Origin of the sequence: Pseudomonas sp. G(2018) (genome assembly GCF_005502415.1) — a bacterium.
In the GTDB taxonomy this organism is placed as follows: Bacteria; Pseudomonadota; Gammaproteobacteria; order Pseudomonadales; family Pseudomonadaceae; genus Aquipseudomonas.
Window position 1 is genome coordinate 57,672 of record NZ_SCOO01000019.1, and the last position, 53,153, is coordinate 110,824.

The window sequence follows — 53,153 nt, forward strand, 5'->3', positions numbered from 1 at the left end:
TCAGCTCGATGCGCCGTTCCCAGGTCGGGTCGACGATACTCAGTTTTGCCGGAGGATCGAGGTAGATGCGGTCGGTTTCGCCGGTAAAGTGCAGATCACCGGTCTGTGTGACGGTTTTCCAGTTGTCCAGCGTCTCGATGTAGTTCAAGCCGTCCACACCTTCGACATGCACGTTGCGCACATCGCTGACGGCGAAATAGCTGTGCAGTGCCTGGCTGATGGTCACTGTTTCAGCGCCTTGGTTGTGGCTGGTCAGGCTGATGTGCAGTTGTTCGTCCAGGCGAATGCTCAGCTTCAAGTCCACCTGATGCGGCCAGCCTGGCAAGCCTCCTTCAGGGTAGGGCAGGAGGAATTCGACCTTCAGGCTTTCGCCCTCGACTTCGATACCTCCCAGTTCCCAGTCCATCGCCCGCACCAAGCCATGAGCGCTTGGCGGCTCGTTACCGACGCGCATCGCCTGCACACTCTGCGGATTGCGCGAGAAGTTGCCGAACCACGGCCAGCACACCGGCACACCGGCGCGGATGCTTTTGCCGGCCTTGAACACGGCCTCGTCATTGAGCCAGATCACTGGCGGTTCACCAGCCAATTGATAACTGAGGATGTGCGCGCCTTGCTGGGCCACCAGTAATTCGGCCTGACCGTGGCGGATGCGCCAGCAGTTCAGTTCATCCAGTTTCACGGCTTCAACGTTGGGCGTGCTCATGGGACAGCTCTCGATCAGTAACAGGACTGCAATGGACCGTAAAACGGTCGCCGGGTTTAACGAGGCTCTTTAACGGGCGCGAGGCGGAACCGAGCGAGTGCGGCCGCTGCCATCGATGGCGACGAATACGAACACCGCTTCGGTGACTTTGCGCCATTCGCTGGACAGCGGATCGTCGCTCCAGACCTCGACCATCATCTGGATCGAGCTGCGGCCGATTTCCAGTGCCTGTGTATAGAAGGAGAGCTGGGCGCCCACCGCCACCGGTACCAGAAACGCCATGCGGTCGATCGCCACCGTGGCCACGCGACCGCCGGCTACCTTGCTGGCCATCGCGGTACCCGCCAAATCCATCTGCGCCACCAGCCAGCCGCCGAAAATATCGCCAAAGCCGTTGGTTTCGCGGGGAAGCGCGGTGATTTGCAGGGCCAGGTCGCCTTGCGGGATCGGATCTTCTTGTTCGAGCTCTATCATGCCGGGGGTGCCTCTGACCCGTGACTCTTCATTGGTAATGCCTGGTGGTAGCCGTCTTCAGGAAAAACGATTCAGCACCGAACATACTACGTTCGTCACGTTTTCCATAAGGCGCCTAAAGGGAAACTCTGCGAAATCGCCTATGAACCTGACAGGCGTTTTCGCACAGCAACCCTTGCAAGCCATTGCACAGTTACGAGTATATCGGTCGGTAGACTCCGATACGACCGTCCGGTTCTCATTTTGACCGTCAAATACGCGCCTCTATGTGCTTTTTCGAACAATTTGCTATCGTGCCGGACCTGCCCAAGCCCTTGCCAGCGTTGTTGGGGCGGCAGACCTGACTATAAGAGAAGCCCTTGCCATGACCACAGCGCCCTCGAGTATCGCGCAGCCTTCACAACCAGCACGTCCATTGACCCGTAGCGACTACAAGACACTTTCGCTGTCGGCCCTGGGTGGCGCGCTGGAGTTTTACGACTTCATCATCTTCGTGTTCTTCGCCACGGTGGTGGGCAAGCTGTTCTTCCCGGCGGACATGCCCGAGTGGCTGCGCCTGATGCAGACCTTCGGCATCTTCGCCGCCGGTTACCTGGCGCGGCCGCTGGGGGGCATCGTGATGGCGCACTTCGGCGACCTGCTGGGGCGCAAGAAGATGTTCACCCTGAGCATTTTCATGATGGCGGTGCCGACCCTGATCATGGGGCTGCTGCCGACCTATGCGCAGATCGGCATGTGGGCGCCGATCCTGTTGCTGCTGATGCGGGTGATCCAGGGCGCTGCGATCGGCGGTGAAGTGCCCGGCGCCTGGGTCTTCGTTTCCGAACACGTGCCGCAACGCCATATCGGTTATGCCTGCGGCACCCTGACCAGCGGCCTGACGGCGGGTATCTTGCTGGGTTCACTGGTGGCCACGGCGATCAACAGCGTTTATACCCCGGCGGAAGTCTCGGATTACGCCTGGCGGATCCCGTTCCTGCTGGGCGGTGTGTTCGGCCTGTTCTCGGTGTACCTGCGCCGCTGGCTGCACGAAACCCCAGTGTTCGCCGAACTGCAACTGCGCAAGGCCCTGGCCGAAGAAGTGCCGCTGCGTGCGGTGCTGCGTGACCATCGTGGTGCTATCGCCATTTCCATGCTGCTGACCTGGCTGCTGTCCGCTGCCATTGTGGTACTGATCCTGATGACCCCGACCGTGTTGCAGACGGTCTACCATTTCTCGCCAACCACGGCCCTGCAATCCAACAGCGTGGCGATTGTGCTACTGAGCTTTGGCTGCATCATTTCCGGTGCCCTGGCGGATCGCTTTGGTGCGGGGCGAGTCTTCGTGATCGGTTGTACCGCGTTGCTGGCCAGCTCCTGGACCTTCTATCACAACCTGGCTGACCACCCGGACTGGCTGTTCCCGATGTACGCCGTGACCGGCCTGCTGGTGGGCACCATCGGTGCGGTGCCGTATGTGATGGTCAAGGCCTTCCCGCCGGTGGTGCGCTTCAGCGGCCTGTCGTTTTCCTACAACGTTGCCTACGCGATTTTCGGTGGCCTGACGCCGATGATCGTCAGCCTGCTGCTCAAGGAAAGCCCGATGGGGCCGGCGTATTACGTGGCGGTGCTGTGTGGGGTGGGGATTCTGGTGGGTGCGTATCTCTGGAAGAAAGGGCGCTAATCCGACCCTTTACATTAACTGCACTGTCGCCTTCGCGAGCCTGCTCGCGAAGAACGATAACGCGGTATCCCGTCAAAACATCAAATACTGGCCTTTCATCCAATTGTCATATTTCAGCCATAGAGTGTTCACACGGCCTGCTGATACTTGGCCCCGACTTAACACACCCTATCTGCTAGGAGTAAGGCATGAAACTGAAGCGTTTGATGGCGGCAATGACTTTTGTCGCTGCTGGCGTTGCGACTGCCAACGCGGTTGCCGCTGTTGACCCTGCTATCCCGAGCTACACCAAGATCACTGGTGTGTCGGGCAACCTGTCCAGCGTCGGCTCCGATACCCTGGCCAACCTTATGACCCTGTGGGCTGAGAACTACAAAAAAGAATACCCGAACGTCAACATCCAGATTCAGGCTGCCGGTTCGTCTACCGCGCCACCCGCGCTGACTGAGGGCACCGCTAACCTGGGCCCGATGAGCCGCAAGATGAAGGACACTGAGCTGCAAGCCTTCGAAACCAAATACGGCTACAAGCCAACCGCTATCCCGGTTGCAGTGGACGCCCTAGCTGTATTCGTACACAAAGACAACCCGATCCAGCACCTGACCATGGAACAAGTCGACGCGATCTTCTCGTCCACTCGTCTGTGCGGCGCTAAAACCGACGTGAAAACCTGGGGCGACCTGGGTGTGACCGGTGACCTGGCCAACAAGCCGGTGCAACTGTTCGGTCGTAACTCGGTATCCGGCACCTACGGCTACTTCAAGGAAGAAGCCCTGTGCAAAGGCGACTACAAGCCAAACGTCAACGAACAACCAGGTTCGGCTTCGGTCGTGCAGTCGATCAGCTCCTCGTTGAACGGCGTCGGTTACTCGGGCATCGGCTACAAGACCGCTAGCGTGAAGACCTTGGCCTTGGCCAAGAAAGGCGGCACTGACTTCATCGAAGACACCGAAGAAAACGCCCTGAACGGCAAGTACCCGCTGTCGCGCTTCCTGTACGTTTACGTCAACAAGGCCCCGAACAAGCCTCTGGCCCCGCTGGAAGCCGAGTTCGTGAAACTGATTCTGTCCAAACAGGGTCAGGAAGTTGTAGTGAAAGACGGCTACATCCCACTGCCAGCCAAGGTTGCTGCAAAAGCACTGGCTGACCTGGGTCTGCAAGAAGGTAACAACGTCGCAAAAAAGTAAAACCCTAGGTCCGGGGTTCACCCCGGACCTGTAGGAGCGAAGCTTGCTCGCGAAAGCGGTGGTTCAGTCACCATTGATGTTGAATGTACTGACGCCTTCGCGAGCAAGCTTCGCTCCTACAAATGCCGGTGCGCCGGCCCCCAAATTCTCTGTCCGCTGCCAGTACCCGCTGGCGGCGGATTTGTTGCGTCACTGCACTGTCATCTTTCTGTCATACAGGATCGCTAGGGTGTGCGAATGAATGATCTGGCCAATTCCACAATGACTACAAATCCCCCCAAGCGAATTGATTTCAATACGCCTGAGCTACAACGCAAGCGCCGCATTCGCGCGCTCAAGGATCGCCTGACTCGCTGGTACGTCCTCGTGGGCGGTCTCGCCGTTCTGGCGGCGATCACGCTGATTTTCTTCTTCCTTGCCTACGTGGTCATGCCCCTGTTCCAGGGTGCCAGCCTGACGGCCAAGGACGCCATCACGCCTGCCTGGATGCAAGATGCCGGCAAGCCGTTGATGTTTTCCCTTGAAGAGCAGAACCAGGTCGCCATGCGGGTTTCCGACAAGGGCCAGGCACTGTTCTTCGATATCGACAGTGGCGCTGAACTCAAGCGCGTCGATCTGCCGGTTCCTGCGGGCGCCAGCGTAACGTCCATTGGTGAAGATCAACCCGGTCACCCGCTGGTCGCCGTGGGCTTTTCCAACGGTCAGGCCCTGGTGTTCCGTCACACGTATAAAGTCAGCTATCCGGACGGCAAGAAAACCATCTCGCCGGCCATCGAATACCCTTACGGCGAAACCCCGATCGCGCTGAACGAAGCCGGCGGTGCGCTGGAACATGTCAGCCTTAATGCCAACGATTCGACCCTGATGCTGGTCGGTTCCACCGGTTCGCAACTCAATGTTCTGTCGCTGACCAGCGAAGAAAACATGATGACCGGCGAAATCACCAACGAGCAGAAGCGCATTGACCTGCCGCAGATGAACGAGCCGGTGAAGAACATCTTCGTCGACCCGCGTCAGCAGTGGCTGTACGTGATCAATGGTCGTGCCCAGGCCGATGTGTTCAGCCTGCGCGACAAGAGCCTCAACGGTCGCTACAAACTGCTGGAAAACGGTGACGCTGAAATTACCGCCAGTACCCAGCTGGTAGGTGGTATCTCACTGATCCTCGGTGATTCCAAAGGTGGCCTGGCCCAGTGGTTCATGGCTCGCGATCAGGATGGCGAGCAGCGCCTGAAGCAAATCCGTACCTTCCAGATGGGCACCACGCCGATCGTGGAGATCACTGCCGAAGAGCGTCGCAAGGGCTTCGTTGCGCTGGATGCATCCGGCAAGCTTGGCGTGTTCCACAGTACCGCGCACCGCACCTTGCTGGTGGATCAGGTGGTCGAAGGCCAGGGCCTGTTCGGCCTGTCGCCTCGAGCCAACCGTGTGATCGTGGAAGCCGGCGGCAAACTACAGCCGTTGCTGCTGGACAACCCGCACCCGGAAGTGTCGTGGAGCGCGTTGTGGGGCAAGGTCTGGTACGAGAACTACGACGAGCCTAAATACGTCTGGCAATCGACCGCTGCCAACTCCGACTTCGAACCGAAACTGAGCCTGTCGCCGCTGACCTTCGGCACCCTGAAAGCTGCGTTCTATGCCATGTTGCTGGCCGCGCCCCTGGCTGTCGCCGCTGCGATCTACACAGCGTACTTCATGGCCCCTGGCATGCGCCGCAAGGTAAAGCCGGTGATCGAGTTGATGGAAGCGATGCCGACGGTGATCCTCGGTTTCTTCGCCGGTCTGTTCCTCGCGCCTTATGTGGAAGGGCATCTGCCGGGCATCTTCAGCCTGCTGATGTTGTTGCCGATCGGCATTCTGGTCGCCGGTTTCACCTTCAGCCGCCTGCCTGAATCGATCCGCCTGAAAGTCCCTGACGGCTGGGAAAGTGCCCTGCTGATTCCGGTGATCATGTTCGTCGGCTGGCTCTCGCTGTACATGAGCCCGTACATGGAGAACTGGTTCTTCGGCGGCGACATGCGTATGTGGATCTCCCACGACCTGGGCATCACCTACGACCAGCGCAACGCACTGGTGGTCGGCCTGGCCATGGGCTTTGCGGTGATCCCGAACATCTACTCCATTGCCGAAGACGCCGTGTTCAGTGTGCCGCGTGGCCTGACCCTCGGCTCCCTGGCGTTGGGTGCCACACCGTGGCAGACCATGACCCGCGTGGTGATTCTCACCGCCAGCCCGGGCATCTTCTCGGCGCTGATGATCGGCATGGGCCGTGCGGTGGGTGAAACCATGATCGTGCTGATGGCCACCGGCAACACCCCGGTCATGGAAATGAACCTGTTCGAAGGCCTGCGCACCCTGGCCGCCAACGTCGCGGTGGAAATGCCGGAGTCGGAAGTCGGCGGCAGCCACTACCGGGTGCTGTTCCTCTCGGCGCTGGTGCTGCTGTTGTTCACCTTCATCATGAACACCCTCGCGGAACTGATTCGTCAGCGTCTGCGCAAGAAATATTCGTCGCTTTAAGAAAGGTAGAAGTCTGTGAAACAGAACTCCCTGAAAGGATGGTTCAAGAGCGGCGCCCCAGGCGTCTGGATCAGCGGTGGCGCGGTGTCCATCGCGGTCATCATGACCATTGGCCTGCTGGCGGTGATTGCCGTACGCGGCCTGGGTCACTTCTGGCCGGCGGACCTGATCCACGCCAGCTACAACGTGCCGGGACAGAGCCAGCACCTGGTCGTTGGCGAAGTGGTGCAGAAAGAAGAAGTGCCCCGTGCGCGTCTGAAGAGCGCAGGCTTGCCGGTGCCGGATGAAGGCCCGGAATTCATGACTCGTGAGCTGATCAAGGTCGGCAACCGTGACCTGAACGGCACCGACTTTACCTGGATCGTTGGCGAGTGGCTGACCAACCAGAAAACCCCGGTCGAATTGATGGCGCTGGAGCGTCGCGAGTGGGGCAACTTCTACGGTTACCTGGTCAACGTCAAACAGGACGGCAAGGTGATTGCCGAAGGCGAAGCTGCTTGGCCCGAGCTGCAAGCGCGGATCAACCGCGTGAATCAGCTGGCGGCGCAACTCAAGACCCTGGAAAAGGTCGACATCGGCGCGATCAACGCCGGTCTCGAGCGCATCCGCCTGCACAGCCGCAAACTGGAACTGGAAGGCAAGCTTGATCCAGCCGCGCAAGCGGACATGGAATCCGAGCGTGCCGAACTCAATGCTCGTTACCAGGACATCGAGGCCCGTCTGGGCGATCTGCACGCGCAGTTCAACCGCGACAGCCTGACCGCCCGTGATGCCAACGGCAAAGAAATCGAAATCAGCCTCGGTAAAGTGGTTCACGCCTATCAGCCTAACGCCATGGGCACCTTCACCAAGATTGGTTTCTACTTCAGCAAGGTCTGGGAATTCCTCAGCGATGACCCGCGTGAAGCGAACACCGAAGGCGGGATTTTCCCGGCGATCTTCGGCACCGTGATGATGACCCTGATCATGGCGATGATCGTGACCCCGTTCGGCGTGCTGGCGGCGGTGTACCTGCGTGAATACGCCAAGCAGAACACCCTGACCCGGGTTATCCGCATCGCGGTGAACAATCTGGCGGGCGTTCCGGCTATCGTTTATGGCGTGTTCGGTCTGGGCTTCTTCGTCTATGTGCTGGGTGGCTCGCTCGACCGTCTGTTCTTCCCTGAAGCCTTGCCGGCGCCGACCTTCGGTACGCCAGGGCTGCTGTGGGCTTCGTTGACCCTTGCGCTGCTGGCGGTGCCGGTGGTGATCGTGGCCACCGAAGAAGGCCTGGCGCGGATTCCTCGCACCGTGCGTGAGGGTTCGTTGGCCCTCGGCGCGACCAAGGCCGAAACCTTGTGGAAGATCGTGCTGCCTATGGCCAGCCCGGCGATGATGACCGGCATGATCCTCGCCGTGGCCCGCGCCGCGGGTGAAGTGGCGCCGCTGATGCTGGTGGGTGTGGTGAAACTGGCGCCGTCGCTGCCGGTGGATGGTAACTACCCGTACTTGCACCTGGACCAGAAGATCATGCACCTGGGCTTCCATATTTATGACGTCGGCTTCCAGAGCCCGAACGTCGAAGCCGCGCGGCCGCTGGTGTACGCCACGGCGCTGCTGCTGGTGCTGGTGATTGCGACACTGAACCTGTCGGCCGTTTATATCCGTAACCACCTGCGCGAGAAGTACAAGGCGCTGGATAGCTGATTGATAAGCCACAAGCGGCAAGCTACAAGCGGCAAGTAAATGCTGCATGCCGCTTTTGCTCAAAAACTTGCAGCTTGCAGCTAGAAGCTTGCAGCTACGAACGGAGTGAGACCCCATGCAGCACGAAGCACATACCCACGGCATCAACATGTCGGCCCTGGGTCGCGACAAACAGAGCCTGAGCCTCGAGCAGGAAACCGTGGCTATCGAAGTGCCGGGCCTGAGCCTGTACTACGGCGATAAACAAGCGCTGTACGACGTCAGCATGAACATCCCGAAACAGCGCGTGACCGCCTTCATCGGTCCGTCCGGCTGCGGCAAGTCCACGCTGCTGCGTACCTTCAACCGTATGAACGACCTGGTCGATGGCTGCCGCGTCGAAGGCGCAATCAACCTGTACGGCAACAACATCTACCGCAAGGGTGAAGACGTAGCCGAACTGCGTCGTCGTGTCGGCATGGTGTTCCAGAAGCCGAACCCGTTCCCGAAAACCATCTACGAAAACGTGGTCTACGGCCTGCGCATTCAGGGCATCAACAAGAAGCGCGTACTTGACGAAGCGGTTGAGTGGGCGTTGAAAGGCGCGGCGCTGTGGGACGAAGTCAAAGACCGTCTGCACGAGTCGGCACTGGGCCTGTCCGGTGGTCAGCAGCAACGTCTGGTGATTGCCCGCACCATCGCCGTGGAGCCGGAAGTGCTGTTGCTCGACGAACCTTGCTCGGCACTCGACCCGATCTCGACGCTGAAAGTCGAAGAGCTGATCTACGAACTGAAATCCAAGTTCACCATTGTTATCGTGACCCACAACATGCAGCAGGCCGCGCGGGTTTCGGACTACACGGCGTTCATGTACATGGGCAAGCTGGTTGAATTCGGCGACACCGACACCCTGTTCACCAATCCGGCGAAGAAGCAGACCGAAGACTACATCACAGGACGGTACGGCTAGCCGTACAGCCGCAAGCGTCAAGCTGCAAGCGGCAAGCGGCAAGAGAGAAACGGTGCGATTTCAGGACTTGTACATAACTGCTTGAAGCTTGCAGCTTGAAGCTTGCAACTTTCGCGGAGCGAAATAGATGATTAGCAAAGAAGGCCTTACCCATCACATCTCCCAGCAGTTCAACGCTGAGCTTGAGGAAGTGCGCAGCCACCTCCTGGCCATGGGCGGGCTGGTCGAGAAGCAGGTCAACGACGCGGTGACCGCACTGATCGAGGCCGACTCCGGCCTGGCCCAGCAGGTGCGCGAGATCGACGACCAGATCAACCAGATGGAACGCAACATCGACGAAGAATGCCTGCGTATTCTGGCCCGTCGCCAGCCGGCGGCATCCGACTTGCGCCTGATCATCAGCATCTCCAAATCGGTGATCGACCTGGAGCGCATCGGTGATGAAGCGACCAAGATCGCCCGTCGTGCCATTCAGCTGTGCGAAGAAGGCGAAGCGCCACGCGGTTACGTCGAGGTGCGCCACATTGGCGACCAGGTCCGCAACATGGTGCGCGATGCCCTGGACGCCTTTGCCCGTTTCGACGCCGACCTGGCGTTGTCGGTGGCGCAGTACGATAAGATCATCGACCGCGAATACAAGACTGCCCTGCGTGAGCTGGCGACCTACATGATGGAAGACCCACGCTCTATCTCGCGGGTCTTGAGCATCATCTGGGTGCTGCGTTCGCTGGAGCGCATCGGTGACCATGCGCGCAATATCTCGGAGCTGGTGATTTACCTGGTGCGCGGCACTGACGTGCGCCACCTGGGCCTTAAGCGCATGAAGGAAGAAGTTGAGGGAACAAGTGGTGAAACCGCTAATGTTCCGGGCAAAGCTGACGATAAGTAAGGTTGCCCCAGGACGCGCCCGGCCCTTTGGCCGGGCGTTTTTGTTTGTGGCTTACGAATTCGAAAAGCAGCACCCGCGAACGAAAAGTGCCGGCGTGACTGAAGGTTTTTGGCAAAGTGCCATCAGCAAAGCGGTATGCTTGCCGGGATTTTTTAAAGGGGTTATGGATGAGTAAGGTCAGTGTATTGGTCGTGGACGATGCCTCGTTCATTCGTGACCTGGTAAAAAAATGCCTGCGTAACTATTTCCCGGGCATGCGGATCGAAGACGCCGTCAACGGCAGGAAGGCTCAGGCCCTGCTAGCTCGGGAAGCGTTCGACCTGGTTCTGTGCGACTGGGAAATGCCGGAAATGTCCGGCCTGGAACTGCTGACCTGGTGCCGTGAGCAGGACAATCTCAAAGGCATGCCGTTCGTCATGGTGACCAGCCGTGGCGACAAAGAGAACGTCGTCCAGGCGATCCAGGCCGGGGTATCCGGTTATGTCAGCAAGCCATTCACCAACGAGCAACTGATTACCAAGGTCAAGCAGGCGCTGCACAAGGTCGGCAAGCTCGACTCCTTGATGAACACCGCCAATACCAAAACCAGCTCGGCATTCGGCAATGACTCGCTGAGTGCATTGACCGGTGGCAAGGCCGCCGTGGTGGTGCCCACTGCACCTGCACCCGCGCCTGCTGCGGCAGCCGCCCCAGCCCGTGGTTTGCTCAACAGCCCACCGGTCAAGGCACCGGTAGCCGCTGCGGCAGCCGTGGGAGGGCGTGGCCAGGGTCAACTGCGCTTGCCGAACGGCATTCAGCAATGCGTGATCAAGGCCCTGAGCCTCAAGGAAGCGCTGCTGGTGGTCAAACGTGCCGACACCCTGCCGCAAGTACTCGACAGCGCCGTACTCGACCTGGAGCAGGGCGACAACGCCGAAACGGCGCGCCTGAACGGCTACCTGCACGCCATCGTCGCCCACGAGCAGAAACCTGACAGCGAATGGTTGCAACTGACCTTCCGCTTCGTCGATCAGGATGCGCAGAAGCTTGATTACATCTCCCGATTGATTGCCCGGGGCACGGCGCAGAAGCACTTCATTCCGGGCGCGTAATCTTCGTCGCCTGGCTGTCCGTCTTCGCGAGCAAGCCCGCTCCCACTTTGGAATGCATTTCAACTGTGGGAGCGGGCTTGCTCGCGAAGGGGCCATCACCTGCACCACACATCACCCTGATCCACCCATCTTGAAACATCTGCCGACTACCCGGGTCCATTGCAGCTGCTAGGCTCCTTCCCAGGCCTTACTCGACAGAACCCTGCCCATGTACGCGCGCCTGCTGTATTTCTGTGGTCTTTTCATGGCCTCCACCTCGGCTGTGGCCATGACTATCTACACGTCCACCGACGCCAATGGCGTGGTCTCCTACAGTGATCGCCCCATCAAGGGCGCCAAGGTGTTCGTCTTTCGCGATCGCATGGACGAGCACCTGGAGCGTCAGGTGTACCTCGATATCAAGAAGCTCAAAGGCATGGACAGTGTGTTTGTGCGCAATGACCTGTATGCGCCGGTAGAGATCGAATTGAGTTTCGCCGGCCTGAACAACGTCAGCGGCGCGCCGAGTCGGCCGATCCGTCGGGTGATGCCTGCACGCAGCAGCATTCGTCTGGCGCTGCTCAAGGCCAGCCGCCCCGGAAAGCCGCTGGTCTATACCCCGAGGTTCGAATACTCCCTGGGCGACCCGTCAGGGGCCGCCATGGTCTATCGCTATCCGCTGCCTTGGCGAGGTGGGCCGTTTCGCCTGAGCCAGGGTGCCAATGGCCAGTACAGCCACTATGGGCCGAAGAACCGTTACGCCATGGACATCGCCATGCCCGTGGGCACGCCGATCGTCGCCGCCCGTGGCGGAGTCGTGGTGAAAACCGAAAACCGCCAGACTGGGCGCGGCACCGACCCGTCGGGCAATTTCGTACGGGTGCTGCACGATGACGGCACCATGGGCGTGTATCTGCACCTGAAAAAAGGCTCGGTCAGTGTTCGCGAGGGGCAGCGGGTGGCAGTGGGCAGTGCGCTGGCACTGTCAGGCAATACCGGCAACAGCAGCGGACCGCATCTGCACTTTGCGGTGCAGCGCAATACCGGGATGGGGCTGGTGTCGATACCGTTCCGGTTCAATCAGCCGGTGGGGGCGTTGCCTAACTTTGCGTTGGGCAAACAATGAGGTGTTGTTTGAGCTGACGCCTTCGCGAGCAAGTCGAATCGTCGCACCGCCGCTCCCACATTGGAATGCATTCCAATGTGGGAGCGGGCTTGCTCGCGAAGGGAGCGACACCGATTCAGATCAGTCGATCAATCGAGCATCAACACCTTGGCCAGGACAATCTTCGGCCCTTTCATCTTCTTGATGATGATCCGCAGGCCTTCGACTTCCAGTACTTCTTCCTCTTCCGGCACCCGCTTGAGGCTGTCGTAGACCAGTCCAGCGAGTGTTTCGGCTTCGACGTGGTCCAGATCGATGCCCAGCAGCCGTTCGACCTTGAACAGCGGCGTATCACCGCGCACCAGCAGTTTGCCCGGCTGGTACGCGAGGATCCCGCGCTCAGCCTTGCGATGTTCGTCCTGGATGTCGCCCACCAGCACTTCCAGCACGTCTTCCATGGTCAGGTAGCCGATGATATTGCCGTCGGCCTCTTCAACCACGGCGAAGTGCGAGCCGCCCTTGCGGAACTGCTCCAGCAACTGCGACAGCGGCATGTGCCGGGATACACGCTCCAGCGGGCGGGTCAGTTCGGCCAGGTTGAACGACTCGGGAATGTGGTCCAGGGCTGCCAGCTCCAGCAGCAGGTCCTTGATGTGCAGCAGGCCGACGAACTCCTGGCGCTCGCTGTCGTACACCGGATAGCGGCTGAACTTGTGGCGACGGAACATCGCCAGGATTTCCTTGAGCGGTGCGTTGAACTCCAGGGTCACCAGGTCTTCACGGGAGTTGGCCCAATCGACCACTTCCAGCTCGCCCATTTCCACCGCCGAGGCCAGTACGCGCATGCCTTGGTCGCTTGGGTCCTGGCCACGGCTAGAGTGCAGGATCAGTTTCAGTTCTTCGCGGCTGTAATGGTGTTCGTGGTGCGGGCCGGGTTCACCTTGCCCTGCGATGCGCAGGATCTGGTTGGCGCTAGCGTTGAGCAGGTAGATGGCCGGGTACATGGCCCAGTAGAACAGGTACAGCGGCACCGCTGTCCACAGCGACAGCAATTCGGGTTTGCGGATCGCCCAGGATTTCGGCGCCAGTTCGCCGACCACGATGTGCAGGTACGAAATGATGAAGAACGCGGTGAAGAACGACACCGCCTTGACCACTTCGGGGGAGTCCACGCCAGCAGCACTCAGTACAGGTGCCAAAAGGTGCGCGAACGCCGGCTCACCGACCCAGCCCAGGCCCAGAGAGGCGAGGGTGATACCCAATTGGCACGCCGACAGGTAAGCATCGAGCTGACTGTGCACCGTACGCAGGATGTGCCCGCGCCAGCCGTGCTGCTCAGCGATGGCTTCGACCCGGGTCGAGCGCAATTTGACCATGGCAAATTCGGCCGCAACGAAAAAGCCGTTGAGCAAAACCAGGATCAGAGCAAAAAGAATCATGCCGAAGTCGGCGAATATTGTTGCGAGGGACAAGCCAGGGGAAGGGTCCATGATGGAGTTTTGCGGGTTCCGTGTATTCGAATGGAAAGAAAAAAGTGCGCCTGAAAAGCAGGCGCAAGTCAGCCAATGTAGCGGCTGACCGTGCGATTGCCTAGTGGCACGTGCTGGCCGGTATCAGTCCGCGGTACTGATGACCCGGGATTTGCTGACCTGGGCAGGGGCGAAATGGCAGGTAAAGGTGCTGCCGTGGCCCGGTACGCTGCTGATCTCCATGCGCGCGCGATGGCGCAACAGCACGTGTTTGACGATGGCCAGGCCCAGCCCGGTGCCGCCGGTGTTGGAGTTGCGGCTGGAGTCGACGCGGTAGAAGCGTTCAGTCAGGCGCGGCAGGTGTTTGCTGTCGATGCCGATGCCGGAGTCCTGCACGCTTAGGTGCGCGCCTTGCTCATCGCCCCACCAGCGAATACGAATGTTGCCTTCGGCCTGGGTGTATTTCACTGCGTTGAACACCAGATTGGAAAACGCGCTGCGCAATTCCGTTTCGCTGCCCTTGAGCAGGATCGTCGGGTCGGCTTCCAGGGAAATTTTCTGGTTTTTCTGGCCCGACAGCTGTTGCGCATCACTTTTGATCGATTGCAGCAAACCGTCGATGGCCACCGGTTGGTTGTCCGACGGGTAATCGGTGGCCTCCAGTTTCGCCAGCAGCAGCAAGTCGTTGAGCAAGGTCTGCATGCGCCCGCCCTGTTGCTGCATTTGCTGCAGGGCGCGGGTCCAGCGCGGGTTCACTTCCTCGACGTTGTCGAGCAGGGTTTCCAGATAGCCGCAAATGACTGTCAGCGGCGTGCGCAGCTCATGGGATACGTTGGCGATGAAGTCTTTGCGCATCTGTTCCAGCTGATGGATGCGCGTCACGTCGCGCACCAGCATCAAATGCTCATTGTTGCCGTAGCGGGTGATGTACAACTGAATGCGCATCCGGTCGTTGGTCGGCGAGGGGATTTCCAACGGCTCGGCGTAGCTGTCCTGCTCGAAGTACTCCTTGAAGCGCGGATGGCGCACCAGGTTGGTCACCGGCTGGCCGCTGTCCTGCGGGGTCTTGAGGCCCAGCAGGGTCTCGGCGGCGCGGTTCCACCATTCCAGGTTGCCGTCGCTGTCGAGCATGACCACCGCGTCCTTCAAGGCCGCCGTGGACTCCTGAACCCGGTCGATCACCGCTTGCAGGCGTCCGCGCACCCGTTGGTCACGACGTTGCAAGTGGTAGATGCTGTCGAACACCTCACCCCACAGACCATAGCCATCGGGCGGTGCTTCATCGGGTTTGTGCAGGCGCAGCCATTCGTGCAAACGCAGCAATTGCTTGAGCGTCCAGGCCAGGTAAAGGCCCAGTCCCGCAGCGAGGCTCCAGCCGTAGTAGCCGGTAATCAGGCCGATCACCAGGCAGGCGGTGACCAGTAGCAGCATGTGGCGAATCAGGGTGCCATGCCAGTTTTGGTTCACTTGAACGCGCGTCCTTGTCTACTTCTTAAAGCGGGAAAAGTCCGGGTCAGGCTTTCGTTGAAAAGCGGTAGCCGGTGCCGCGCACGGTTTGTACCAGGTTTTCATAGGCATCGCCGAGGGCTTTGCGCAGGCGACGGATGTGCACGTCGACGGTGCGCTCCTCGACGTACACGTTGCCGCCCCAGACCTGATCCAGCAACTGGCCACGGGTATAGGCGCGTTCCTGGTGGGTCATGAAAAACTGCAGTAGACGGTATTCGGTCGGTCCCATTTCCGCGGGTTTGCCATCGATGGTCACGCGGTGGCCGATCGGGTCCAACAACAGGCCACCGACTTCAATCGGCGCCTCGCCATCGCTCGGGCCGGCACGGCGCAGTACAGCTTTGAGGCGCGCAACCAGCTCGCGGGGGGAAAAGGGTTTGGTGATGTAATCGTCGGCGCCGACTTCCAGGCCCTGGATCTTGTTGTCCTCTTCGCCCTTGGCCGTGAGCATAATGATCGGGATATCCCCGGTCAGCTCATCGCGCTTGAGGCGGCGGGCCAGCTCGATGCCGGACGTGCCGGGCAGCATCCAGTCGAGCAGGATCAGGTCCGGTTTGCGGTCGACGATAATGGCGTGGGCCTGCTGGGAGTTTTCAGCCTCCAGGCAGTCATAGCCGGCCATTTCCAACGCAACGGCGATCATTTCGCGAATGGGCGCTTCGTCGTCGACGATCAGAATGCTCCTGCCAACCATGCCTTAATCCTCTTGTCATTTAACTGTCTTGCGCCGCATTAGATAACGGAATTATTGCAGTCGTGTGACAGTATTTTAGTCGCCTGCGGTTGTCACGAACCTGGACTAAGCTCTAACTCCGAATCCTGACAACCACAAAAGGAAGGTTTCCATGAAGCTATGCTCGCAATCCTTCAAAGGCCTGCTGTTGGCGGCTGCCCTCGCATTACCAACAATGGCCTTCGCTGCCGAGCCGGCGATGATGAAAGGCGGCGTGATGACCGACCACAAAGGCATGACGTTGTACACCTTCGACAAGGACACCGGCGGCAAGTCTGCCTGTACCGGCCAGTGCGCGGAAAATTGGCCGCCACTGATGGCGGAGGCGGGTGCCAAGGCAGAGGGTAAATGGAGCGTTATCAAACGTGATGACGGCAGCATGCAATGGGCCTACGACGGCAAGCCGTTGTACTACTTCGTCAAGGACAAGGCCCCGGGAGACATGATGGGCGACAAGATGAAGGACGTTTGGCACGTTGTGCGCGAGTCGCAGAAGTAACCAAATCCGCCGTTTGTAGGAGCGAGCGGGCGGCGATCCTACAAACGGCGGATAGAAGCTGTGTCTCAGCGCAACCCGTAATCCAGCACAATCCCGACAAAAATCGCCAAGCCGGCCCAATGGTTGTGCAAAAACGCCTTGAAGCAGCGCATGCGGTCCTTGCTGCGGGTGTACCAGAATTCCCAAACAAAACAGCCCGCAGCCACAGCCAAGCCGAGGTGGAACCAGCCGCCAAGCTCGAACTTCGAACCGGCCAGCAACAGGCAACCCAGCGCCAACCCTTGCAGGGTCAGGATGATCACCCGGTCCGCCTCGCCAAACAGAATCGCCGTGGATTTCACGCCGATCTTCAAGTCGTCGTCACGGTCAGTCATCGCGTAATAAGTGTCGTAGCCCACCGTCCACATCAGGTTGGCGATCCACAACAACCAGGCTGCTGCCGGCAACTCGCCGGTTTCGGCGGTAAACGCCATCGGCATCCCCCAGGAAAACGCCGCGCCCAGCACCACTTGCGGGTAATAGGTGTAACGCTTCATGAACGGATAAGTGCAGGCCAGGGCCAAGCCGCCGAACGATAGCCAGATCGTTGCCGCATTGGTGCACAGCACCAGCAGGAAACTCACGCCCATCAGCAAGGCGAAGAACACCAGCGCTTCTTTGGAGCTGATCTTGCCGCTCGGCAGCGGGCGCTGTTCGGTGCGCTTCACATGGCCGTCGACCTTGCGGTCCGCCCAATCGTTGATCACGCAGCCGCCCGCGCGGGTCAGCACCACGCCAAGCACGAAAATCACGATATTGGCCAGTGACGGCGAGCCCTTGCCGGCAATCCACAGCGCCCACAACGTAGGCCACAGCAGCAGATAGATGCCGATCGGCTTGTCCATGCGTGTCAGCTGAATGAAATCCCAGGCCCGTGGGTTCAAGCGATTCAGGGACTTGAGCAGGCTCTGGTACATCAGTAGTTCTCCGGGTGGGCGCGGGCGGCGCTCCACAGGGTCGGCAGGAAGATTTCAGCCACCAGCACGCTCAACGTGCCGCGGTCGAAGCGCGAGCGGCGACCCCACAGCTCAGGCGCCTGCACCTCGGTCGGCAGCCACGCTTGAGGATAGTGACAAACCTCGATGGCGCGGCGCTGGAAGGCGTGGTCGCAAAACAATAGTTCGCCCAGGGAGCGGCTGCCCAGTTCGTCCATGTGCAGGCCGTCACCCTGCAACGCGCTGCGCGCCGCGACGCTGCGGGCAAATACCCACGCCTGGCCATGCCCGCGCAAGTACACCTCGCGCACCCAGCCTTCGCTGCCTTCGGCCAGGTCCAGCGCGGCGCATTCATCGGCGCGCAGGGTTTGCCAGCCTTCGAACAGCGGCGTGACGCTGAAACCGTCATTCGACAAGCGGGTCAGGCGTCGGGTCAGCGATCCTTCGTCAAACAGCCAGTCGAGGGTAAACGGGTCGGGGAGGGGCGTCAGCAGGCTTTGAGGGAGCCAGAGCGGGGCCGAACGGGTGGATTTTGTGTGTTGCACAATGAGTCATTATTGGCAGCAAAGGAGGCGGCGAGCTTAACATGTCAGCTCATGAAATTGAGTGATCCGCCCGCCCGTTGCACCGAACGGGCTTGCATCTGCGTGACCCCATCAGTACAAAACGCGCTGAGCCGAACGGCAGCGCTGCAATCATCGACCGTTCGCGCCGGCAAAAGCCTGAACCCTGAGGAAGTACCTGAATGAAAAAGTGGCAATGTGTGGTCTGCGGCCTGATCTACAACGAAGCCGAAGGCTGGCCGGATGACGGCATTGCGCCGGGCACCCTGTGGCAAGACGTGCCGGAAGACTGGCTGTGCCCGGACTGCGGTGTGGGCAAGATGGATTTTGAAATGATCGAAATCACCGCTTGAAAACTGAGGAGTAAGGAATGAACGCACCTGTCGTGATCGTCGGCACCGGCCTGGCTGGCTACAACCTGGCCCGGGAGTTTCGCAAACTCGATGGCGAAACCCCGCTGCTGCTGATTACCGCCGATGACGGGCGCTCCTACTCCAAGCCGATGCTCTCCACCGGTTTCGGCAAAAACAAAGACGCCGACGGCCTGAGCATGGCCGAACCGGGCGCGATGGCCGAACAGTTGAAGGCCGAAGTACGCACCCACACCCGCATCAGCGGCATTGACCCGGGCCACAAACGCCTGTGGATCGGTGAAGAAGCGGTGTACTACCGCGACCTGATCCTGGCCTGGGGTGCCGAAACCGTGCGCGTGCCCATCGAAGGCGACGCGGCGGACTGCGTGTTCCCCATCAACGACCTGGAAGACTACGCACGCTTTCGCGCGGCAGCGGCTGGCAAGCGTCGGGTGTTGTTGCTCGGCGCCGGCCTGATTGGCTGCGAGTTCGCCAACGACCTGAGCCTGGGCGGCTATGAGGTGCAACTGGTTGCACCGTGCGAACAGGTCATGCCGACCCTGCTGCACCCGGCCGCCGCCGCTGCGGTACAGGCCGGGCTGGAAAGCCTCGGTGCACGCTTCCACTTGGGGCCGGTACTCACTCGCCTGCAGAAGGTCGTCGAGGGCCTGGAAGCGCACCTGTCCGACGGTCAGGTCATCCCCTGCGACGTCGTGGTCTCGGCCGTTGGCCTGCGCCCGCGCATCGACCTGGCCGCCGCTGCCGGTTTGCAGGTCAACCGTGGCGTCGTCGTCGACCGTCACCTGCAAACCTCCCACGCCAACATCTACGCCCTGGGCGACTGCGCCGAGGTCGATGGGCTGAATTTGCTGTACGTGATGCCCCTGATGAGCTGCGCGCGAGCGCTGGCCCAGACCCTCGCAGGCAACCTGATGACGGTCAACTATGGCCCGATGCCCATCACCGTCAAAACCCCGGTATGCCCCTTGGTGGTGTCCCCGCCGCCACGGGGTTCGGAAGGTGTCTGGACGGTCGAAGGGCAGGGCGCCGACATCAAGGTGTTATGCCGCGATGCCAGCGGAAAACTGCTCGGTTATGCCCTTACAGGCACCGCCGTGATGGAAAAACTGGCCCTGAACAAAGAGCTTCCGGCACTGCTGGCGTAAATACCGGTCGTTCTGTCGGAATCACCCCCAAAATGCCCTGAGAATGGCCACTAGGATACTGGCGCAGCTCTTCCGTGCGTGCCATCCTCACTCCCGTCTGCCGCAGAGTAGAGCATCTGCGGCGCTTTGGGCGCTGCTCCATAGAGAGCAGCACGGACATAACAACAAAAAACCGTCAAAGGGGCTTCACTAACATGCGTAAACCAGAACTCGCCGCAGCAATTGCTGAAAAAGCAGACCTCACCAAAGAGCAGGCCAACCGCGTCCTGAACGCCGTTCTCGAAGAAATCACCGGCGCCCTGCACCGCAAAGACAGCGTCACGCTGGTAGGCTTCGGCACCTTCCTGCAACGCCACCGCGGCGCCCGCACCGGCAAAAACCCGCAAACCGGTGAGCCAGTAAAGATCAAGGCCAGCAACACCGTTGCGTTCAAGCCAGGCAAATCCTTGAAAGACAGCGTCAATCCGTAAGCCGTTTCCCTGACCCGCGTAGCGGGAGAGTGGAATAAAGAATGGGCACGCCAACCGAGGTTGGGTGCCCATTTTTTGTGGGGTTAGCTGATCCGGATTCATTATTTGGCGATGATCGCTGTTATTTCCGGCTCATCCACAAGCGCTGCAAAAAAGTAATGTTCTTAAATCCATGTAATTACTTCCTTACCAGCTTCCATAGGGAATGCCGAATTTGTCTATGTACGCTTTGGGTTCTTCTGAAGGCGGTCGAAGTTTTCCGTTGGAGGTGCCCCCGTAGGGGCCTATTGGACTGATCGTGCCTTGTACGCGGGTGACTTCGGTCGACAGTAAGCATTGGCCGCCTAGCCATACCTTGGCGATTCCTCCAAGCGCCAAACCAACTTCTGAGAAAACGAAACTTGAGACACTTTTCCTGTCGGGATCGAACCTGTGGTTAAGTTCCGAAATGCCCTAGCAAGGCGTTGGCTGTACTTATGTAGGAAAACTCTCTTAACTTCGCCAGATAGCTCCTCTATTTCATAATATTGCATAGAGGAAGTCCCGGTATGATCTAAGCATAGTGCTTTAATTTTAGCTCGCGTTGTTGCACTAATTGATAATGTGTCGCGAGGCGCCCTTGGAAATACATGGAGGAAAAATTCCTACATTAAAAAGTCATTAATACGACGGCAGTTTAACTGATCGCGTTCGTCTTCGTGCATTTTCAGAAGCGTCCTACATTTTTCCTTTTTTATTTTTGCCATGCTTTGTGTCGGCTTCGACTACAGGGGCTGGCGTCGTTGAAGCTCATGTTGCCAATGACCATAACTTTTAAAAAAGGCCATGGATGTCTTACTCAAGCAAACTTTTCGCTCATTATCTTGAACTCGCCAAAGTCTCTGTTTCCAATGAGAGTTTTGCGGGTGAGGATGTTCGCTTTTCGAATGAATATGAAGCACTGGAATGCGAGCTGGGTAAAGCCCAATCCATACACGAATGCAGTCAGATCGACTGGCCTAAAGTTCGCGAGAACTGCGATTACTTGCTGCGGACCCAGTCCAAGGATTTACGGGTTGGCGTCTGGCTGACATGGGCCTTGTACCAGTGTGAGTCCTTCCTGGGACTGTTGGCCGGTCTCGGGTTGTTGCGTCACCTGTGTGAAAGTCACTGGACCGAGGTTTACCCGAAAAAATCCCGTACCCGTGCTGCCGCGATCAATTGGTTGGTGCCGCGTCTTGAAAAGGTACTCACTGAAAACGTCGCGATTAAAGAGCAACTGCCATTGTTCCATTGTCTTGTGGAGCATCTGGAAGGGCTTGATGCCATTTGCACCAAACGCCTAGGCGACGACGCGCCTTTGTTGCTACCAATTTCCCGGCGCCTGAAAAAACTGGTGCAACGCACAACCGAGCATCAATCGGCCCCCAGCGTCGTTGATTCCGCGGTGGCTCAGGTCAAACAGGTTGCCACGCAGCTATTCAACCCCTGCACACCCATTGATAACGAAAAAGATGCCCATAAAGCCTTGCGTGCCCAACAGGACAGTGCGCGACCGCTGTGTGCCTGGTGGCTCAAGCAAAAGGCTACCGATCTGCGCGCATTACGCCTCAACCGTACGCTGCTCTGGCTACCTGTCGACACATTGCCCGAGCGCAATGCCGAGCAGATCACAGCACTGCGCGGTTTACCCGTCGACAGGCTCCAACTCTTACAAGAGCACTACGATCAAGCCCGATACGCTGATTTGTTGGTGGAGCTGGAGTCCAGTCTGTCCAAGGCGCCGTTCTGGTTTGACGGCCAGCGAATGGTTTGGGAATGCCTTCAGGGATTGAACGCAGAGATGGCCATGCGTGAAGTGGAAATCCACTTTGCATTATTGATTCAGCGTCTGCCCGGCATCCTCGAGTTGCGCTTTCATGACGGCGCTCCATTCGCCGATCCCGCCACCCGTGCATGGGTCAATGCCCAAGTCATGCCGCATCTGCAAAACCCCCGTACACCGCGTCCCGCAGAAGCCCTGGAAACACTACCGGACTGGGAGCAGGCCCTGGAGGACGTCCAGCCCATCCTGCGTAAGGACGGCCTCAAGGCCGCCGTGCAGATTCTCAAGCGGGGCCTGCTGAGTGCTCACGGCGGACGGGCGCAGTTTTTCTGGCAGTTCGCACTCGCACGCCTGTGCTTCATGGCCAGAAAATTTGAATTGGCCAAGACCCAACTTGAAACCCTTGACCAGACATTAAGGGGCGCAGGCCTGCACGCCTGGGAGCCGGATCTTGCGTTGCAAGTGCTGCAGTTGCTGCATAGCTGCTGCGAGTCGTTGCCGCAAAACCACGCGGTGCGCGAATGCAAGGAAGAGATTTATCGCAGGCTGTGCCACCTCGATCTCGAAGTGGCACTCGACTAGGCCCCAGGGCCAAAACCGCAAGGAGAATCGCCATGGCCAAAGAAGGCTCGGTAGCCCCCAAGGAACGCATCAACGTCACTTTCAAGCCCGCCACCGGTGGCGTTCAGGAAGAGATCGAACTTCCACTGAAACTGTTGGCGATCGGTGACTACACCCAACGCAAGGATGACCGGAAAGTTGAAGATCGCAAGCCGATCAATATCGACAAGATGACCTTTGACGAAGTACTCGCCAAGCAGGAGCTGCAAGTGACCTTGAGTGTGCCAAATCGACTTCAGGATGACAGCGGTTCTGAAGAATTGGTCGTGGATCTGCGCGTCGACTCGATGAAGGATTTCAATCCGGCCAGTCTGGTCGAGCAGGTGCCTGAACTGAAAAAACTGATGGAGCTGCGTAATGCGTTGGTGGCGCTCAAGGGGCCGCTTGGTAACGCACCTGCGTTCCGCAAAGCCATTGAAGGGGTTTTGGCAGATGACGAATCCCGCAGTCGCGTACTGGGTGAGCTAGGGCTCAACACCGAAGCTCAACCCGCCTGAATCTGCCACCAGTCAAGGAAGCCAATACCGTGAATACAAATGCAGCGCAGCAGCATGGCAACGAGAGTGAATACAGCATTCTCGACAGCATCATTGCCGAAACCCGCCTGAGCCCTGACGACGAAGCCTACGACATCGCCAAACGTGGTGTATCGGCGTTTATTGAAGAACTACTCAAGCCCCAGAACAATGGTGAGCCGGTCAAGAAAGCCATGGTCGATCGGATGATCTCCGAGATCGACAGCAAGCTCAGCCGCCAAATGGATGAAATCCTCCACCATCCTGAATTTCAGTCGTTGGAGTCCTCGTGGCGAGGCCTGCAGTTGTTGGTTGATCGCACCAACTTTCGCGAGAACATCAAGATCGAAATCCTTAGCGTTTCCAAAGAAGACCTGCTGGATGACTTCGAAGATTCGCCAGAGGTGATGCAGTCTGGTTTGTATAAGCACATTTACACCGCTGAGTACGGTCAGTTCGGTGGGCAGCCGGTTGGAGCGATCATCGCTAATTATTTCCTGTCGCCGAGTTCGCCCGATGTGAAGCTGATGCAATACGTGTCCAGTGTCGCTTGTATGTCCCATGCGCCATTCATCGCAGCGGCCGGGCCAAGATTTTTCGGCCTGGAGAGCTTTACCGGCCTGCCTGACCTGAAAGACCTGAAAGATCACTTCGACGGTCCGCAATTCGCCAAATGGCAGAGTTTCCGTCAGTCGGAAGATGCGCGTTACATGGGGCTGACCGTACCGCGTTTCCTGTTGCGCAATCCGTATGATCCGCAAGAAAACCCAGTGAAATCGTTCGTCTATAAAGAAATCGTGGCCAACGACCACGAGCACTATCTGTGGGGCAACACGGCTTACGCGTTCGGCACGCGACTGACCGACAGCTTCGCCAAGTTCCGCTGGTGCCCAAATATCATCGGCCCGCAAAGTGGTGGTGCGGTTGAAGATCTGCCGTTGCACCACTTCGAAAGCATGGGTGAAATCGAAACCAAAATACCGACCGAAGTACTGGTGTCCGATCGCCGTGAATACGAGCTGTCGGAGGAGGGGTTTATCGCCCTGACGATGCGCAAAGGTAGTGACAACGCAGCTTTCTTTTCTGCCAGTTCCGTGCAGCAGCCAAAACAATTTGGCATCAGCCCCGAAGGCAAGGTTGCAGAGCTGAACTACAAGCTTGGCACTCAATTGCCATACATGATGATCGTCAATCGTCTGGCCCACTATTTGAAGGTACTGCAGCGCGAACAACTGGGTTCGTGGAAGGAACGTACTGACCTCGAGCAAGAGCTCAACAAATGGATACGCCAGTACGTAGCCGATCAGGAAAATCCGAGTGCCGAAGTCCGTGGGCGTCGACCATTGCGTTCGGCGCAAATCATTGTCAGCGATGTCGACGGTGAACCAGGCTGGTATCGCGTCAGCCTCAATGTGCGCCCGCATTTCAAGTACATGGGTGCCGATTTCACCCTGTCTCTGGTTGGCAAGCTGGATAAAGAATAAGAGAAGCTGACTCATGACTGGATATGGCAGCCTCTTTGAACGCCTGGGCGGCGATGTGGAAGAACGTGTTGGCTGGAGCCGCGAAAACTCTGCCATGACGTCTGTGGCTGCCCATCTTGCCAAGATGCTAAGTACCCGTGTGGGCAGCGTGCAGACATTGCCCGACTACGGATTACCCGATCTCAATGACATGCGGCTGAGTCTGCACGACTCCCTGAGCCAGGCGCGTGTGGCCATAGAGCGCTTCATTGAGGCCTACGAACCTCGTCTGAGCAAAGTTCAGGTCTCTCCTGGGGTGCGTGATGACGATCGGCTTCGCATGTCCTTCGCCATTGAAGGTCTGTTGGAAATTGACGGCTTCAAGCGGCAGGTCAGCTTTACCGCATGCCTGGATGGCAGCGGACAGGTCAAGGTCAGCCAATGAAAGACGGAGTTTTCCATGTCCTTTAACCACTACTACCAAAGCGAACTGACCGCACTGCGCCAGTTGGGCCGTCGTTTCGCCGAGCGTAGTCCGGCATTGGCACCTTTCCTGGGCCAGCCCGGACGTGATCCGGATGTGGAGCGATTGCTTGAAGGCTTCGCGTTCTTGACCGGGCGTCTGCGGCAGAAGCTTGACGACGAATTGCCGGAGCTGAGCCAATCGTTGATGCGGTTGCTGTGGCCCAACTATATGCGACCGCTGCCGGCGTTCAGTATTTTGCAGTTCGCAGCATTAACGCGTTCGGAACCGGCATTTGTGGTTGAACGCGACACACCGGTGGAGAGTGTACCGATCGACGGTGTGCGTTGCCGTTTTCGCACGTGCTACTCGACCGAAGTCTCAGCGCTGAATCTTATCGGGCTGAATTATTCGGCCAAAGGCGATGGATCGCTTTTGAGCTTGCGACTGGAGATGAGTACTGACGGCCATTTTGGTGAGCTGGCGTTGAATCGTTTGCGCCTGCACTTCACAGGCGAACGCTATATCAGCCAGATGCTTTACCTGAGCCTGTTGCGCCATCTGCATGGCATCGAGTTAGTCCCGTTGGATGGCGTCGGCAAGCCAATCGCTGGGGTGAAAGACATGCCGATGGCACTCCGGTTACCTGGTAATCACGTGCAACCGGTAGGTTTTGCCGAAGAAGACGCATTGGTGCCTTACCCGTTGAATACCTTCCGTGGTTATCGCTACCTGCAGGAATATTTCGCTTTCCAGGACAAGTTCCTGTTCGTCGATATCAACGGACTCGACCTGCTCAAGACTTTATCCGAAGACATCATGAAACAGGTGCGAGGTTTGGAGTTGCGCTTTGATATTCGCAAGAGCGCATTGCAGCAACTGTGTCCGACCCTGGACAACATAAAGCTCCACTGCACACCGATCGTAAATCTGTTCACACACGATGCGCTGCCAGTGCGTCTCGACGGCAAACAAGATGAGTACTTGCTCCTGCCAGCCGAGTACGACCCGCAACACTGCGGGGTGTTTTCGGTTGAAAGCGTCACCGGATGGAGAACTGGGGGGCTGGGTAATCGGGAGTATGTGCCGTTCGAATCCTTCGAGCACGATCCAAGTTTCGATGTGCCGGTCAGCCGCCCGCATTACAGCGTTCGCCAGCGTTCATCCTTGCTTCACGACGGTCTTGATACCTATCTGAGCTTCGGCATTCAACATTGCGAAGTACAGGAAACGCTCTCGGTCGAGCTGATGTGCACCAACCAAAACCTGCCACGCAAGTTAAAGCCCGGTGACATCAACCAGCCTTGCAGGCAGACGCCGGAGTTCCTGCGTTTTCGCAACATCACTTCGGTCACATCATGTTTTGCGCCGCCGCTCAATCAGGACTTCCTCTGGAAGCTGATAAGCAATATGTCGCTCAACTATCTGTCCCTGGCCGACGTCAATGCTTTGAAGCTGATTCTCGAAACCTACGACCTGCCACGCTACTACGACCAGCAGGCTGAGAAAGTCAGCAAGAGGCTGCTCGGCGGGCTGAAGTCGATCAAGCATCAACACGTCGACAGATTGCACCGTGGATTACCGGTACGAGGCTTGCGCACGGAACTGGTCATCGACCCACAGGGGTATATCGGTGAGGGCGATCTGTTCGTGTTCGCTTCGGTACTCAACGAGTTTTTCGCACTTTACGCCAGCCTCAATTCGTATCACGAGCTGCGGGTAATCAGCACACAAGGAGAGGTCTATCAATGGACACCGCGCATGGGGCTTCAGCCCTTGCTTTAAGCGGGCTGAGCCGGGCAATTAGAGAATATTCACTGTTTCAGGCTGTGCGGCTGGTGATTAATCGGCTGCGCGAGATGTATCCGCATCTGAGCGAAGACCAACTGTACGACCAGTTGGAATTCCAGGCTAATCCGAGCCTTGGTTTTCCCGGTAGCGACGTGGACCGTGTGGAGTTCTTTGAAGAGCACGGGCAGATGCGCGCGCGGTTGCGATTCAACCTGATAAGCCTGGTGGGTTCCGGTTCACCGCTGCCTGCGTTTTATGCCGAGCAGGCCTTGAAAGACGGCGAAGAGGGTAACCCGACGCGCAATTTCCTCGATCTGTTCCATCACCGATTGCAGCGGCTTATTTGGCCGATCTGGCGCAAGTACCGATATCACGCGGGCTTCCAGAGTGGTGCCCTCGATTCGTTTTCTTCGCAACTGTTTGCCCTGATAGGTCTTGGTGGCGAAGAGATCCGCAAGGCCCGGGAGTTGAATTGGAAGCGCTTGCTGCCATACCTCGGTCTGCTCAGTCTGCGAGCGCACTCGGCAGCCTTGATCGAGGCAGTACTACGTTACTACTTCAAGCACGCCGAGCTGACCATCGAGCAATGCATCGAGCGTCGCGTCGCGATACTCGACGAGCAACGCAATGGCCTCGGGCGTAGCAACAGCAAACTCGGTGAAGACCTGGTATTGGGCGAGTACGTTCGTGATCGAGGCGGAAAATTCCGGATTCATATTCGCAAACTCGACTGGCAACGCTTTCATGAATTCCTGCCAGTCGGTTTCGGCTATCAACCGTTATGTGCGCTGGTGCGATTCACCCTGCGTGATCCGCTCGACTACGACATCCGTCTGGCCCTGCGTCAGGAAGAAATTCGCGAGCTGCGCATCGGTGAACTGAATGTCTGTCATCTGGGTTGGACCAGTTGGCTGGGCCGCGAACGTGCCGACGGCGTGGTGACACTGAGCAGTAAAAATTCATTGAGGGTGTGAGCAATGATCAACGTGGACCTGCAACAGCTTATCCAGGCGCTTGACGCCGAAAGCCGTCATGACCTGGAAAGCTCTGCCGAGCGCTGCATCGCCCGTGGTGGCAGCAAAGTTCTCGTCGAGGATTTTCTGCTGGCGTTATTGGAGCGCCCACAAGGTTTGCTAGGTCGTGCCCTGCAAGACGCTGAAATAGATGCCGGTGAGTTGGCGGCTGCGTTGCAATTGGGAGTCGAGAACACCGCCTCGCAGAGCCCTGTGTTTGCACTGGAATTGGTCCAATGGCTGCAGGATGCCTTACTACTGGCAACACTCGAGTTGGGTGAGAGCGTGATTGGGCAGGCCGCACTGATCCTCTCGTTGTTGTGCAATCCGTTGCGCTACGCCGGTAGTCGTTACCAGTTGGTCCTCGCGAGGCTGAACATTGAGCGAATCAAAGAATTCGCGCTTTCCCGGGTTGAGCCACCAGCCACCGGCAACCCGGTTCGATCCGCTGAATCCCTGCTGGGACGCTTCACTCACAATCTGACTCAACAAGCCCGTGACGGCAAATTGGACCCGGTGTTGTGCCGCGATATTGCGATCTGTCAGATGGTCGATATTCTCGCCCGTCGTCGCAAGAACAATCCGATCGTGGTCGGCGAAGCGGGCGTGGGGAAAACGGCCATAGTCGAAGGCCTGGCATTGCGCATCGCTGCCGGTGAAGTACCGCCAGTGTTGAAAGGTGTTGAGTTGTTGTCCCTGGATATGGGGCTATTACAGGCCGGCGCCAGCATCAAAGGTGAGTTCGAGCGGCGCCTCAAGGGTGTAATTGATGAAGTCAAGGACAGGCCAAAGCCGGTGATCCTGTTCGTTGACGAAGCTCATGCGCTGATCGGCGCGGGAAGCAATGCTGGCGGTTCCGACGCGGCCAATCTGCTCAAGCCGGCGTTGGCTCGTGGCGAGTTGCGAACTATCGCCGCCACGACTTGGACGGAGTACAAGAAATACTTCGAAAAAGACCCGGCCCTGGCCCGACGTTTTCAACCCGTGCAATTGCATGAGCCAACTATCAGCGAAGCCGTGACAATCCTTCGCGGGCTGGCTCCGGTGTATGAGAAGAGCCACGGCATTTACCTTCGCGATGACGCTGTGGTGGCAGCGGCTGAATTGTCTGCTCGCTACCTGACCGGTCGTCAACTCCCGGATAAAGCCGTTGATGTTCTCGACACTGCATGTGCCCGCGTGCGTATCAGCCTGGCTGCTGCTCCACAAAGTCTGGAGCGTTTGCGTGGCGAACTGGCTGAAGGTGTCCGCCAGTGTCAAGCCTTGTGTCGGGATGCTGAAGCAGGATTGCTGATTGATCGCGAAGCGCTGACCACGTTGCAAGAGCGTCTCGTTCTGGTTGAGCACGAAAGGGCTGAACTGGAATCCCTGTGGACCGAGCAAAAGGAACTGGCCGAACGTCTGCTGGATCTGCGTCAGCAACTGGCAAAGGCCCGGGAAGAAGCTGTCACTAGAACAGCTTCACCTGAGGAACAGGCACCAGACATCGAAGTTCTGGGAATTGCGCTAAACGAAGTCCATCGCAACTTGACTGATGCGCAAGTCAGACAACGCCTGGTGAGCTTTGAAGTGTGCCCGCGTCTGGTGGCCGAAGTCATTAGTGCCTGGACGGGAGTGCCGTTGGCTCAACTGACCCTTGAGTACAACGCCAGGATCGCCAGCTTTGCTACTGATCTGCGCAATCGTATTCGTGGTCAGGAACAAGCCATCGAGATACTGGATCGCTCGATGCGCGCGACAGCCACCGGCCTGAACAATCCTGAAGCGCCAGTGGGCGTATTTCTGCTGGTCGGCCCGAGTGGCGTCGGCAAGACCGAAACCGCGCTGGCGCTAGCGGATTTGTTGTATGGCGGTGATCGTTTTATTACCACCATCAACATGTCGGAGTTCCAGGAAAAGCACACCGTCTCTCGCTTGATCGGAGCGCCACCCGGTTATGTCGGTTACGGGGAGGGCGGCATGCTTACCGAAGCCGTGCGTCAGAAGCCGTACTCCGTTGTATTGCTTGATGAGGTCGAAAAGGCTGACCCGGACGTACTTAACCTGTTCTACCAAATCTTTGACAAAGGCTTGGCCAACGATGGGGAAGGGCGCCAGATCGACTTTCGAAATACTCTCATTCTGATGACCTCCAATCTGGGTAGCGAGCGGATCAGCGAACTGTGCGAAAACGTTGCACGGCCACCTGTGCAGGAGCTCGAAGCCTCCATTCGCCCGATTCTCATCCAACACTTCAAGCCGGCGCTGCTGGCACGCATGCGCATAGTGCCGTATTACCCGGTCAGTGGGCCGGTACTCTGTGAACTGATCGAGGTCAAGCTTGGCCGCTTGAGAGAGCGCCTGCATCGTCGTCAGCTGGATTTCGGCTATTGCCAGAACCTTGTCGATCACTTGGCCGGGCTTTGCACGCAAAGCGACAGTGGTGCCCGTCTGATTGACCAGTTGCTGGACCGGCATGTGCTGCCCCAAGTGGCTGACCGCTTGCTTGATGCAATGGCAACCGGTGATCACTTCACACGTGTTCATGCGACTCTGAATGTTGATGCCGGCATCATCTGCGAGTTCGCTTGAGATGGGGGTGATGCTCGCTCAAACGCCTCAACCGCTGGCGTATGCCGAAGCCTTGCTGGATCAATTCGCCAGTTTGTCACAGGCGGCGGACAGCGCTGTATTGCTGGGTGACTTCCTTCGCGCAGTGACACAACTGACTGATTGTGAGCTGGCGCAATTATATTTGCTTGACGCAAACCACGGCTGTCTAGAACTGAACTCCGAACACCTGAACGGCATTTTGCAGCCTCGGGATAGGGCGGACTTCCCGGTGGATTTCAACGATGCGCAACTGCTGCAATACGCCCTGCGCCAGAACCGCGTGGTGTGCCTCGACTCCTTGAGTGACAGCTTGTACGAAACCAGTTTTTTGCCGCTCCAGAGCAAACCATGGAAATCGTTGTTGTGTGTGCCTCTGCTAAATCGGCAAAAGGTCGTTGAGGGTTTAGTACTCTGTGCCAGCCGCCGACACTTTGATCTGCAAGGGCTCGCCGAGTCACTGGGTCAATTGGGCTCGTTTGTGCTTAGTCAGCTGCAACTGCTTCAACGGCTGCGTCGGCCGTCTGGCAATACACGATCTGCATCAGACAGCATCCCGAATGCTAGCGGATATGGACTGATAGGCAATAGTCCAGCCATGCGCCGAACCTATTTGCTGATCAGTAAGGTCATGCATAGTCCTTACACCGTTTTGTTGCGCGGCGAGACGGGTACTGGCAAGGAAGTGGTTGCGCGGGCGATTCACGATGGTGGCCCTCGGCAATCTCGACCACTTATCGTGCAGAACTGCGCGGCATTCGCCGAAAACCTCCTGGAAAGTGAACTGTTCGGCTACCGAAAAGGTGCCTTCACCGGTGCCGACCGCGATCGCGCCGGGCTGTTCGATGCGGCTAACGGCGGCACCCTGTTCCTGGATGAAATCGGCGATATGCCGTTATCCCTGCAAGCCAGGTTGTTGAGGGTTTTGCAGGAGGGTGAGGTTCGGCCACTGGGCTGTAACGATACCCATAAGATCGACGTACGCATTATCGCGGCGACCCACCGTGATCTGGCGTTGCTGGTCAGGGAAGGAAAATTCCGTGAGGACCTGTACTACCGTCTCGCGCAATTTCCAATCGAACTGCCGGCCCTGCGTCAACGCGCAGGTGACATCCTCGATCTGGCCCGGCATTTCGCTGAAAAGGCCTGCACATTTTTACAACGGGATAGCGTGCATTGGTCTGAGGCGGCGCTGAGTCATCTGGCCGCTTATGCCTTTCCCGGCAATGTGCGCGAACTCAAAGGACTCGTCGAGCGTGCGGTGTTGCTGTGCGAGGGCGACGAATTGCTGGTCGGGCACTTTTCTCTGCCTATGGATGCAATTACGCGAGATAGCAGCCTGCACTTGCGCGAGCGCCTTGTGCAGGTCGAACGCAGTCTGGTGATTGATTGTCTGCGTAAAAACAACGGCAATCAGACGATTGCTGCCCGGGAACTCGGGCTGCCGCGCCGTACGCTGTTGTATCGCCTCGCACGTTTGAACATCAAGCCGGGTGATCTCGATGGTTAATCCTCTGGATCGGTTCCCTGAGTCCGCTCAACCGGTTCCAACCTCTTGGAGACCTCGCATGCCTGTTCGTCACTGGCAGGCCGCTTTGCTGGCGCTCGTCGTTTTATTCGGCGTTGGCGGCTGTGGCGGCAATTACAAGTACAACGACAACACCTATCGCCCCTTGGGTGATCCGCAGGCGGGCAATCGCGGCAAGTAACCGCGGGGAGCATCACCATGGAACTGGTTTTAGAAATGCTGAACAACAAGCAGTTCGTGCCGACCGATTTGTGCCAGAAAACTTTCACACAATCCGGTGGCTTGATTGGTCGGGGTGAGGATTGCGATTGGGTCATTCCCGACCGTAAACGTCACCTTTCCAGCCACCACGCAATGATCAGCTTTCACGAGGGCGCGTTTTACCTGACGGATCTCAGCAGCAACGGTATCCAAGACCGAGTCAGTGGTACCCCTTTGACCAAGGGGGAAGCGATGCGTATCGAGGCCGGCAACATTTACGCGCTGGGCGACTTCGAGATCCGCGCGCGACTGAGTCATGACTCTGCATTCTTAGACGCCGAAGCCTGCCGTTCCACCAGGACAGGCAACATCATTCCTGACGATGTGTTCCTTGAGTTCGATCCGTTGAGGGGCATTGATCAGATGGAGCGTTCTTGCTACGAGCTCGATGAACTGAATGACTTCGAAGTGCCGTTTCAAGCACCCATGCAATGCGCCGACTATGCACGCATCGATATGGAAAATCTGACGGTACCGCAGCTGGTTGAAACTCCGTCAGAACCCGCATCAGTCAGACCCAAGGTAACCGAGCCTCAGCGTGAGGATTTCTGGGAGCGCTTCGGTGCCGCACTGGGAGTAGATCTCAAGGGCCTCGACCCTGTCGCCCGCGAAGCAGTAGCGCTCGATGCCGCACGATTGCTCAAGCAAAGCGTCTGCGGCTTACAGCAAAGCCTGCGCACCCGTAGCGAGCTGAAAAACGAGTTGCGGCTTGCCCAGACGACCCTGCAAGGGTTACCCATAAACCCGTTGAAACTCGGCGTTGGTGCAGGTGAGGCGCTGGGGATGCTGTTGGCCAATAAACCAGGTCAATTATCAGCAGAGCAAGCGATCTCCCGTGTTTTCCGTGATCTACAGGCGCACCAAGTGGCGTTGCTGGCCGGCAGTCGCGCAGCGCTTCGAGGGACTCTGGAGCATCTCTCACCACAACAGCTGACCTTGCGTTTCGAGCGCGATAACAAGTCACTGATCGCCACTTCCGGTAGCCGTTGGAAAGCCTATGGCCGTTACCACCAGGCCCTGCTACAGGATGACGACTGGAGCGAGCGTTTGCTGACGAGAGACTTTGCACTGGCCTATGAAGAGCAGATTCGCCTGATCTCCACTCTCCATTCTGACCTCCAGGGATGACGCACATGTCGCGCCGTTGGACTGTTTCAATCAATGCGCTGAGCGGTCTCGCAGCGCTGGTTTTGCTGACTGGTTGCTCGGTGTTATCGCCGTATTCCGGTATGACCAAACTCAATCTGAAGCTGACCGCCAGTGATCAACTGAATCCGGATCTCCATGGGCGCCCATCTCCGATTGTCGTGCGCCTGCTAGAGCTGAAGCACCCGGTTGCGTTCGAGAACGCCGACTTCTTTAGCCTTTACGAGCGCGCGGCGACATCTCTGATGCCGGATCTTGTGACCAGTGAAGAGCTACAGCTGCGCCCAGGGGAAACTGTAGAACTCAAGCTAAGCGTGCAAGGGGAGAGTCGCTTCGTCGGCATCCTCGCTGCTTACCGTGACCTGCCTGAATCCAGGTGGCGCTTCACCGTGCCACTCACATCAGGGGACATTAACAACTCGGACATCAAGCTCGACCATGCCGGTATTCGCAGCAGCAATGAAACTCTCACCAAGGCAGGTGATTGAACATGCATACCCATAAAATCATGTGGCAAGAAGGCATGTTGCTGCGTCCGCAGCACTTGCAGCACAGCGATCGCTACCACGACCATCAATTGAAAGCCCGAACACAGCTTGTAGGCAGTTACATCTGGGGTCTCCTGAACCTGGAAATCGATCTGCAGTTTCTCAAGATGGGGAAAGTGGTTATCAACTGTGCCTCGGGGATCCTGCCGGATGGCAGTCTCTTCGAAGTGGGAGGCAGCACCAGACCGCTCGTCCTGGACATACCTGCCAACACCGTCAATTCACCCATCTATCTGGCGCTGCCGCTAGTGACCGGCAACCATGTCGAATCACGCCGCCCGGAGCAAAGCGACGTACTGGCGCGTTACATCGCCTATGAAATTGAGATCGCCGACTCCAATGCGGGAGACGGTTGTACCAGCACGGTGAGTTGCGCCCGTCCGGACTTCCGCTTAATGCTAGGCGAACAGCAAAACGATCAGGCCTTTGTGAAGCTGAAAGTCTGCGAAGTCCTCGACACCACTCCCGATGGTGTGATCACCCTCGCTCCGGATTTCGTGGCGACGTACCTGCAGGTGCACTCGTCCAGATATCTGCTCTCTTGTCTGAAAGAGGTCATCAGCATGCTCGGCCATCGGGGGGACGCCATTGCCGAGCGGATTCGCTCCAATGGCAAGGTGGGGGGCGCGGAAGTGGGCGATTTCATGATGCTGCAATTGATCAACCGTACCGAACCACTGTTGCGTCATTACCTCACCAGGGAGCAGGTTCATCCTCAAGAACTGTACTGCACACTGCTGACCCTGCTGGGCGAACTGGCTACTTTCTCCAGCGAAAGCAAGCGCCCTGGTCTGGACAGTCGCTATGAACACAGTGACCAGGGTACAAGCTTCCGCAAACTCATGGAGGCGATTCGTCAGGTTCTATCGATGGTGCTGGAACAGCATGCCGTCGAGTTGCCGATGCAGGCGCGTCAGTACGGAATCATTGTTTCGCCGTTGCACGACCATAAATTACTGGGCTCGGCCTCGTTCGTACTCGCCGCCAGTGCCCAATGCGATGGCGAAGAACTGCGTCATCGATTGCCGACACACCTCAAGGTCGGTCCGGTGGAGAGTATCCGTCAACTGGTCAATCTTCATTTGCCGGGTATCAAAGTCAGGCCTTTACCGGTAGCCCCGCGACAGATCGCATTCCACGCCAACAAAACCTATTTCATCCTCGAACTCAGTTCCGAATACCAGACACAACTCGAACGCTCTGGCGGCTTTGCGTTCCATGTCTCCGGTGAATTCGCCGAGCTCGAATTGAAATTCTGGGCCATCAGGAACTGAGCAACATGATCAAGGACATGGAACACCATCAGGACGACAAAACCGTGCTGCTCGATCGTTTGGGCCATGGCCCGGCGCAGGGAAACTTGACTGACTCCACCGCACCACCGCGTTTCGAACAGTTGGAGGCGCGCATGATTTACGCCGCTCGACAGCGGCCGGCACATACTTTCAGCATCAGTCTCAACGCGTTGGTGGCGGCGGCGTCCGGCCTGTTATCGGAAGTGGTGCGGCTCAAACAGAGCGCCACCGGTGGAGACTTGCCAACCCTTCACCAGCGATTGAGTACCGCGTTGGGAGATTTCGTTAATAACGCGCTACATAAAGGTGTCGAAAGTAGTCAGGTATCAACTGCACGTTACGTACTGTGCACAGTCGTTGACGAGGCCGTGGCGACCTCTGCGTGGGGTAAGGAAGGCGAGTGGTCGAAAATGAGCCTTCTGAGTACATTTCACAATGAGACGTCTGGTGGTGAACGATTCTTCCAGCTCCTTGATCGTCTATCAAAAAACCCGGTGAAGCACCTGCCGATGCTGGAGCTGATGTATCTGTGCCTGGCACTTGGATTCGAGGGCAAATACCGAGTTCAGTCGCGAGGCCATCAGGAGCTTGAAAACCTTCGTGATGCACTCTATCGGCAGATTCACCAGTTGCACGTAGATGTTCCGCGTGAACTTTCACAGCACTGCGAAGGCGTTGGTGAAGGCCAGCGGCGTGGTCTGGTGCAGTTTGTGCCGTGGTGGATGGTGACGCTGATTACTGCGGTGTGCCTGGTGATTATGTACTCAGGGTTCGCTTGGGTATTGGTTGAGCAGCGCGCTTCGACTTTAAAGCCGTTCCAGCAAATTGACCAAGCAGCGGTTCAATCGCAGTCGCACCAATTGAAGGGGCGCTGGTGATGGTCAAGCTCTTCAGAAGAACCGGCCCTTTCCTGAAAAAGACATGGATCTGGAGCCTGTTGTTGGTGTTGTTTGTCGCACTGCTGGTGTGGCGCATCGGACCGCTGTTGGCGGTGGATGATTACAGGTTCTGGGAAAGTCCCACTTCGCGTCTGCTGAGCATCAGCGTGTTGTTCCTGGTCTGGGGTCTGACCATGGTTTTCGTCAATTGGCGCGCCGGTATACGCAAGCAAATCCTGGAAAGCTCCGAAGACGGTCGGGCAAGTCTGTTCCGTCATCAAAAGATCAATCAGGAATGCACAGAGCTGAAGGTGCGCTTCAAGAGTGCCCTTCACACCCTCAGGACTTCGAGCCTCTATCGCGGGCGTCGTGAATTGCCGTGGTACTTGCTGATCGGTCCTCAGGGCAGTGGCAAAACCAGTCTACTGGAGCGTTCCGGCCTGGAGTTCCCGCTCAATTCGTTCGACCGCAAGCTGACTCGCGATTTGCTCAGTACAGAGTATTGCGATTGGTACTTCACCGAGAACGGTGTGCTGCTCGAAACGGCCGGCCGCTACCTGACTCAGTCAAACGTCGAAGTCGACGCCAGCGGCTGGAGCTATTTGCTCGGCCTGTTGCATAAACGACGTCGTAGCAGACCGCTCAATGGTGTGATGGTAGTGCTCCCGGTGCAAACCTTGCTCAGCCATGACCATGAGAGTTTGGACGATTTGGCGAAACACGTGCGTTCACGTTTGCAAGAGATACAGCAAAGGCTGCACGTCGACCTTCCGATCTATTTGGTGTTAAGCAAAACGGATGATCAGTCGGGCTTTCACGAGTTCTTCGATCACCTGACCCGGGAGGAAAAGGAGCAGGTGCTGGGCGCCAGTCTGAGTAAAACGTCGCTGGCGTCTGACGCTACCGCGGTACGCATCGAATTCGAAGCATTGCTACAGCGCCTCAACAGCCAGGTGATCATGCGCATGCATCAAGAGCGCGACCCGCTGCGTCGAGGCCGAATTCTCGATTTTCCGCATCAATTGGGGCAGGTTGGTGAAGGGCTGTGCAAATTCGTCGAACAGACATTTAGCAGTAGCCGTAACCTGCACACGGGCCAATTGCGTGGTTTCTACCTCACCAGTGTCACTGACTCAAACAAGCCGCAGGATCACCAAACTGACGCCGGTGGAGGTCTGAAACAGGGGGGGGCGCCGGTCCGGCATGCCGGGCATTCGCGGTTTATCCACCATTTGTTCAGTCGGATCATTTTTTCCGAATCCGGTCTTGTCGAGCTGGACAAGCGTGAACGCAACCGTCTTTCCTGGATGCAGCGCGCGCTGTATGTGGGGGCGCTGACTGCATTGAGCTTGTTTGGTTTTTTATGGGCCAGCAGCTTCTCGGCCAACCATGAGCGCTTGGATAATCTTCGTGCTCTGGCGCAGACTTGGATTCAACAGCGTTCGACCCTGACCGCACAAGATGAATGGCTGCCGGCGTTGGAGTCCCTCGACACCAGCTACGCGGCAACTCAGTTGTTCCCTGACAAACGCGATGTTTCGTACCACGAGCGCGGGGGCTTGTACCAAGGTGTAGAGGTAAATACGGTGATCAGAAGTGCCTACGAGCGCGAGCTTGAAGCGCACCTTCTGCCGCGGCTCGCGACGTTGCTGGAAGGGCAGATCCGCGCCAATATGAAAGACCGCGAACGTTTGCTCAACGGCCTGCGTGCATACCTGATGCTGAGCGATCAGGATCGTCGCGACGTGGCATGGCTAAAACAATGGATTGCTACTGAGTGGTCCGTGCGATACGCGGGCAACACTTCAGTGCAATACCGCTTGAACAGCCATGTTGATCATTTGCTTGGGTTGCCATTCAGTTACCCCCTCAATAATTCACTAGTAGCCCAGGCACGTCAGAGCTTGCGCAGCGAATCCCTGGCCAATGTGGTTTACCGAATGCTCCGCGAGCAGGCTCGCATTCTCCCTGAGTACCGTTTGAGTCAGCATCTGGGGCCACAGGGTGCGCTATTGATTGGCACCGATCATCTGATCCCTGGGTTTTACACCCTGCAGGGTTATCAGCAGTATTTCTCGGTCCGAGGCGCAGCGCTGGTCACCGACATTCTGCGCGACAACTGGGTGTTGGGTGAGGGCTCGGACATCAGCGACATGGACTTGCGGCGCTTGATGGTCGAGCTAGAGCAACTGTATTTCCGTGACTACGCCAATGCATGGGGCGAGGCGATGGGGCGGGTTGCTTTGCAACCCATCAACCACGCCGTCGAAGGGGCAGAGCAGCTGGCTGGCCTGACATCTGCCAGCTCGCCCTTGATGCAACTGCTCGTGCAGGTGCGTGAAAACACTCATTTCCCGGTAGTCACCGATGCTGTAGATGACGTAAAGACAGCCACACAAACGTTGGCAGAGAAGGGCGGCAAGGTTGGAAATCTTGCCGTTGCCACGCTAGAAAAAGCATCAGGCGCATTGGGCAGTAATCTGCCAGACACCGCAAGAAAGGCCCTGCAACGTCGCTTTGAACCTCTCCACCGCTTATTGGATGAAAACAACGGTCCGAGCGCTGACCTGACCCCCATGCTGCAAGCGCTCAATGAGCTGCAACTCCAACTGTCGAGCCTGGCTCGTGCCAGCTCACCTGATCAGGCGGCGTACGACCTGGCCAAGGCCCGCATGGTCAACCAACGTGATGCGCTGAGTCAGTTGCGCATGGCCTCAGGTCGCTTGCCGCGACCAGTCGGTGCCTGGTTCAACGTGTTGGCCGAAGATGCCTGGCGTCTGGTACTTGGCGACGCCTATCAGTACCTGAATCAGCGTTATCAAAGCGAGCTGTACGGTTTCTATGGCAAGGCGATCCACAAGCGTTATCCATTTAGCGCGCAAAGCGCCAGCGACGTGGCAATCAGCGATTTCCGCGAGTTTTTCAAGGCTCAGGGCATCGTTGACCGCTTTTTCGACAACTACATGCGTCCGTTTGTCAGTGGCGGCCCGGGTAACTACCGTTTGCGCAGTATTGATGGTCAAAATCTGCCCGTTTCGCGGATTTATCTCGACCAGATGGCTTCAGCGCACATCATTCGCCAGAGTTTCTTCGCGGAGAATTCCGCCGAGCCGCACGTGCTGTTCAAGCTGGAGCCGTACACCCTCGACCCGACGGTCAGCCGTTCCGAGTTCCGCTTTGGAGACAAGGCCATGGAGTATCGCCACGGCCCAATCGTAGCGGCATCCTTCAAATGGCCAAACGCTGCCGAAGATGGCCGCGCCAGCCTGGTACTCGAGAGAATGAGCCAACGTCCGATCGGTATTGAGAAGAACAGCGGTCCGTGGTCGTTGTTCCGTCTGTTGGACCTGATGCAGACCGAATACCTGATCGGTCGTGATGTACTCGTACTCAAAGCCGATCTGGGTGGCCTGCGCGCCAACTACCTGCTGACGAGTCAACGTGCGCCGAATCCGTTCGATATGGGTGTATTGCGCACGTTCCGCATGCCGGTGCAGCTCTGATGTCGATCATTAGTCCCTGGCGTAGTGCTGCGCGTACCGACCTCGGCAAGGTCAGGGGGCGCAATGAAGATGCCTTTCTCGATTGTCCACAGCAGGGGCTTTGGGTGGTCGCCGATGGCATGGGAGGGCACCAAGGGGGCGATATTGCCAGCCAGATGATCGTTGCCAGCCTGGCGGAGATGCCGATGCAAAAAAACTTCGATGATCGACTCAGAGGTGTGAGTCAGTGCCTGCGTTGGCTCAATCGTCGTTTGGGCCAAGAGTTGACCCTGATGGCCGGACACCAGGGCAACATCATCGGCAGCACCGTCGTAGTGCTGATGGTGGACGGCAGCCGTGCGGTGTGTATCTGGGCTGGCGACAGCCGCTGTTACTTGTGGCGTGACCAATGCTTGTATCAGCTGACCAAGGACCATTCGCTGATGCAGCAACTGATTGATCAGCAGCAGATATGCGCTGGACAGGCTAGCACGCAACCGCATGCCGGTGCTTTGACCCGGGCGGTGGGGGCAAGTGAGGAGCTGACGCTCGAGGTACTGGAATTGATGGTGTATCCCGAAGACGTGTTTTTGCTGTGCAGCGATGGTTTATATCAAGCCTTGAGTAGCAACACGCTGGGTAACGCCCTGAATTTGAATACACCAACGCAAGCGGTGGAGCGCTTGTTCGATAGTGCCTTGAGCGGTCCGGCGCGGGATAACTTGACGGGTGTGGTGATTCGCCAATGAGTGAGCCCGCATCAACACCTGAGAAACTCCCGGTCTGCGAAGGGGCGGTCGCCGACCTGACCTATTTTGCTTTCGCCAAACCTGCCACCGCATCCCAGGACGCCATCTCGCCCCAGGCCTCCGCCGTCGAATTGCCTGAAGTGCTGTCGGGACGATACCGCATCGAGCGGTTGCTCGGTGCCGGTGGTATGGGCGTGGTATATCGCGCACGGGATCTGTTGCACGAACAGTTCGGTGATCGTGAGCCTTGCATCGCGCTGAAAATGCTCGGCGAAGAACTCGCCGACTCCCCGGACGCCAGCGCCTTGCTCTACAGCGAGTTCGCCCTGACCCGACGTTTGCACCATCCGAATGTGCTGCGCTTGAACAGTTTTGAAGTGGACACACGTTGCCGACGAGCCTTTTTCACCATGGAGCTGATGCGCGGCCTGACCCTCGATAAACTGCTCTGCGAAAGGCCTCTTGGAATATCGTGGCCAGAATTGCGCGATGTCGCGCTCCCGCTGCTCGATGCACTGGCCCATGTCCACAGTCGTGGTGTGCTGCATGGGGATCTAAAACCGAGCAACGTGATGCTTAGCGAAGAAGGCGTTCGGCTGTTTGATTTCGGTCTGGGCCGAGCCGATGAAAGCGTCATTCCGGGCCTGCCCAAGCTGAGTCGCGACCGATTCAATGCCTGGACCCCGGGCTATGCGGCCCCCGAATTACTTGAAGACCAGCCACTGTCCGTTGCTTCGGACATTTATGCCGTGGCCTGTGTGTTATATGAGTTGGCGGGTGGCAAGCACCCGTTCCGCCGTTGGCCCTCAACCCGCGCGCAGGATGAGCATCTTGACCGTGAATTGCGAGCCCCCCGGTATTTGCCGAAACACTGTTGGCCCGCTCTACAAAAGGCCCTGAGTTACGATGCAGCCCAACGCACTATCACGGCCCAGGAGCTGTATGACGCCTTCAACACGCAATCGTCGTGGTTGCGACGCTGGGCCGGACGCTGATCTGGTCGATCAGGTTGTAAGGCATCAAGGCAACTCCAACCCCCCCGACGCCTTATGCAATTTACGCAGATGCTCCCCAATCTGCTTCACGTTAGCTTCATTGGCCGCCATCTCAGCAGCGCGTTCCGGTTCGAGCAACGCTCTGACTTCCTTATCCAGATCCCCGCTCAGTGCCTGCAGTTGTTTCTGGCGCAGGCTGCTTTCCGATTCCAGTCGTTGCCATTCATTCGGTTGCGGCAAGCCATAGCCGCCGCTGCCGAGCAGTTCCGCCGGGCGACTGAGGAAGCCGCTGTTGGCGAGAATTTCCTGCAAGGTTTTATTGGCCCTGTCCATGCCGCCGTGCTGCAGTTCCCGGGCGCCCAGGTAGCGTTGCTTCACTTCGTCCTGGGCCAGCACCAATTGTTGGCGGAAGCTGGCCTGTTCGAGCAGGAGTAACGCGGCGCTGGTGCGCAGGTCAGCCTGATCGAACCACTGGCGGCGCTGTTCGGCTTTCAGTGACAGCCAGTCCTCGACTTTTTCCTGCTTGATCGGCAAGTGTTTCTTCAACACTTCGAACATTGCTTGATAGCGCTCGCGGAAGGAGTCGAAGCGATAACCCAGGCGCAGTGCTTCGCGGGGATCATCCAGCACGCTGGTGTCCGCCAGGCCGCGACCCTTGAGTACTTCGAGCAGGCCGTTGGGCATGATGCTGTCCAACCCCACCAGCTTCGAATTGTTGGTGCCGCTGCGCAGCAGTTTCAGGCCTTCTACGGCGCAGTTGTTGGAGAGAAAGAAGTAGTTGCCGTCGTAGCTCCAGTGCATCTCGGCGGCGTGTTCCACCACTTCTTCAATCTCGTTGCGCGACAGGTTCAGTGGCACGGAAGCCAGGCTGCGCAATTCGGTCTTGGTGTATTCATCGATCACCTGGGCCAATGGCAGCACAAACAGGCGCGACGGGTATTTGCCCACCAGCCCATCCCAGCTCGACAGCTGTACGTCACCGACGAAGGCGCGGTAGGACAGCACTAGATGTTGGTCCAGGTCCAGCCGACAGTCCGGGCCACGTGGTCGGCCCGGCGCGCAGATCACCAGGCGCAGCATGCTGTGGCCCCAGCGGCTGACCCAGTTCTGGTTGGCTTCGGCCAGCAGGTAGTCGACGGCATACACCCGCTCGGGGGCGACCTGACCCAGTGGCGTCTTGGCAAAGTCATTGCCGGCGTTGAGGAAGGCGTAGGTTTTGCCGCAGGTGTCTTTGGCGGCGGGCGCCCAGCCGAAGTGTTCCTGGTAGTAGCGGTACAGGGCAGGGCGGCGACAGGCGTAGCCGGGATCGAGGAGGAAGTACTCCATGTTGACCGCGACGAATTCTTTGGGGCTGCTGGTCTCGTAGATGTCCGGACTGCGTGCGATCTGGCGGTTGTACTGTTCGCGCTCGCCGCGACGGCCTACGTATTGCGGCCAGCCGGCGAGGTCGAGCAGGCGTGGATCGTCGCTGAGGGTAAAGCGGCGGCCGGACTGGCCACGGCATTGGTCGGGAATGCCGATCAGGCCTGAGCTGTTGTCCTGGCGGGTGCAGCGTTGGATCAAGGTACGCTCCGCCGGCGACCACAGGCGGGAGCGGTCATAGATGTGGGTCAGTTCGTGCAACACCGTGGCGAGCATTTCCCGGCGCACAGTGCCGTGAGGGCGGTAGGTTTTTTTGGTCGCGGCGCTGCCGTCCGTGAGGCTGGCCAGCAGTTTGCGATTCAGATCGAGTTCGGACACCAGCGATGCCTGGCCATAGGCGTTGCCGGGCATGTCATCGGTCCAGCCGACGTCAATGCGCCGGTCCAGTTGCTCGATAAAGCGCGGCGGTAGCGCCTGCATGGCTTCATCGAGCAAAGCCTGGCTGGCTTGTTGTTGTGCGGGACTCAAGCCTTCGGTCTTGAGGTGTAATTCAAGGCCGGCGTGGGCGCTGTTGCCAAATAGCAACAGCGCCCCGGCCATCAGCCAGGCTGCTGGAAACTTCACAGTGCGAGGATGGCTTCGGCGAGTACCTGATCACTGGCATCACGGGCTTCGGGTACGCGGGTGCGCAGCATGTCGAAGGCGGCTTCCAGGTGCGCACCGCGAATATCGCCATTGGTTGCGACGAAACTGGCGGCGTCGTCGTGGGCTTCACGGACGATTTTCGAGTCGCGGATCGACGTGGTGGTGTCGGAAGTGAAATCCAGTGTGCGCTCGGTGGCACGGATGAGGATGTTACTGGTGGCAACCAGGGTATGGGCCTGGGCCAAATCGGCCAACAACAGCAGGCCAAGGGTGGCGGCAATCAGCGGGCTACGCATGGAACGACTCCGGAGGAACTAAGGATAACTATTGGACGAGAATTGCCTGTGCCAGTTCAAGATCGCTGGCATGAAGTTTTGGCTGGGTCTGACGCAGATAACGCAGGGCCGACTCCAGTTGTGCGCCTCTCAGTTGGCCGTCGCTGGCAATGAATGCCGCGGCGTCATCCTGGGCGGCGAGCAGCAGTTTATGGTCGAAGGGGGCGGAGGTCACCATGCTTGTGGCGTAACCGCTGGCCACGATGCCTTGGGTCGACAGGTTAAAGGCGTCGAAGGCGCAGGCCGAACCCGAATAGTTGGCCGCAAGAAAGGCTGAAGTGAGTAACAGAGTTGAAAGAAAACGCATGAGACTCGACGGTTGAAAGCGAGTCCCAAGGCTAGCGCAATGCCCGGTCTAGAGCCAGCGCCGAAACACGGGGACACGTCGGGCGTGTCCCATGTCAGGGAAGGCGCTTAGATCGCGAGGATCGCCTGCGCCAGTTGTGCATCGGATGCGTTCAGCTGTGGTGCTTGATGGCGAATGTGGTCGAGGGCGCTTTCCAGTTTTACGCCGCGAATGTTGCCTTCGCTGGCAACGAAGCTGGCGGCGTCATCACGGGCGGCGAGTACGATCTTGTCATCGCGGAAGGATGAGGTGACGTCCGAGGTCGCGTCGGAGGTGGCTTTGAGTGCACCGACGACGGCATCGGTGGTCACGATGAAGCTGGTGGCGTGGGCATTGGCAGCCACGGCAAGCAGGGCTGCAGCGCTGAGCAGGCGAAGACGGGACATGGTGTAACTCCTTTGGTAAATCAATTGAAAAATGGCGCAGTGTCTGGAGAGTCAGACGTTAGACACTCCGCATTCGCCACGTTCTGTTCTGATATTAGGCCTGCGCATAGCCATTCGAACAGTCCCATCTGTTCGGGCGACATCAGCGCCAAAACGGTTTGTCCAATTCGTTGATACGCTCGGCGTGGCTGATACCCAGGTCTGAAAGCTGCCGATCATCAAGCTGGCCCAGTAAATACCGGGTTCTGCTTCTTTCCAGGCTGTTACAGAACCTGCAGAGCAATCCGCGGAGCCAGTTCAAGCGACGATTGGATTGAGGTGTGGAAAGAGAAGTGTCCTGAGCGTGATTCATGGCGCAGTCCTTTTGCAGTCAGGGTGGGATTCAAGAGTGATCCCGGCTGCATTCTGGCAACAGACACACTGAGGTTAAATTGTACTGGTTCAGTTATGTATTAATTGAAACTGTACCTGTTCGGCGCTTCATCTTCTGTGTCGCCTGTTTTAATTCACCAAAACGACAAAGCCCGTCGTGGTTTCCCACGACGGGCTTTGTTTGTTCAATTCGGGTTGCTGGCGGTGGACCCTGTGGGTCAGAGCCAGCGACGCTCACTTAGCGCCAGAACGGCTTGCTCAGCTCTTCGTAGCGTTGTGCTTCGCTAATCCCGGCGTCAGCCAGCAGACGCGAATCCAAGCGAGCCAGTTGGTGGCGGCTGGAGATGCGGCGCTGCCACAGCATCAGGTTGGCGATAACGCGCAGAGGCATGGAAGCCTGGGTTTTTGCAGCGGTGTTTTCGAAGAACAGATCGGAACTGAGTGTACGTTCCATGGTTTTCATCCTTCCGCTTGTGGCGGGATTAGGTAGTGGTTTAACTGGTGCCCATGATCCTCCTGTTTGCCTAGTCTCTGTAGATACAGTTCACCTGTATTGTGAGAGCTCAGTTAACTGTTTATAGGGGGTGTACTGGTCTAAATTGAGGCAACTGTACCTATCTGCACCGCAATGGTGCGTTTTTACTGATTTTGCATCGAGGTGTAGGGCTTTCCTGTAGAAAATGACCGGTACAGCAGTACAGTTTTTGACGAGTTTTGGCTTGGCAATAGCAAGCTGACGAAACTGTGTTTGCGTCAGCGGCTATCTGTATCAATTACACGGCAAGCATTCGCCCGGTTTCTTCCAGGTTCATGTGCCAACTCAGGGCATCGCGCAGGATATGTGGCGTGTGTCCGCCGATGGCGCAAGCCGCATTGAAGTAGTCATTCAATGCCTGGCGGTAGTCGGGGTGCACGCAGTTGTCGATGATGACGCGGGCGCGTTCCCGAGGCGCCAGGCCACGCAGGTCGGCCAGACCGACTTCGGTGACGAGGATGTCGACGTCATGCTCGGTGTGGTCAACGTGGCTGACCATCGGCACCACGCTGGAAATGGCGCCGCCCTTGGCGATCGACTTGGTCACGAACACCGCAAGATGCGCATTGCGCGCGAAGTCGCCGGAACCGCCAATGCCATTCATCATCCGCGTGCCGCAGACGTGGGTGGAGTTGACGTTGCCATAAATGTCGAACTCGAGCGCCGTGTTGATGCCAATGATGCCGAGGCGGCGGACCACTTCGGGATGGTTGGAAATCTCCTGCGGGCGCAGCACCAGTTTGTCCTTATAGCGCTCCAGATTGCCGAACACATCGGCGTTGCGACGGCTGGACAGCGTGATCGAACTGCCCGAGGCAAAGCTCAACTTGCCGGCGTCGATCAGGTCGAAGGTCGAGTCCTGCAACACTTCGGAGTACATCGTCAGGTCTTCGAAGGGCGAGTCGATCAAGCCGCACATCACGGAGTTGGCGATAGTGCCGATCCCGGCCTGCAGCGGGCCGAGCTTGTTGGTCATGCGTCCGGCGTCGACTTCCTGCTTGAAGAAGTCGATCAGGTGATCGGCGATGGCCTGGGTGTCTACGTCCGGCGGCAATACAGTGGAAGGCGAGTCGGACTGGCTGGTGACCACGATCGCGACGATCTTTTCCGGCGGAATCGGGATGGCGGTGCTGCCAATGCGATCGTCGACCTTGACCAGCGGAATCGGCGTACGGGTAGGACGATAGGTCGGGATATAGATGTCGTGCAGACCTTCGAGGTTCGGGTTGTGCGCGAGATTGATCTCGACGATCACATGTTTGGCGAAGATCGCGAAGCTGGCGGAGTTGCCCACGGAAGTGGTCGGCACGATATGGCCTTGTTCGGTGATGGCGACGGCTTCGATGACCGCGATGTCCGGCAGCTTCAATTGCTGGTTGCGCAGTTGTTCGACGGTTTCCGAGAGGTGCTGGTCGATGAACATCACGTCCCCGGCGTTGATCGCCTTGCGCAGTGTGCTATCCACCTGGAACGGCATGCGTCGTGACAATACGCCGGCTTCGGTGAGCTGTTTGTCGAGGTCGTTGCCCAGGCTGGCGCCGGTCATGAGGCTGATCTTCAGCGGCGTGACCTTGGCCCGCTCGGCCAGTGCATGGGGTACGGCCTTGGCTTCGCCGGCGCGGGTGAAGCCGCTCATGCCGACGGTCATGCCGTCCTCAATCAAGGCGGCAGCCTCGGCGGCGCTCATCACTTTATCCAACAACGAAGGCAGGCGAATTCGGTCACGGTACATGGATTTTTATCTCGGGCAACGGGTAGCAGGAAGCGCAGTCTATTGAATTTCGCAGGTCCCTGTCCCGCTACCAAGGTCGCAAAAGAGGCCTCTATTCCGGGCCTTTCGAGCAAAACACCCTTACAGGATCAGTAACAAAGCAGTGGTTTGTCCGACGATTTGCGCAAACAAAAACGCCCCGACAAGTCGGGGCGTTTTGTGGTGCTGGCGAGGGTTATTCGACAGCCTTGACCATGTCTTCGATGACTTTTTTAGCGTCACCGAACACCATCATGGTTTTGTCCAGGTAGAACAGTTCGTTGTCCAGGCCGGCATAGCCGCTGGCCATCGAGCGTTTGTTGACGATGATGGTCTTGGCCTTGAACGCTTCGAGAATCGGCATGCCGGCAATCGGCGATTTCGGGTCGTTCTTGGCGGCCGGGTTGACCACGTCGTTGGCGCCCAGTACCAGCACCACGTCGGCCTGACCGAACTCGGAGTTGATGTCGTCCATCTCGAACACCTGGTCGTAAGGCACTTCGGCCTCAGCCAGCAGTACGTTCATGTGGCCCGGCATACGACCGGCAACCGGGTGGATCGCATACTTCACGGTCACGCCGCGATGGGTCAGCTTCTCGGTCAGCTCCTTCAGCGCATGTTGCGCCCGCGCTACCGCCAGGCCGTAGCCCGGAACGATGATCACGGTGTCGGCGTTGGTCAGCAGGAAGGTCGCGTCGTCAGCCGAACCGGATTTCACCGGGCGGGCTTCTTTCGAACCAGCAGGGCCGGCCGCATCCGCGGTGTTGCCGAAACCACCGAGCAGTACGTTGAAGAACGAACGGTTCATCGCCTTGCACATGATGTACGAGAGAATCGCACCGCTTGAGCCCACCAGGGAGCCGGCGATGATCAGCATCGAGTTGTTCAGCGAGAAGCCGATACCCGCCGCTGCCCAGCCGGAGTAGCTGTTGAGCATGGACACGACGACCGGCATGTCTGCGCCGCCAATCGGGATGATGATCAGCACGCCGAGTACGAAGGCCAGCGCCAGCATCACGCCGAAAGCGGTGTAGTCGCCGGTGAGCATGAAAGTCACGCCCAGTGCCAGTGTGGCCAGGCCCAGCAGCAGGTTCAGCTTGTGCTGGCCGGAGAACTGTACTGGTGCACCCTGGAACAGGCGGAACTTGTACTTGCCAGCGAGTTTACCGAAGGCAATGACAGAGCCGGAGAAGGTGATCGCACCGATGGCGGCACCGAGGAACAGTTCCAGGCGGTTACCGGCGGGGATCGCATCACCGAGTTGCTGGACGATGCCCAGCGACTGCGGCTCGACCACGGCAGCCACGGCAATGAACACGGCTGCCAGGCCGATCATGCTGTGCATGAAGGCAACCAGCTCGGGCATCTTGGTCATTTCAACGCGTTTGGCCATGATCGAACCGGCAGTGCCGCCGATCAGCAGGCCGACGATCACGTAGACGATACCGTCATGAGCCAGTTCGGCGCCGAGCTTGTAGATCAAGCCGACCGTGGTGAGGATCGCCAGGCCCATGCCGAGCATGCCGAACAGGTTGCCGCGACGCGACGTGGTGGGATGCGAGAGACCCTTGAGCGCCTGGATGAAGCAGACCGAGGCGATCAAATACAGGGAAGTAACCAGGTTCATGCTCATGCTTGCTGCACCTCAGCCTTGACTGCTTCGGCCTTGGCTGCCGGAGCCTTTGCTGGAGTCGCTTTCTTCTTGAACATTTCCAGCATGCGCCGGGTCACCAGGAAGCCACCAAACACGTTGACCGCGGCCAGGGCCACGGCCAGGGTGCCCATGGTCTTGCCTAGCGGGGTCACGGTGAGGGCGGCGGCGAGCATGGCGCCGACGATCACGATGGCCGAGATGGCGTTGGTGACAGCCATCAGTGGAGTGTGCAGTGCAGGCGTCACGTTCCAGACCACGTGGTAGCCGACATAGATAGCCAGCACAAAGATGATCAGGTTGTAGATACCGTGAGAGATCAGCATGTCTTCCATTGTTTTTATCCTCAGCCGTTCTTGCGCACGATCTGGCCGTCGCGGCACATCAGGCACGCGGCGACGATATCGTCTTCAAGGTTGATCACCAGTTGTCCTTCTTTATCGAACAACAGTTTCATGAAGTCCAGCAGGTTGCGTGCATACAACGCCGAGGCGTCGGCTGCGACCGCGGCCGCCAGATTGGTGGGGCCAACAATGGTCACGCCATTTTCGATCACCACCTGATCAGCCACGGTCAGCGGGCAGTTACCGCCTTGGGCCGCCGCCAGATCGATGACCACCGAGCCCGGTTTCATCTGCGCCACGGTTTCCGCGCTCAATAGCGTCGGCGCCTTGCGGCCTGGAATCAGTGCCGTGGTGATAACAATGTCAGCCTGCTTGGCGCGTTCGTGCACGGCCACAGCCTGACGTTGCATCCAGCTGGCCGGCATTGGGCGTGCGTAGCCGCCGACGCCGACGGCACATTCGCGCTCTTCATCGGTCTCGTAAGGTACGTCGACGAACTTGGCGCCGAGGGATTCGATCTGCTCTTTAACCGCAGGACGCACGTCGGACGCCTCGATCACCGCTCCCAGGCGTTTGGCTGTGGCGATGGCCTGCAGTCCGGCGACGCCGGCGCCGAGAATCAGCACGCGCGCCGCTTTCACGGTGCCCGCGGCGGTCATCAGCATCGGCATGAAGCGCGGATAGTGGTGAGCAGCCAGCAACACGGCTTTATAGCCGGCGATGTTGGCTTGCGAGGACAGCACATCCAGGCTCTGGGCGCGGGAGGTGCGTGGCGCAGCTTCCAGCGCAAACGCGGTAATGCCGCACTCGGCCATTTTGGCGATGGTTTCGTTGCTGAACGGATTGAGCATCCCCACCACAATGGTGCCGCTTTTTATCAGCGCAAGCTCGCTGTCAGTGGGGGCGACGACCTTCAGAATCAGCTCTGCACCAAACGCGTCACCGGCACTGCCAATGGTTGCGCCTGCGGCTTCATAGGCACTGTCGACAACGCTGGCATTGACGCCGGCGCCGCTTTGTACAGTGACCTTATGACCCTGGCCGATCAGCTTCTTAATGGTTTCAGGGGTTGCAGCAACCCGTGTTTCACCGGTCTGGGTTTCGAGAGGAACACCAATGTGCACGTCAAATCTCCTGCGTGATCTTATTGAGTAAACCCATGCACTGCGGATGGTGCGGCTGGGGCGGCCGATCAGCACGACTCCGCCAAATCAGGGCGGGGCGCGGCATTTTGCAGGCGAACTTTGTGCCCTTCAAGGGATTATGACGTGTGACGGAAAATTAACTACAAGTCACCCCGTGACCGAATGTCGCATAGATTCGGCTCAATCCCTTGTATATAGCGCCTTTCAGAGCTTTTTTCTTGAGTTTGAGAATTTTCACATAGGCCATATGAATGTTCCTGCATTGCTTCGAAATAGCGGCGCAAAGCCATATGTTCAGGCACTTGTGGGACGTTTGTACTGCTTTCGGTACAGTCTTCGAATATGCGACAAATAGTTATATCTGTAGGGTTTTTATTTTGCTGACTACGGGGTCAGCTATCGTCTGTAAGCCTTTATCCTTCGAGGCTGTAGCTGTGCGCCTGATTGACCAGCCAATCTCTGAATGCCCTTAAAGACGCTGATTCGACCTTCCGCTCAGGAATCATCAGGTAATAAGCCTTGATGCTCGAGAGTGCCTCGGGGTTGGCAATGACCAGTCGTTTCTCGGCCAGTTCACGCTGAATCAGGAAGGGTGGAATCAAGGCGATGCCCATGTCGTGCATGGCCGCCTGGGCCAGCATGGAGAATAGCTCGTAGCGCGGTCCTGTCATGTCGCGAGGGACATTCAGTCGCTGAGAGTTAAACCAATGTCGCCAGGCGTAGGGGCGGGTGGTCTGTTGCAAAAGGGGGAGTTCAGCGATTTCACCGGCGGTCAGATGAGTGTTTTTCCCCATCAGGTTGGGGCTGCAAACGGGAAGCGGATGTTCGCCCATCAAGCGGTGGGACTCCGTACCGGGCCAGTCCGCGTCGCCGAAGTAAATCGCTGCGTCGAAGTCCGTATCGGCAAACAGGAAGGGGCGCGTGCGGTTGGTCAGGTTGACCGTCACTTCCGGGTGTTTTTGCTGGAAGTCCTTGAGACGAGGCAGCAGCCACTGGGTACCGAACGTCGGAACTACGGCCAGTTCGATCACGTTGGCACCTTGCTGACCCATCACGGACAGTGTGTCCCGTTCGACTGCGTCAAGTTGGGTGGCGACCCTGCGGCTGTAGGAAAGACCGGCTTCTGTCAGCTTCACGCCGCGCCGCGAGCGTCGGAACAGTTCTACGCTGAGGAATTCCTCAAGGCCGGCGATCTGTCGGCAAATCGCCCCTTGAGTCAGCGAAAGTTCCTGCGCTGCCTTGGTAAAGCTCTCATGGCGTGCGGCTGCCTCAAAGCTGATCAGGGCGGTTGTGCTGGGTATCTTCCTGCGCATGTACGTCAACCTCACTAATACATAGCGTTAAATGCGTTTTGCGACGTTTCGGAGTGAGAAATTAGCACAACAGTATGCAAAATCCTCGTTTGCCGAGACGGAGAACCGGGCCTAGGATCAGTCCACGTTTATTTGACCCGTTTCGAGAGGACACACTCATGGCCGGTAAAGCTAGCTTCAACTGGATCGATCCCCTGCTGCTGGACCAACAGCTCACCGAAGAAGAGCGCATGATCCGCGACACCGCCGCGCAGTTCGCCCAGCAGAGCCTCGCGCCGCGCATTCTCGAAGCGTTCCGTCATGAAAAGACCGACCCGGCGATTTTCCGCGAGATGGGCGAAGTGGGCCTGTTGGGTGCGACCATTCCGGAGCAGTACGGTGGCAGCGGCCTGAACTATGTCAGCTACGGCTTGATTGCCCGTGAGGTCGAGCGTATCGACTCCGGCTATCGCTCGATGATGAGTGTGCAGTCCTCGCTGGTGATGGTGCCGATCAATGAGTTCGGTACTGAGGCGCAAAAACAGAAGTACCTGCCGAAGCTGGCCTCGGGCGAGTGGATCGGCTGCTTCGGCCTGACCGAGCCTAACCACGGTTCCGACCCGGGCGCGATGATTACTCGTGCACGTAAAGTGGAAGGCGGATACAGCCTGACTGGCAGCAAGATGTGGATTACCAACAGCCCGATCGCCGATGTGTTCGTGGTCTGGGGCAAGGACGACGCGGGTGATATCCGTGGCTTTGTTCTGGAAAAAGGCTGGAAAGGTCTGAGCGCTCCGGCGATTCACGGCAAGGTCGGTCTGCGCGCATCGATCACCGGCGAGATCGTCATGGACAACGTGTTTGTCCCTGAAGAGAACATCTTCCCGGATGTCCGTGGCTTGAAAGGTCCTTTCACTTGCCTCAACTCGGCACGTTACGGCATTTCCTGGGGCGCGCTGGGTGCTGCCGAGTTCTGCTGGCACACCGCTCGTCAGTACACACTGGATCGTCAGCAGTTCGGCCGCCCATTGGCTGCCACTCAGTTGATCCAGAAGAAGCTGGCCGACATGCAGACCGAGATCACCATGGCGCTGCAAGGCTGCCTGCGTCTGGGACGCATGAAGGACGAAGGTACTGCAGCGGTTGAAATCACTTCGATGATGAAGCGCAACTCTTGCGGCAAGTCCCTGGACATTGCGCGCATGGCCCGCGACATGCTGGGCGGCAACGGCATCTCCGACGAATTCGGCGTCGCTCGCCATCTGGTCAATCTGGAAGTGGTGAATACCTATGAGGGTACACATGACGTCCACGCGCTGATCCTCGGTCGGGCGCAGACCGGCATCCAGGCGTTCTATTAATAGGAGAACGGCATGGGCGCGCTTTCACATCTACGGGTACTGGATTTATCGCGGGTGCTGGCCGGGCCGTGGTCTGGGCAGATCCTTGCCGACCTTGGCGCTGAAGTGATCAAGGTCGAGCGCCCGGGCAATGGTGATGACACGCGCGCCTGGGGCCCGCCATTCCTTAAAGACGCTTATGGCGAGAACACTAGCGAGGCTGCCTATTACTTGTCGGCCAATCGCAACAAGCAATCGGTGACTATCGACTTCACGCGCCCAGAGGGGCAGAAGCTGGTGCGAGATCTCGCGGCGAAGTCGGACATCCTGATCGAGAACTTCAAGGTTGGTGGTCTGGCGGCTTACGGGCTGGACTACGAATCGCTGAAGGCAATCAATCCGGACCTGATTTATTGCTCGATCACCGGATTCGGTCAAACCGGTCCTTATGCCAAGCGTGCGGGTTATGACTTCATGATCCAGGGGTTGGGCGGTCTCATGAGTCTGACGGGGCGACCCGAGGG

The 53,153-nt window shown here is 58.1% G+C and carries 48 protein-coding genes and 1 pseudogene (1 of these 49 only partly in view); 30 read left to right on the plus strand and 19 right to left on the minus strand.

Annotated elements, in window-relative coordinates:
• Positions 1–706, minus strand: the 5' portion of a protein-coding gene (locus tag FFS64_RS18530; protein WP_137806604.1) for a D-hexose-6-phosphate mutarotase. 194 nt of this gene lie to the left of the window's left edge; only the first 706 of its 900 coding nucleotides appear in the window; the start codon lies at positions 704–706; its stop codon lies beyond the left edge, outside the window.
• Positions 707–775: 69 nt separating this feature from the next.
• On the minus strand, positions 776–1,180 hold the full coding sequence (locus tag FFS64_RS18535) for an acyl-CoA thioesterase (protein ID WP_007896491.1): 405 nt from the start codon (positions 1,178–1,180) through the stop codon (positions 776–778).
• Between the two features lie 364 nt (positions 1,181–1,544).
• On the opposite strand from FFS64_RS18535, the gene FFS64_RS18540 reads away from it, so the two are divergent.
• The 8 genes from FFS64_RS18540 (at position 1,545) to FFS64_RS18575 (ending at position 12,270) form a co-directional block, all read left to right on the plus strand.
• Entirely contained in the window at positions 1,545–2,843 is a 1,299-nt protein-coding gene (locus FFS64_RS18540) for an MFS transporter (RefSeq protein ID WP_137806605.1), read from the plus strand.
• Between the two features lie 188 nt (positions 2,844–3,031).
• Complete coding sequence (locus FFS64_RS18545; protein ID WP_137806606.1) at positions 3,032–4,030, plus strand: phosphate ABC transporter substrate-binding protein PstS family protein; 999 nt, start codon at positions 3,032–3,034, stop codon at positions 4,028–4,030.
• A 237-nt stretch (positions 4,031–4,267) separates the two neighbouring features.
• On the plus strand, positions 4,268–6,550 hold the full coding sequence (locus FFS64_RS18550) for an ABC transporter permease subunit (protein WP_137806607.1): 2,283 nt from the start codon (positions 4,268–4,270) through the stop codon (positions 6,548–6,550).
• 15 nt (positions 6,551–6,565) lie between these two features.
• Positions 6,566–8,236: a phosphate ABC transporter permease PstA gene (gene pstA / locus FFS64_RS18555; protein WP_137806608.1), complete on the plus strand. Its 1,671-nt coding sequence runs from the start codon at positions 6,566–6,568 to the stop codon at positions 8,234–8,236.
• Positions 8,237–8,351: 115 nt separating this feature from the next.
• Positions 8,352–9,185 (plus strand): phosphate ABC transporter ATP-binding protein PstB, encoded by an 834-nt coding sequence (pstB, locus tag FFS64_RS18560; RefSeq protein ID WP_137806609.1) that lies wholly within the window; start codon positions 8,352–8,354, stop codon positions 9,183–9,185.
• Between the two features lie 127 nt (positions 9,186–9,312).
• Complete coding sequence (phoU, locus tag FFS64_RS18565) at positions 9,313–10,074, plus strand: phosphate signaling complex protein PhoU (RefSeq protein WP_095194608.1); 762 nt, start codon at positions 9,313–9,315, stop codon at positions 10,072–10,074.
• A 167-nt stretch (positions 10,075–10,241) separates the two neighbouring features.
• Entirely contained in the window at positions 10,242–11,165 is a 924-nt protein-coding gene (locus FFS64_RS18570; RefSeq protein ID WP_137806610.1) for a response regulator, read from the plus strand.
• A 208-nt stretch (positions 11,166–11,373) separates the two neighbouring features.
• Positions 11,374–12,270: a M23 family metallopeptidase gene (locus FFS64_RS18575; protein ID WP_137806611.1), complete on the plus strand. Its 897-nt coding sequence runs from the start codon at positions 11,374–11,376 to the stop codon at positions 12,268–12,270.
• A gap of 128 nt (positions 12,271–12,398) precedes the next feature.
• On the opposite strand, the gene FFS64_RS18580 is transcribed toward FFS64_RS18575, so the two are convergent.
• The 3 genes from FFS64_RS18580 to phoB all read right to left on the minus strand — a co-directional run bounded on the left by FFS64_RS18580 (position 12,399) and on the right by phoB (position 15,921).
• A complete protein-coding gene (locus FFS64_RS18580; protein ID WP_137806612.1) occupies positions 12,399–13,739 on the minus strand; it encodes a hemolysin family protein in 1,341 nt (446 codons plus the stop codon).
• A gap of 123 nt (positions 13,740–13,862) precedes the next feature.
• A complete protein-coding gene (gene phoR / locus FFS64_RS18585) occupies positions 13,863–15,149 on the minus strand; it encodes a phosphate regulon sensor histidine kinase PhoR (RefSeq protein WP_219739455.1) in 1,287 nt (428 codons plus the stop codon).
• Between the two features lie 82 nt (positions 15,150–15,231).
• Positions 15,232–15,921, minus strand: a complete 690-nt coding sequence (phoB, locus tag FFS64_RS18590) for a phosphate regulon transcriptional regulator PhoB (RefSeq protein WP_008064504.1) — start codon at positions 15,919–15,921, stop codon at positions 15,232–15,234.
• Between the two features lie 151 nt (positions 15,922–16,072).
• Here phoB and FFS64_RS18595 point away from each other — a divergent pair, with 151 nt between their 5' ends.
• Positions 16,073–16,459 (plus strand): hypothetical protein, encoded by a 387-nt coding sequence (locus tag FFS64_RS18595; RefSeq protein ID WP_137806614.1) that lies wholly within the window; start codon positions 16,073–16,075, stop codon positions 16,457–16,459.
• 65 nt (positions 16,460–16,524) lie between these two features.
• Here the strand turns inward: FFS64_RS18595 and ubiA are convergent, their stop codons facing one another.
• Both ubiA and FFS64_RS18605 read right to left on the minus strand, forming a co-directional pair.
• Positions 16,525–17,415, minus strand: coding sequence for a 4-hydroxybenzoate octaprenyltransferase (ubiA, locus tag FFS64_RS18600; protein WP_137806615.1), 891 nt, complete (start codon positions 17,413–17,415; stop codon positions 16,525–16,527).
• Positions 17,415–17,978 carry a chorismate lyase gene (locus FFS64_RS18605; RefSeq protein WP_137806616.1) on the minus strand — a complete coding sequence of 188 codons (564 nt, stop codon included), beginning with the start codon at positions 17,976–17,978 and terminating at the stop codon, positions 17,415–17,417. Before FFS64_RS18605 ends, ubiA begins: the two co-directional genes overlap by 1 nt.
• Positions 17,979–18,178: 200 nt before the next feature.
• Here FFS64_RS18605 and FFS64_RS18610 point away from each other — a divergent pair, with 200 nt between their 5' ends.
• The 3 genes from FFS64_RS18610 to FFS64_RS18620 all read left to right on the plus strand — a co-directional run bounded on the left by FFS64_RS18610 (position 18,179) and on the right by FFS64_RS18620 (position 19,985).
• The gene (locus FFS64_RS18610; RefSeq protein WP_095194616.1) at positions 18,179–18,349 is read left to right on the plus strand and encodes a rubredoxin; all 171 of its coding nucleotides are present in this window, start codon (positions 18,179–18,181) and stop codon (positions 18,347–18,349) included.
• 17 nt (positions 18,350–18,366) lie between these two features.
• Entirely contained in the window at positions 18,367–19,515 is a 1,149-nt protein-coding gene (locus FFS64_RS18615) for an NAD(P)/FAD-dependent oxidoreductase (protein WP_137806617.1), read from the plus strand.
• A 194-nt stretch (positions 19,516–19,709) separates the two neighbouring features.
• Positions 19,710–19,985: an HU family DNA-binding protein gene (locus FFS64_RS18620; protein ID WP_003213368.1), complete on the plus strand. Its 276-nt coding sequence runs from the start codon at positions 19,710–19,712 to the stop codon at positions 19,983–19,985.
• Positions 19,986–20,171: 186 nt separating this feature from the next.
• Here FFS64_RS18620 and FFS64_RS31740 read toward each other — a convergent pair.
• Positions 20,172–20,369, minus strand: a pseudogene (locus tag FFS64_RS31740) (hypothetical protein); the annotation flags it as partial.
• 445 nt (positions 20,370–20,814) lie between these two features.
• On the opposite strand from FFS64_RS31740, the gene tssA reads away from it, so the two are divergent.
• Genes tssA through FFS64_RS18705 form a run of 16 tightly spaced genes read left to right on the plus strand, consistent with a single transcriptional unit; the run spans position 20,815 to position 41,126 of the window.
• A complete protein-coding gene (tssA, locus tag FFS64_RS18630) occupies positions 20,815–22,371 on the plus strand; it encodes a type VI secretion system protein TssA (protein ID WP_137806618.1) in 1,557 nt (518 codons plus the stop codon).
• Between the two features lie 32 nt (positions 22,372–22,403).
• A complete protein-coding gene (gene tssB, locus FFS64_RS18635; RefSeq protein WP_137806619.1) occupies positions 22,404–22,907 on the plus strand; it encodes a type VI secretion system contractile sheath small subunit in 504 nt (167 codons plus the stop codon).
• A 29-nt stretch (positions 22,908–22,936) separates the two neighbouring features.
• Positions 22,937–24,409: a type VI secretion system contractile sheath large subunit gene (gene tssC, locus FFS64_RS18640; protein ID WP_137806620.1), complete on the plus strand. Its 1,473-nt coding sequence runs from the start codon at positions 22,937–22,939 to the stop codon at positions 24,407–24,409.
• A 13-nt stretch (positions 24,410–24,422) separates the two neighbouring features.
• The gene (tssE, locus tag FFS64_RS18645; protein WP_137806621.1) at positions 24,423–24,833 is read left to right on the plus strand and encodes a type VI secretion system baseplate subunit TssE; all 411 of its coding nucleotides are present in this window, start codon (positions 24,423–24,425) and stop codon (positions 24,831–24,833) included.
• Positions 24,834–24,848: 15 nt separating this feature from the next.
• Positions 24,849–26,636: a type VI secretion system baseplate subunit TssF gene (tssF, locus tag FFS64_RS18650; protein WP_137806622.1), complete on the plus strand. Its 1,788-nt coding sequence runs from the start codon at positions 24,849–24,851 to the stop codon at positions 26,634–26,636.
• Positions 26,600–27,616: a type VI secretion system baseplate subunit TssG gene (gene tssG / locus FFS64_RS18655; protein ID WP_137806623.1), complete on the plus strand. Its 1,017-nt coding sequence runs from the start codon at positions 26,600–26,602 to the stop codon at positions 27,614–27,616. The genes tssF and tssG overlap by 37 nt, the downstream gene beginning before the upstream one ends.
• Before the next feature lie 3 nt (positions 27,617–27,619).
• A complete protein-coding gene (gene tssH / locus FFS64_RS18660; RefSeq protein ID WP_137806624.1) occupies positions 27,620–30,226 on the plus strand; it encodes a type VI secretion system ATPase TssH in 2,607 nt (868 codons plus the stop codon).
• Positions 30,227–30,236: 10 nt separating this feature from the next.
• A complete protein-coding gene (locus FFS64_RS18665) occupies positions 30,237–31,754 on the plus strand; it encodes a sigma 54-interacting transcriptional regulator (protein WP_137806625.1) in 1,518 nt (505 codons plus the stop codon).
• Positions 31,755–31,812: 58 nt separating this feature from the next.
• Positions 31,813–31,953, plus strand: coding sequence for a type VI secretion protein (locus FFS64_RS18670; RefSeq protein WP_137806626.1), 141 nt, complete (start codon positions 31,813–31,815; stop codon positions 31,951–31,953).
• Between the two features lie 17 nt (positions 31,954–31,970).
• Positions 31,971–33,161 (plus strand): type VI secretion system-associated FHA domain protein TagH, encoded by a 1,191-nt coding sequence (tagH, locus tag FFS64_RS18675; protein ID WP_137806627.1) that lies wholly within the window; start codon positions 31,971–31,973, stop codon positions 33,159–33,161.
• 5 nt (positions 33,162–33,166) lie between these two features.
• Positions 33,167–33,667 (plus strand): type VI secretion system lipoprotein TssJ, encoded by a 501-nt coding sequence (gene tssJ, locus FFS64_RS18680; RefSeq protein WP_137806628.1) that lies wholly within the window; start codon positions 33,167–33,169, stop codon positions 33,665–33,667.
• 2 nt (positions 33,668–33,669) lie between these two features.
• On the plus strand, positions 33,670–35,001 hold the full coding sequence (gene tssK / locus FFS64_RS18685; protein WP_137806629.1) for a type VI secretion system baseplate subunit TssK: 1,332 nt from the start codon (positions 33,670–33,672) through the stop codon (positions 34,999–35,001).
• A 5-nt stretch (positions 35,002–35,006) separates the two neighbouring features.
• The gene (icmH, locus tag FFS64_RS18690; protein ID WP_137806630.1) at positions 35,007–35,900 is read left to right on the plus strand and encodes a type IVB secretion system protein IcmH/DotU; all 894 of its coding nucleotides are present in this window, start codon (positions 35,007–35,009) and stop codon (positions 35,898–35,900) included.
• Positions 35,900–39,403 carry a type VI secretion system membrane subunit TssM gene (gene tssM / locus FFS64_RS18695; RefSeq protein ID WP_137806631.1) on the plus strand — a complete coding sequence of 1,168 codons (3,504 nt, stop codon included), beginning with the start codon at positions 35,900–35,902 and terminating at the stop codon, positions 39,401–39,403. The genes icmH and tssM overlap by 1 nt, the downstream gene beginning before the upstream one ends.
• Positions 39,403–40,131 carry a PP2C family serine/threonine-protein phosphatase gene (locus tag FFS64_RS18700; protein ID WP_137806632.1) on the plus strand — a complete coding sequence of 243 codons (729 nt, stop codon included), beginning with the start codon at positions 39,403–39,405 and terminating at the stop codon, positions 40,129–40,131. The genes tssM and FFS64_RS18700 overlap by 1 nt, the downstream gene beginning before the upstream one ends.
• The gene (locus FFS64_RS18705) at positions 40,128–41,126 is read left to right on the plus strand and encodes a serine/threonine-protein kinase (RefSeq protein ID WP_137806633.1); all 999 of its coding nucleotides are present in this window, start codon (positions 40,128–40,130) and stop codon (positions 41,124–41,126) included. Before FFS64_RS18700 ends, FFS64_RS18705 begins: the two co-directional genes overlap by 4 nt.
• Before the next feature lie 24 nt (positions 41,127–41,150).
• On the opposite strand, the gene FFS64_RS18710 is transcribed toward FFS64_RS18705, so the two are convergent.
• The 11 genes from FFS64_RS18710 to FFS64_RS18760 all read right to left on the minus strand — a co-directional run bounded on the left by FFS64_RS18710 (position 41,151) and on the right by FFS64_RS18760 (position 51,310).
• Complete coding sequence (locus FFS64_RS18710; protein ID WP_372242176.1) at positions 41,151–43,088, minus strand: DUF4105 domain-containing protein; 1,938 nt, start codon at positions 43,086–43,088, stop codon at positions 41,151–41,153.
• Positions 43,089–43,108: 20 nt separating this feature from the next.
• Positions 43,109–43,429, minus strand: coding sequence for a DUF2388 domain-containing protein (locus FFS64_RS18715; RefSeq protein ID WP_137806635.1), 321 nt, complete (start codon positions 43,427–43,429; stop codon positions 43,109–43,111).
• Between the two features lie 28 nt (positions 43,430–43,457).
• Entirely contained in the window at positions 43,458–43,775 is a 318-nt protein-coding gene (locus FFS64_RS18720) for a DUF2388 domain-containing protein (RefSeq protein WP_137806636.1), read from the minus strand.
• A gap of 107 nt (positions 43,776–43,882) precedes the next feature.
• The gene (locus FFS64_RS18725) at positions 43,883–44,200 is read right to left on the minus strand and encodes a DUF2388 domain-containing protein (protein ID WP_095194638.1); all 318 of its coding nucleotides are present in this window, start codon (positions 44,198–44,200) and stop codon (positions 43,883–43,885) included.
• A 142-nt stretch (positions 44,201–44,342) separates the two neighbouring features.
• Positions 44,343–44,552 (minus strand): DUF1127 domain-containing protein, encoded by a 210-nt coding sequence (locus tag FFS64_RS18730; RefSeq protein WP_095194639.1) that lies wholly within the window; start codon positions 44,550–44,552, stop codon positions 44,343–44,345.
• Positions 44,553–44,810: 258 nt separating this feature from the next.
• A complete protein-coding gene (locus FFS64_RS18735) occupies positions 44,811–45,026 on the minus strand; it encodes a DUF1127 domain-containing protein (RefSeq protein ID WP_028619839.1) in 216 nt (71 codons plus the stop codon).
• A 319-nt stretch (positions 45,027–45,345) separates the two neighbouring features.
• Positions 45,346–46,839, minus strand: a complete 1,494-nt coding sequence (locus FFS64_RS18740) for an acetyl-CoA hydrolase/transferase family protein (RefSeq protein WP_137806637.1) — start codon at positions 46,837–46,839, stop codon at positions 45,346–45,348.
• 214 nt (positions 46,840–47,053) lie between these two features.
• Entirely contained in the window at positions 47,054–48,490 is a 1,437-nt protein-coding gene (locus tag FFS64_RS18745; RefSeq protein ID WP_137806638.1) for an NAD(P)(+) transhydrogenase (Re/Si-specific) subunit beta, read from the minus strand.
• Positions 48,487–48,843 (minus strand): NAD(P) transhydrogenase subunit alpha, encoded by a 357-nt coding sequence (locus FFS64_RS18750; protein WP_137806639.1) that lies wholly within the window; start codon positions 48,841–48,843, stop codon positions 48,487–48,489. The genes FFS64_RS18745 and FFS64_RS18750 overlap by 4 nt, the downstream gene beginning before the upstream one ends.
• A gap of 11 nt (positions 48,844–48,854) precedes the next feature.
• Positions 48,855–49,976 carry a Re/Si-specific NAD(P)(+) transhydrogenase subunit alpha gene (locus FFS64_RS18755; RefSeq protein WP_137806640.1) on the minus strand — a complete coding sequence of 374 codons (1,122 nt, stop codon included), beginning with the start codon at positions 49,974–49,976 and terminating at the stop codon, positions 48,855–48,857.
• 434 nt (positions 49,977–50,410) lie between these two features.
• Positions 50,411–51,310: a LysR family transcriptional regulator gene (locus FFS64_RS18760; protein WP_137806641.1), complete on the minus strand. Its 900-nt coding sequence runs from the start codon at positions 51,308–51,310 to the stop codon at positions 50,411–50,413.
• Between the two features lie 158 nt (positions 51,311–51,468).
• Between FFS64_RS18760 and FFS64_RS18765 the strand changes: the two genes are divergently transcribed.
• Complete coding sequence (locus FFS64_RS18765) at positions 51,469–52,650, plus strand: acyl-CoA dehydrogenase (RefSeq protein WP_077047085.1); 1,182 nt, start codon at positions 51,469–51,471, stop codon at positions 52,648–52,650.
• A gap of 12 nt (positions 52,651–52,662) precedes the next feature.
• Positions 52,663–53,153: CaiB/BaiF CoA-transferase family protein (locus tag FFS64_RS18770; protein WP_171017104.1), on the plus strand; the 491-nt coding region annotated here is incomplete at its 3' end.

Coding starts and splice junctions, on each gene's coding strand:
- FFS64_RS18535 (WP_007896491.1), bottom strand. CDS start 1,180: ATGATAGAGCTCGAACAAGAAGATCCGATCCCGCAAGGCGACCTGGCC.
- FFS64_RS18540 (WP_137806605.1), top strand. CDS start 1,545: ATGACCACAGCGCCCTCGAGTATCGCGCAGCCTTCACAACCAGCACGT.
- FFS64_RS18545 (WP_137806606.1), top strand. CDS start 3,032: ATGAAACTGAAGCGTTTGATGGCGGCAATGACTTTTGTCGCTGCTGGC.
- FFS64_RS18550 (WP_137806607.1), top strand. CDS start 4,268: ATGAATGATCTGGCCAATTCCACAATGACTACAAATCCCCCCAAGCGA.
- pstB (WP_137806609.1), top strand. CDS start 8,352: ATGCAGCACGAAGCACATACCCACGGCATCAACATGTCGGCCCTGGGT.
- phoU (WP_095194608.1), top strand. CDS start 9,313: ATGATTAGCAAAGAAGGCCTTACCCATCACATCTCCCAGCAGTTCAAC.
- FFS64_RS18570 (WP_137806610.1), top strand. CDS start 10,242: ATGAGTAAGGTCAGTGTATTGGTCGTGGACGATGCCTCGTTCATTCGT.
- FFS64_RS18575 (WP_137806611.1), top strand. CDS start 11,374: ATGTACGCGCGCCTGCTGTATTTCTGTGGTCTTTTCATGGCCTCCACC.
- FFS64_RS18580 (WP_137806612.1), bottom strand. CDS start 13,739: ATGGACCCTTCCCCTGGCTTGTCCCTCGCAACAATATTCGCCGACTTC.
- phoR (WP_219739455.1), bottom strand. CDS start 15,149: ATGCTGCTACTGGTCACCGCCTGCCTGGTGATCGGCCTGATTACCGGC.
- phoB (WP_008064504.1), bottom strand. CDS start 15,921: ATGGTTGGCAGGAGCATTCTGATCGTCGACGACGAAGCGCCCATTCGC.
- FFS64_RS18595 (WP_137806614.1), top strand. CDS start 16,073: ATGAAGCTATGCTCGCAATCCTTCAAAGGCCTGCTGTTGGCGGCTGCC.
- ubiA (WP_137806615.1), bottom strand. CDS start 17,415: ATGTACCAGAGCCTGCTCAAGTCCCTGAATCGCTTGAACCCACGGGCC.
- FFS64_RS18610 (WP_095194616.1), top strand. CDS start 18,179: ATGAAAAAGTGGCAATGTGTGGTCTGCGGCCTGATCTACAACGAAGCC.
- FFS64_RS18615 (WP_137806617.1), top strand. CDS start 18,367: ATGAACGCACCTGTCGTGATCGTCGGCACCGGCCTGGCTGGCTACAAC.
- FFS64_RS18620 (WP_003213368.1), top strand. CDS start 19,710: ATGCGTAAACCAGAACTCGCCGCAGCAATTGCTGAAAAAGCAGACCTC.
- tssA (WP_137806618.1), top strand. CDS start 20,815: ATGTCTTACTCAAGCAAACTTTTCGCTCATTATCTTGAACTCGCCAAA.
- tssB (WP_137806619.1), top strand. CDS start 22,404: ATGGCCAAAGAAGGCTCGGTAGCCCCCAAGGAACGCATCAACGTCACT.
- tssE (WP_137806621.1), top strand. CDS start 24,423: ATGACTGGATATGGCAGCCTCTTTGAACGCCTGGGCGGCGATGTGGAA.
- tssF (WP_137806622.1), top strand. CDS start 24,849: ATGTCCTTTAACCACTACTACCAAAGCGAACTGACCGCACTGCGCCAG.
- tssG (WP_137806623.1), top strand. CDS start 26,600: ATGGACACCGCGCATGGGGCTTCAGCCCTTGCTTTAAGCGGGCTGAGC.
- tssH (WP_137806624.1), top strand. CDS start 27,620: ATGATCAACGTGGACCTGCAACAGCTTATCCAGGCGCTTGACGCCGAA.
- FFS64_RS18665 (WP_137806625.1), top strand. CDS start 30,237: ATGCTCGCTCAAACGCCTCAACCGCTGGCGTATGCCGAAGCCTTGCTG.
- FFS64_RS18670 (WP_137806626.1), top strand. CDS start 31,813: ATGCCTGTTCGTCACTGGCAGGCCGCTTTGCTGGCGCTCGTCGTTTTA.
- tagH (WP_137806627.1), top strand. CDS start 31,971: ATGGAACTGGTTTTAGAAATGCTGAACAACAAGCAGTTCGTGCCGACC.
- tssJ (WP_137806628.1), top strand. CDS start 33,167: ATGTCGCGCCGTTGGACTGTTTCAATCAATGCGCTGAGCGGTCTCGCA.
- tssK (WP_137806629.1), top strand. CDS start 33,670: ATGCATACCCATAAAATCATGTGGCAAGAAGGCATGTTGCTGCGTCCG.
- icmH (WP_137806630.1), top strand. CDS start 35,007: ATGATCAAGGACATGGAACACCATCAGGACGACAAAACCGTGCTGCTC.
- tssM (WP_137806631.1), top strand. CDS start 35,900: ATGGTCAAGCTCTTCAGAAGAACCGGCCCTTTCCTGAAAAAGACATGG.
- FFS64_RS18700 (WP_137806632.1), top strand. CDS start 39,403: ATGTCGATCATTAGTCCCTGGCGTAGTGCTGCGCGTACCGACCTCGGC.
- FFS64_RS18705 (WP_137806633.1), top strand. CDS start 40,128: ATGAGTGAGCCCGCATCAACACCTGAGAAACTCCCGGTCTGCGAAGGG.
- FFS64_RS18710 (WP_372242176.1), bottom strand. CDS start 43,088: ATGGCCGGGGCGCTGTTGCTATTTGGCAACAGCGCCCACGCCGGCCTT.
- FFS64_RS18715 (WP_137806635.1), bottom strand. CDS start 43,429: ATGCGTAGCCCGCTGATTGCCGCCACCCTTGGCCTGCTGTTGTTGGCC.
- FFS64_RS18720 (WP_137806636.1), bottom strand. CDS start 43,775: ATGCGTTTTCTTTCAACTCTGTTACTCACTTCAGCCTTTCTTGCGGCC.
- FFS64_RS18725 (WP_095194638.1), bottom strand. CDS start 44,200: ATGTCCCGTCTTCGCCTGCTCAGCGCTGCAGCCCTGCTTGCCGTGGCT.
- FFS64_RS18730 (WP_095194639.1), bottom strand. CDS start 44,552: ATGAATCACGCTCAGGACACTTCTCTTTCCACACCTCAATCCAATCGT.
- FFS64_RS18735 (WP_028619839.1), bottom strand. CDS start 45,026: ATGGAACGTACACTCAGTTCCGATCTGTTCTTCGAAAACACCGCTGCA.
- FFS64_RS18740 (WP_137806637.1), bottom strand. CDS start 46,839: ATGTACCGTGACCGAATTCGCCTGCCTTCGTTGTTGGATAAAGTGATG.
- FFS64_RS18745 (WP_137806638.1), bottom strand. CDS start 48,490: ATGAGCATGAACCTGGTTACTTCCCTGTATTTGATCGCCTCGGTCTGC.
- FFS64_RS18750 (WP_137806639.1), bottom strand. CDS start 48,843: ATGGAAGACATGCTGATCTCTCACGGTATCTACAACCTGATCATCTTT.
- FFS64_RS18760 (WP_137806641.1), bottom strand. CDS start 51,310: ATGCGCAGGAAGATACCCAGCACAACCGCCCTGATCAGCTTTGAGGCA.
- FFS64_RS18765 (WP_077047085.1), top strand. CDS start 51,469: ATGGCCGGTAAAGCTAGCTTCAACTGGATCGATCCCCTGCTGCTGGAC.